This is a genomic window from Paraburkholderia domus, from assembly GCF_905220705.1.
Lineage (GTDB): Bacteria > Pseudomonadota > Gammaproteobacteria > Burkholderiales > Burkholderiaceae > Paraburkholderia > Paraburkholderia domus.
The window spans coordinates 114419-172089 of record NZ_CAJNAT010000013.1; the positions used below are offsets into that span (position 1 = coordinate 114419).

General features: G+C 62.5%; 42 protein-coding genes (2 of these 42 running past the window's edge). 24 read left to right on the forward strand and 18 right to left on the reverse strand.

What is annotated here, in order from left to right; genetic code table 11:
- From KHO31_RS21990 to KHO31_RS22030, 9 genes are all read left to right on the forward strand, one after another.
- Positions 1-995 carry the 3' portion of an NAD(P)/FAD-dependent oxidoreductase gene (locus tag KHO31_RS21990; protein ID WP_201073740.1) on the forward strand. It extends 280 nt beyond the left edge of the window, so 995 of the gene's 1275 nt are visible here — the last part of the coding sequence; its start codon lies beyond the left edge, outside the window; the stop codon is at positions 993-995.
- 67 nt (positions 996-1062) lie between these two features.
- Positions 1063-2679: an ABC transporter substrate-binding protein gene (locus tag KHO31_RS21995; protein ID WP_201073739.1), complete on the forward strand. Its 1617-nt coding sequence runs from the start codon at positions 1063-1065 to the stop codon at positions 2677-2679.
- A gap of 168 nt (positions 2680-2847) precedes the next feature.
- Entirely contained in the window at positions 2848-3801 is a 954-nt protein-coding gene (locus KHO31_RS22000; RefSeq protein WP_097394290.1) for an ABC transporter permease, read from the forward strand.
- Positions 3798-4754 carry an ABC transporter permease gene (locus KHO31_RS22005; RefSeq protein WP_201073738.1) on the forward strand — a complete coding sequence of 319 codons (957 nt, stop codon included), beginning with the start codon at positions 3798-3800 and terminating at the stop codon, positions 4752-4754. The genes KHO31_RS22000 and KHO31_RS22005 overlap by 4 nt, the downstream gene beginning before the upstream one ends.
- Positions 4754-6598, forward strand: coding sequence for an ABC transporter ATP-binding protein (locus KHO31_RS22010; RefSeq protein WP_201073737.1), 1845 nt, complete (start codon positions 4754-4756; stop codon positions 6596-6598). Before KHO31_RS22005 ends, KHO31_RS22010 begins: the two co-directional genes overlap by 1 nt.
- A complete protein-coding gene (locus KHO31_RS22015) occupies positions 6595-6909 on the forward strand; it encodes a (2Fe-2S)-binding protein (protein ID WP_201073736.1) in 315 nt (104 codons plus the stop codon). Before KHO31_RS22010 ends, KHO31_RS22015 begins: the two co-directional genes overlap by 4 nt.
- A complete protein-coding gene (locus KHO31_RS22020) occupies positions 6894-8264 on the forward strand; it encodes an FAD/NAD(P)-dependent oxidoreductase (protein ID WP_201073734.1) in 1371 nt (456 codons plus the stop codon). Before KHO31_RS22015 ends, KHO31_RS22020 begins: the two co-directional genes overlap by 16 nt.
- Positions 8261-9430 carry an NAD(P)/FAD-dependent oxidoreductase gene (locus tag KHO31_RS22025; protein WP_201073732.1) on the forward strand — a complete coding sequence of 390 codons (1170 nt, stop codon included), beginning with the start codon at positions 8261-8263 and terminating at the stop codon, positions 9428-9430. The genes KHO31_RS22020 and KHO31_RS22025 overlap by 4 nt, the downstream gene beginning before the upstream one ends.
- Positions 9427-9825, forward strand: a complete 399-nt coding sequence (locus KHO31_RS22030; protein ID WP_201073731.1) for a helix-turn-helix domain-containing protein — start codon at positions 9427-9429, stop codon at positions 9823-9825. The genes KHO31_RS22025 and KHO31_RS22030 overlap by 4 nt, the downstream gene beginning before the upstream one ends.
- On the opposite strand, the gene prpR is transcribed toward KHO31_RS22030, so the two are convergent.
- Complete coding sequence (gene prpR / locus KHO31_RS22035) at positions 9782-11746, reverse strand: propionate catabolism operon regulatory protein PrpR (RefSeq protein ID WP_201073730.1); 1965 nt, start codon at positions 11744-11746, stop codon at positions 9782-9784. The two genes, KHO31_RS22030 and prpR, sit on opposite strands and share 44 nt — an antisense overlap.
- Before the next feature lie 290 nt (positions 11747-12036).
- On the opposite strand from prpR, the gene prpC reads away from it, so the two are divergent.
- The 8 genes from prpC to KHO31_RS22075 all read left to right on the forward strand — a co-directional run bounded on the left by prpC (position 12037) and on the right by KHO31_RS22075 (position 24528).
- On the forward strand, positions 12037-13206 hold the full coding sequence (gene prpC, locus KHO31_RS22040; RefSeq protein WP_201073729.1) for a bifunctional 2-methylcitrate synthase/citrate synthase: 1170 nt from the start codon (positions 12037-12039) through the stop codon (positions 13204-13206).
- Positions 13207-13509: 303 nt separating this feature from the next.
- Complete coding sequence (gene acnD / locus KHO31_RS22045; RefSeq protein ID WP_201073728.1) at positions 13510-16107, forward strand: Fe/S-dependent 2-methylisocitrate dehydratase AcnD; 2598 nt, start codon at positions 13510-13512, stop codon at positions 16105-16107.
- A 152-nt stretch (positions 16108-16259) separates the two neighbouring features.
- Entirely contained in the window at positions 16260-17444 is a 1185-nt protein-coding gene (gene prpF / locus KHO31_RS22050; protein ID WP_211624174.1) for a 2-methylaconitate cis-trans isomerase PrpF, read from the forward strand.
- Between the two features lie 512 nt (positions 17445-17956).
- Positions 17957-19891, forward strand: coding sequence for an NHL repeat-containing protein (locus KHO31_RS22055; RefSeq protein ID WP_201107873.1), 1935 nt, complete (start codon positions 17957-17959; stop codon positions 19889-19891).
- 277 nt (positions 19892-20168) lie between these two features.
- A complete protein-coding gene (locus tag KHO31_RS22060; RefSeq protein ID WP_201073724.1) occupies positions 20169-21575 on the forward strand; it encodes a class I SAM-dependent methyltransferase in 1407 nt (468 codons plus the stop codon).
- A gap of 1 nt (position 21576) precedes the next feature.
- The gene (locus KHO31_RS22065) at positions 21577-22914 is read left to right on the forward strand and encodes a sensor histidine kinase (protein WP_201073721.1); all 1338 of its coding nucleotides are present in this window, start codon (positions 21577-21579) and stop codon (positions 22912-22914) included.
- 17 nt (positions 22915-22931) lie between these two features.
- Positions 22932-23333: a response regulator gene (locus KHO31_RS22070; protein WP_456238761.1), complete on the forward strand. Its 402-nt coding sequence runs from the start codon at positions 22932-22934 to the stop codon at positions 23331-23333.
- Positions 23334-23517: 184 nt separating this feature from the next.
- Positions 23518-24528, forward strand: coding sequence for a response regulator (locus KHO31_RS22075; protein ID WP_201073720.1), 1011 nt, complete (start codon positions 23518-23520; stop codon positions 24526-24528).
- Positions 24529-24604: 76 nt separating this feature from the next.
- Here KHO31_RS22075 and KHO31_RS22080 read toward each other — a convergent pair whose 3' ends face one another.
- A complete protein-coding gene (locus KHO31_RS22080) occupies positions 24605-25516 on the reverse strand; it encodes a helix-turn-helix transcriptional regulator (RefSeq protein WP_201073718.1) in 912 nt (303 codons plus the stop codon).
- Positions 25517-25786: 270 nt separating this feature from the next.
- Between KHO31_RS22080 and KHO31_RS22085 the strand changes: the two genes are divergently transcribed.
- From KHO31_RS22085 to KHO31_RS22100, 4 genes are all read left to right on the forward strand, one after another.
- Entirely contained in the window at positions 25787-26545 is a 759-nt protein-coding gene (locus KHO31_RS22085; protein ID WP_201073716.1) for a crotonase/enoyl-CoA hydratase family protein, read from the forward strand.
- Between the two features lie 40 nt (positions 26546-26585).
- Positions 26586-27533, forward strand: coding sequence for a 3-hydroxyacyl-CoA dehydrogenase NAD-binding domain-containing protein (locus KHO31_RS22090; RefSeq protein WP_407945952.1), 948 nt, complete (start codon positions 26586-26588; stop codon positions 27531-27533).
- A 63-nt stretch (positions 27534-27596) separates the two neighbouring features.
- On the forward strand, positions 27597-28517 hold the full coding sequence (locus KHO31_RS22095) for a BKACE family enzyme (protein WP_211624176.1): 921 nt from the start codon (positions 27597-27599) through the stop codon (positions 28515-28517).
- 97 nt (positions 28518-28614) lie between these two features.
- On the forward strand, positions 28615-30507 hold the full coding sequence (locus tag KHO31_RS22100) for a feruloyl-CoA synthase (protein WP_236071390.1): 1893 nt from the start codon (positions 28615-28617) through the stop codon (positions 30505-30507).
- Positions 30508-30660: 153 nt separating this feature from the next.
- Here the strand turns inward: KHO31_RS22100 and KHO31_RS22105 are convergent, their stop codons facing one another.
- The 3 genes from KHO31_RS22105 to KHO31_RS22115 form a co-directional block, all read right to left on the reverse strand.
- Positions 30661-33426: a UPF0182 family membrane protein gene (locus KHO31_RS22105; protein ID WP_201085272.1), complete on the reverse strand. Its 2766-nt coding sequence runs from the start codon at positions 33424-33426 to the stop codon at positions 30661-30663.
- A gap of 333 nt (positions 33427-33759) precedes the next feature.
- Entirely contained in the window at positions 33760-35253 is a 1494-nt protein-coding gene (locus KHO31_RS22110; RefSeq protein WP_211624177.1) for a sensor histidine kinase, read from the reverse strand.
- A complete protein-coding gene (locus KHO31_RS22115) occupies positions 35250-36014 on the reverse strand; it encodes a response regulator transcription factor (RefSeq protein ID WP_201073708.1) in 765 nt (254 codons plus the stop codon). The genes KHO31_RS22110 and KHO31_RS22115 overlap by 4 nt, the downstream gene beginning before the upstream one ends.
- 206 nt (positions 36015-36220) lie before the next feature.
- Between KHO31_RS22115 and KHO31_RS22120 the strand changes: the two genes are divergently transcribed.
- A complete protein-coding gene (locus KHO31_RS22120) occupies positions 36221-38128 on the forward strand; it encodes a cytochrome c biogenesis protein DipZ (protein ID WP_201073707.1) in 1908 nt (635 codons plus the stop codon).
- 108 nt (positions 38129-38236) lie between these two features.
- On the opposite strand, the gene KHO31_RS22125 is transcribed toward KHO31_RS22120, so the two are convergent.
- From KHO31_RS22125 to KHO31_RS22170, 10 genes are all read right to left on the reverse strand, one after another.
- Positions 38237-39538 (reverse strand): HlyD family secretion protein, encoded by a 1302-nt coding sequence (locus KHO31_RS22125; protein WP_201073706.1) that lies wholly within the window; start codon positions 39536-39538, stop codon positions 38237-38239.
- Between the two features lie 35 nt (positions 39539-39573).
- Complete coding sequence (locus tag KHO31_RS22130; RefSeq protein WP_201073705.1) at positions 39574-41082, reverse strand: efflux transporter outer membrane subunit; 1509 nt, start codon at positions 41080-41082, stop codon at positions 39574-39576.
- A gap of 54 nt (positions 41083-41136) precedes the next feature.
- Complete coding sequence (locus KHO31_RS22135; RefSeq protein WP_201073704.1) at positions 41137-41574, reverse strand: MarR family winged helix-turn-helix transcriptional regulator; 438 nt, start codon at positions 41572-41574, stop codon at positions 41137-41139.
- Positions 41575-41675: 101 nt separating this feature from the next.
- Entirely contained in the window at positions 41676-43238 is a 1563-nt protein-coding gene (locus tag KHO31_RS22140; RefSeq protein WP_201073703.1) for a DHA2 family efflux MFS transporter permease subunit, read from the reverse strand.
- A 401-nt stretch (positions 43239-43639) separates the two neighbouring features.
- The gene (locus KHO31_RS22145) at positions 43640-45328 is read right to left on the reverse strand and encodes a long-chain-fatty-acid--CoA ligase (RefSeq protein WP_201073702.1); all 1689 of its coding nucleotides are present in this window, start codon (positions 45326-45328) and stop codon (positions 43640-43642) included.
- A gap of 388 nt (positions 45329-45716) precedes the next feature.
- A complete protein-coding gene (gene ppnP / locus KHO31_RS22150; RefSeq protein WP_201073701.1) occupies positions 45717-46037 on the reverse strand; it encodes a pyrimidine/purine nucleoside phosphorylase in 321 nt (106 codons plus the stop codon).
- Between the two features lie 192 nt (positions 46038-46229).
- Entirely contained in the window at positions 46230-46970 is a 741-nt protein-coding gene (locus KHO31_RS22155) for a hypothetical protein (protein WP_201073932.1), read from the reverse strand.
- A 27-nt stretch (positions 46971-46997) separates the two neighbouring features.
- Positions 46998-50045: an efflux RND transporter permease subunit gene (locus KHO31_RS22160; protein WP_201073699.1), complete on the reverse strand. Its 3048-nt coding sequence runs from the start codon at positions 50043-50045 to the stop codon at positions 46998-47000.
- A 12-nt stretch (positions 50046-50057) separates the two neighbouring features.
- Positions 50058-51209, reverse strand: coding sequence for an efflux RND transporter periplasmic adaptor subunit (locus KHO31_RS22165; protein ID WP_201073697.1), 1152 nt, complete (start codon positions 51207-51209; stop codon positions 50058-50060).
- A gap of 107 nt (positions 51210-51316) precedes the next feature.
- Positions 51317-52822 (reverse strand): efflux transporter outer membrane subunit, encoded by a 1506-nt coding sequence (locus tag KHO31_RS22170; RefSeq protein ID WP_201073695.1) that lies wholly within the window; start codon positions 52820-52822, stop codon positions 51317-51319.
- Positions 52823-53131: 309 nt separating this feature from the next.
- On the opposite strand from KHO31_RS22170, the gene KHO31_RS22175 reads away from it, so the two are divergent.
- Positions 53132-53572 carry a GNAT family N-acetyltransferase gene (locus tag KHO31_RS22175; RefSeq protein ID WP_201073693.1) on the forward strand — a complete coding sequence of 147 codons (441 nt, stop codon included), beginning with the start codon at positions 53132-53134 and terminating at the stop codon, positions 53570-53572.
- Positions 53573-53883: 311 nt separating this feature from the next.
- Here the strand turns inward: KHO31_RS22175 and KHO31_RS22180 are convergent, their stop codons facing one another.
- The 3 genes from KHO31_RS22180 to KHO31_RS22190 all read right to left on the reverse strand — a co-directional run bounded on the left by KHO31_RS22180 (position 53884) and on the right by KHO31_RS22190 (position 57535).
- On the reverse strand, positions 53884-54954 hold the full coding sequence (locus KHO31_RS22180; protein WP_201073930.1) for a rhodanese-like domain-containing protein: 1071 nt from the start codon (positions 54952-54954) through the stop codon (positions 53884-53886).
- Positions 54955-55147: 193 nt separating this feature from the next.
- On the reverse strand, positions 55148-55801 hold the full coding sequence (locus tag KHO31_RS22185) for a peroxiredoxin (protein WP_201073928.1): 654 nt from the start codon (positions 55799-55801) through the stop codon (positions 55148-55150).
- 606 nt (positions 55802-56407) lie between these two features.
- Positions 56408-57535, reverse strand: a complete 1128-nt coding sequence (locus KHO31_RS22190) for an MBL fold metallo-hydrolase (protein WP_211624179.1) — start codon at positions 57533-57535, stop codon at positions 56408-56410.
- Between the two features lie 83 nt (positions 57536-57618).
- Here KHO31_RS22190 and KHO31_RS22195 point away from each other — a divergent pair, with 83 nt between their 5' ends.
- Positions 57619-57671: the start of a TetR/AcrR family transcriptional regulator gene (locus KHO31_RS22195; RefSeq protein WP_211624180.1), read on the forward strand. Its footprint extends 562 nt past the window's final position; only the first 53 of its 615 coding nucleotides appear in the window; the start codon lies at positions 57619-57621; its stop codon lies beyond the right edge, outside the window.

The window sequence follows — 57671 nt, forward strand, 5'->3', positions numbered from 1 at the left end:
GCTACCGCGCGTTTTCGGATGCGGTCGATACGGTCGAGCGTCTGATTCGCGAGGAAAACATCGACTGCAATTACATTGCGACCGGCAAGCTGAAGCTGGCGTCGAAACCGCATCACTTTGCGCACCTGGAGAAGACCGCGGAGTTGATCCGGCGTGAAGTCGATACGGATATCGAATTAATCGGACGTGAGCGTATCCGCAGCGAAATCCAGTCGGACAGTTTTTACGGCGGACTGCTGCAACGGCACGGCGGCCAGATGCATATGGGCAAGTTCACGGTCGGACTCGCCGAGGCCGCGGTCCGTCGCGGCGCGAAGCTATATGAAAACGCGGCGGTCACCGCGATCGCGAAGGATGGCAGCGGCTTCAAGGTCACCACGGCGCGCGGCGAAGTGCGCGCGAAGCAGGTGCTGATTGCCACCGGCCCGTCGCGGCATGGGCCGTTCGGCTGGTATCGGCGGCGTCTCGCGCCGGTGGGTTCGTTCATCGTCGTGACGGAACCGCTGTCGCCGGAGCTGCTGGCGCAGGTGTTTCCGAATCGGCGCGCCTATACCACCACGCGGCTGATGCACAACTACTTCCGCGTGACGCCCGATTCACGTTTGCTGTTCGGTGGCCGCGCGCGCTTCACGGCGTCCGAGCGGCCCTCCGATGCGAAGAGCGGACGGATTCTGCAAGAGGGGCTCGCCGCGATGTTTCCGATGTTGGCGAAAGCACGCATCGACTATTGCTGGGGCGGCCTCGTGGACATGACCGCCGATCGTCTGCCGCATGCCGGACAACACGACGGGATTTACTTCTCACTGGGTTACAGCGGCCACGGCACGCAGATGTCGACGCACATGGGCCAGGTGATGGCCGACGTGATGGACGGCCACGAAGAGCGCAATCCGTGGCGCGAGTCCGAGTGGCCGGCGATTCCCGGCCACACCGGCAAACCCTGGTTCCTGCCGCTGGTGGGGACGTACTACCGCATCAAAGACATTTTCTACTGACGCTTCATTGTTGTATTGGCCATTAAAAACCACGCAGCTATCCCTGTCACCCTCGCGGAGAAGTTCGATGAATAAGGAAAACTCGCAATATGGCGCTCTTCAACTCGGCACCGAGTTGGAGCGATTGACGTCAAAAGGCGCGTCGCGTCGCGGCGTGCTGCGCGCGATGGCCGCGGCCGGCATGATGTCGGTAACAGGCGCCGGCTTGTTGACCGCGAGCGGTGCGGCATTGGCTCAAGCCAAGCCGAAGCAGGGCGGCAAGATCCGGGTGGCGACGCAGTCCGCCTCGGCCTCCGACACGCTCGATCCCGCGAAGGGCGCGCTCGGCACGGACTATGTCCGCGGCTTTATGTTCTACAACTGCCTGACCGAACTCGATTCGCATCTCGGCGCGAAGATGGCGCTCGCCACCTCGCTCGATACGAAGGATGCGACGGTGTGGGTCGCCAAGCTGCGCACCGGTGTGCAGTTCCACGACGGAAAGCCGCTCACGCCGGCGGACGTCGTGTACTCGATCATGCGCCACAAGGATCCGGCGACGGCATCGAAAGCGAAGACGCTTGCCGATCAGATCAAGGACGTGAAAGCGACGGGCCCGAACGAGGTAACGATTACGCTCGAAGGTCCGAACGCCGATCTGCCGGTGATTCTTGCCACCTCGCATTTCCAGATCATCAAGGACGGCACCAAGGATTTCAAAACGGCGGTTGGCACCGGCCCGTTCAAGGTCAAGGAATTCTCGCCGGGCGTGCGTACGGTCGGCGTGAAAAACACGAATTACTGGAAGCCAGGCCTGCCGCATCTCGACGAAGTCGAATTGATCGGCATTGGCGATGAATCCGCGCGGGTGAACGCACTGCTCTCGGGCGATGTGCAACTGATCAATTCGGTGAGCCCGCGTTCGACCGCCCAGATCAAGGGCGCAGGTGGTTTCGCTGTGCTGGAGACGAAGACGGGCGAGTACACCGACCTGATCGTTCGCGACGAAGGCGGCATTACCGCTAACGACGATTTTCGGCGAGGCATGATGTACCTGCAGGATCGCGAGCAGATGCGCCGGGCGATCTTCCAGGGTTACGGCGCGATCGGCAACGACCAGCCCATCGATCCGACCAACAAGTACTACCTGGCCGGTTTGCCGCAGCGCGCCTTCGATCCGGACAAGGCGAAGTTCCATTTCCAGAAGGCCAAGGTAGGCAGCGCGCCGATCCAGATTTTCGCGTCGCCGGCGGCGGAAGGCTCGGTTGAAATGGCGATGTTCCTTCAGCAGGTGGCGCCGCAAGCCGGTCTGAATCTTCAGGTGTCGCGCGTGCCGGCCGACGGCTACTGGTCGAATCACTGGATGAAGCATCCGCTGGGTTTCGGCAATGTCAATGCGCGTCCGAGTGCCGACGTGATCTTCACCCAGTTCTTCAAGTCGGACGCACCGTGGAACGAAGCGAACTGGAAGAGCCCGAAGTTCGATCAGATGCTGCTTGCGGCACGCGGCGAACCGGACGATGCGAAGCGTAAGAAGATTTACGGCGACATGCAGGTGCTGGTGCATGAAACGGGCGGCGTCGGCATTCCGATGTTCCAGAGCTCGATCGATGCCTACACGTCGAAGCTCAAGGGCCTCGGCTCGATTCCGCTGGCCGGCCTGATGGGTTTCATGTTCGCGGAAAACGTCTGGCTCGAAGCGTGAGCAACTGACGCGCAGTAACGAAGGGTTTCCAGTCTGGCGAACTGGAAAGTCGGACCCGGCAACACGCACGCCGCTGATCGAGTGGCGTGCGGCTTTAACGGCAACTACGTTGCATGGGATCGGAGTAAGCGCTAAAGCGCCAACTCCGATCGACAGAGGAGACTTTCGATGAAAGCACACGCGCAACGACTCATTGCCGCGCGCCTTGGCCTCGCGCTGCTTACGCTGCTGCTGGTCTCGGCAGTCGTGTTCGCCATCACCGGGCTGCTTCCCGGCGATGCGGCTCAACAAGCGCTCGGCCAGGCGGCAACCCCGGAAGCCGTCGCGGCATTGCGGCATCAGTTCGGTCTCGACCAACCGGCGCTGCAACGCTACTTCGAGTGGCTCATTCATATTGTCAGCGGCAACTTCGGCACCTCGTTGTCGAACAATCTGCCGGTCAGCGAGCTGATCGCCACGCGCCTGCCGAATTCGCTGGTGCTGGCCGGTCTGACGGCGCTGGTCTCGGTGCCCGTGGCCTTGCTGATCGGTATTTCGTCGGCGATGTTCCGCGGCTCGCTGCTCGACCGGACGCTCAACGTGCTCACGCTGTCGACGGTCGCCGTGCCGGAGTTCCTGATCGCCACCATCGCGGTGCTGATCTTCGCCGTCAAGCTGCGCTGGCTGCCCGCGCTGTCGTATCTCTCGGAGGTGCATTCGTTCGGCGCGCTGCTGCGCATCTACGCGATGCCGGTGATGACGCTGTGCTGCGTGATCGTCGCGCAGATGGCGCGCATGACGCGCGCCGCGGTGCTCGACCAGCTCAATTCGTCGTACGTTGAAATGGCGGTGCTCAAGGGCGCGTCGCCCGCGCGCGTGGTGTTGCGGCATGTGTTGCCCAACACCATCGGGCCGATTGCCAATGCGGTGGCGTTGAGCCTGTCGTATCTGTTCGGCGGCGTGGTGATCGTGGAGTCGATCTTCAACTATCCCGGCCTCGCGAGCCTGATGGTCGACGCCGTCACCAACCGCGACATGCCGCTCGTGCAGGGCTGCGTGATGGTGTTCTGCGCGGCGTATCTCGCGTTGGTGCTGATCGCCGACCTGTGTCAAATCGTATCCAACCCGAGGCTGCGTCGATGATGAGCCAACCTACCAATCCCCACGTTCCTCATGTGCCCCATGCCAGCACCGAGCTGTACGACCTGGGCGTCGATGAACCCGTCATCGAGACGCCAGTCGTCGAAACTGCCGCGCTGAAACAGGGCGTGTTGAAACGGCTGGTGCAGCGCTTCTCCGTGCTCGGCCTGATCGGCCTCGTGCTGGTGACGTTCTGGCTGATCGTCGCGTTCATCGGGCCGCTGGTTGCACCGTATAACGGCGGCACGCTGACATCGACGGAGATTTTCGGCAGCTATAGCACGGCGTATCCGCTCGGCACCGACTATCTCGGCCGCGATATGTTGAGCCGGATTCTCTACGGCGCGCGCTATACGGTGGGCCTCGCGCTGGCTGCCGCGGTGCTCGCCAGTTTGATCGGCACGTTCTTCGGTTTGCTCGCCGCGGTGTCCACGCGCTGGGTCGATGAAATCCTGAGCCGTCTGTTCGACGCGCTGATTTCGATTCCGAGCAAGGTGCTCGCGCTGGTTGTGATCGCGGCGTTCGGTTCGTCGATCACGATGCTGACGACCGTCGCCGCGTTGGCCTATATCCCCGGTGCATTCCGCATTTCGCGCTCGCTTGCTGTGAACCTGATGGGTCTCGAATACGTGCAGGTAGCCAGGGCGCGCGGCGAAGGCATCTTCTATATCGCACGCGTCGAAGTGCTGCCGAACATGATTCATCCGATGCTCGCCGATTTCGGTTTGCGCTTCGTGTTCATTGTGCTGCTGCTGAGCGGGTTGAGTTTTCTCGGTCTTGGTGTGCAGCCGCCGAACGCCGATTGGGGTTCGCTCGTGCGCGAGAACATCGGCGGTTTGTCGGAGGGTGCGCCTGCCGTTCTGATGCCGGCGGTCGCGATCGCGACGCTGACCATCGGCATGAATCTGCTGATCGACAACCTGCGGCGTCGTGGCCGTAGCCATGGAGGTGCATGATGGCTGATCGGGACATGATTGAAGTGAAGGGCCTGCGGGTGGTCGCGGGTGCGGCTCCGGGGCCGGTGACCGAGATCGTCAAGGGCGTCGACTTTTCGGTGAAGAAGGGCGAGGTGCTGGCGCTGATCGGCGAGTCCGGGTCGGGCAAGACGACTATCGCGCTGGCATTGCTCGGTTATGCGCGGGCGGGTTGTTCGATTAGCGGCGGCTCGATCCGTATCGGCGACGAAGATGTGCTGTCGCTCGATGCCAAAGGCCGTCGTGCGTTACGGTCGCGGACTGTAGCTTATGTGGCGCAGAGTGCGGCGGCGGGTTTCAATCCGGCACGTACGATCATGGATCAGGTCACCGAACCGGCGTTGCTGCATCACTTGATGACGAAAGACGCAGCGCGCACGAAAGCGATCAGCCTGTTCCGCGCGCTTGCGCTGCCCGCGCCGGAGACGATCGGCGACCGGTATCCGCATCAGGTGTCCGGCGGTCAGTTGCAGCGCCTGATGGCCGCGATGGCGTTGATCACCGATCCCGCTGTCGTCGTGTTCGACGAACCCACCACTGCGCTCGATGTCACCACGCAGATCGAAGTGCTCGCGGCCTTCAAGAAAGTGATTCGCGAACTCGGCACGACCGCCGTGTATGTGTCGCACGACCTGGCTGTGGTCGCGCAGATGGCGGACCGCATCGTCGTGCTGAACGGCGGCGCGGTGAAGGAGAATGGGGCGGTCGCGCAAGTGCTCGATGCGCCTGTGGATGCCTATACGCGTCAACTGCTCGCTGCCACGCGCCGCCCGGAAATGGAGCTGGAGCCGCAGCAGCAGGTCGGCAATCACATCCCGCCACTGCTCGAAATTCGCGGACTCGCGGCAGGCTATGGACGGATCGACCGCTTCGGCGCACCGGCTGTGCGCGTGCTCGACGACGTCAGCCTGTCGATTCCTCGCGGCAGCACGCTCGGGGTGATCGGCGAATCCGGCTCCGGCAAGACGACGCTCGCGCGTGTGGTGGCCGGTCTGGTCGACCGCGCGCGCGGCGAAGTGCTGTTCGACGGCAAGCCGTTGCCCGCACAACTGTCGCGCCGCACGCCGGAGCAGTACCGGCAGATTCAAATCGTGTTCCAGAATGCCGACACCGCGCTGAACCCGAGCCATTCGATCGCCGATATCCTGGGCCGTCCGCTGGCGTTTTATCACCATCTGCGCGGCTCGGCCGCTAAGAAACGCATGCTGGAACTGCTCGATCTGGTGAAGCTGCCGGCTTCGATCGCTACGCGTACGCCGGCCGGACTCTCCGGCGGCCAGAAGCAGCGTGTGAATCTGGCGCGCGCGCTTGCCGCCGATCCCGCGTTGATCCTTTGCGACGAAGTGACTTCCGCGCTCGATACGGTGGTTGGCGCGGCGATCCTCGATCTGCTGGCCGAATTGCGCCGTGAATTGGGTGTGTCGTACATGTTCATTAGCCACGACATCTCGACCGTGCGCGCGATCTGCGACGAAGTGATCGTGCTGTACGCGGGGCATCGTGTGGAAGCCGGACAGCGCGACGTGCTCGCCGCGCCGCCGTATCACCCCTACACGGGCTTGCTGGTCGATTCGGTGCCCGCTTTGAAGCCCGGCTGGCTCGATGCCCGCCGCGAGATTGGTTGTGCCGCGTTGCCGCCGATGGGCGAGAGCGCCAATATTCCCGAGCTGTGCTCGTTCCGTGCACGCTGCCCGGTACGCATCGACGGGATGTGCAATATGACGCCGCCGGCCATGAAGAAGCTGCCTTCGGGCGCTGAGATTCTTTGCCATCATCCAGCGGCGGAATTGAATCGCTTGCAGACCGAAGAGGTGACCCCGGTATGAACGGACGATTTGTGCGACTCGCGGAGACGGGCCGCAAGACCTTCCCGATTACGGTGGACGGCGTCGTGCGCGAGGCAGCCGAGGGCGACACGTTGATGGTCGCTTTGCTGACCGGCGTGGACACGTTGCGCGATTCCGAATTCGGCGATGGCCGCCGCGCCGGTTTCTGCCTGATGGGCGCGTGCCAGGATTGCTGGGTCTGGACGGCGCAAGGCGAACGCATGCGGGCGTGCAGTACGCCCGCGGCGCCCGGCATGTCGATCGTGACGAAGCTGGCCGAAGCCGAGGAGGGTATATGGCCCCGCGTGTAGTGATCATCGGCACCGGGCCGGCGGGCGTGCGCGCTGCGCAGGCGCTGGTCGAAGCCGGGTTGCGGCCGACGGTCGTCGACGAAGGGCGGCGTGACGGCGGCCAGATCTATCGGCGGCAGCCGGAGGGTTTTTCACGCAGCTATGAGACCTTGTACGGCACCGAGGCCGAGCGTGCTGCTTCGCTGCATCAGCGCTTCGATGCGCTGAAGGGCAAGATCGATTATCTGCCGGAGACGCTGGTCTGGAATATCTCGCCGAACACCGTGCATCTGGCGAGCGGCACGCGCTACCAGACGCTGACGTTCGATTCGCTTATTGTTTGCAGCGGCGCGACCGATCGGCTGATGCCGGTCAAGGGCTGGCACCAGGCGGGCACCTATAGCCTCGGCGGCGCGCAGGTTGCGCTGAAATCGCAGGGCTGCGCGATCGGCTCGCGCATCGTGATGATGGGCAGCGGTCCGTTGCTGTATCTCGTGGCGGCGCAATACGTGAAGGCGGGTGCGCAGGTGGCCGCGGTGCTCGATACGTCGACATTCATGCAGCGTGTGGCCGCGCTGCCTCGTTTGCTGGCGATTCCTGCCGCGCTCAAAAAGGGCATTGCGTTGACGCGTGTGCTTGCGAAGGCGCGCGTGCCGGTTCATCGTGGCGTGCAGCCTCTGGAAATCAAAGGCTCGCCGCAGCAAGGCGTGAGCGGCGTCGTGGTTGCATTGCCTGGCGGCGAGCTACTCGAACTCGCGTGCGATGCCGTCGCGCTCGGCTATCACCTGCGTCCCGAGACGCAACTTGCGGACCTCGCGGGGTGCCGCTTCCTGTTCGACGACAACGCGCAGCAGTGGCTTCCGCAAATCGACGACGACGGCCGTAGCAGCGTCAAGGGCGTTTATCTGGCGGGCGATGGTGCAAGAGTTCGCGGTGCGGACGCAGCCGAACGTTCGGGCCGGCTCGCTGCACTGGCGGCATTGCACGATCACGGCATGCAGGTTGAAGGCGTCGAAGGCTTGCGTGCCGAACTCGCGCGTTTCACGCGTTTCGCAGCGGGCCTGCGCGAAGCCTTTCCATGGCCCGCGAAATTCGCCGCGTCCCTGCCGGATGAAACGATCGTCTGCCGCTGTGAAGCCATTACAGCCGGCGAACTGCGCCGCGTCGTGCAGGCGACCGGCGCCCAGGAAGCCAATCGCGCGAAGGCGTTTTCGCGCGTCGGCATGGGCCGCTGCCAGGGGCGTTACTGTGGCCACGCAGGCGCAGAGATCATCGCGGCGGCGGCCTCGGTGCCCTTGTCCTCGGTGGGACGGCTGCGTGGTCAGGCGCCCGTCAAACCGCTGCCGGTGGCGCTTGCCGAAGAGGTGAGCGAATGAGCGCGACGACTGCAAACGAAGCCGATGTCATCGTAATCGGCGGCGGCATCATGGGAACGACGACCACCTTCTTCCTGCGTCAGCGCAAGCGCTCGGTGATTCTGCTCGAACGTGGACTCACGGGGCAGCAGGCGAGCGGCGTGAACTTCGGCGGCATTCGCCGGCAGGGACGCGCGTTGCCGCAACTGGAGATGGCGAACCGCGCACTGCGGACATGGCAACGCTCGAAGGAGCTGCTCGGCGAAGACATCGAGTTTCTGGCGTCGGGCCACACGCGCGTGTGCTATCACCAGAAGGACGTGGAGAATTTCGATCAGTATGCGATCGATGCCCGCGCTTATGGTCTCGATCTCAACGTGCTGCACGGCGATGCCGTGTTTCAACGCTTTCCGTTTCTCGGGCGCGAGGTGCTGGCGGCGTCGATTTCACCACTCGACGGTCACGCTAATCCGCGTCTCGCCGCGCCCGCGTTTGGCCGTGCGGCTGCGCGACTCGGCGCCCAGGTGGTCGAGAACACGGAGATCGTGCGGGTCGAAAAGGACGGTGAGCGGTTTCGCGTGGAGAGCGCAGGTGGCGACGTGTATTGGGCGGCGCAACTCGTGATCTGCGCGGGCGCCTGGGCGAGCCGTCTGACCGAACAGTTCGGCGAACCCGTTCCGTTGGTCGCTAGCGGACCGCAGATGGCCGTGACCGAGCCGGTGCCGTATGTGTTCAAGTCGTCGATGGGGGTGTTCACCTCGATCAAGGAAGAGAGCATCTATTTCCGCCAGATTCCGCGCGGCAATATCATTGTCGGCGGCGGTCCAGGTGGGCCGGCGGATGCGGTGACGTGCCGCGCGTCGGTCCTGCCGAGCAACACCGTGCGCCAAGTCGCGCAGTTGCGGCGGCTCGTGCCCGCGATGGCGCCGCTGCATGTGATTCGCGTGTGGAGCGGCGTGGAAAGCTATCTGCCCGACGGTGAACCGGTGATCGGGCCGAGCAGCAAGGTCGACGGTCTTTACTACGCGTTCGGCTTCTGCGGCTCGGGTTTCCAGATCGGTCCGGGCGTTGGCGAAACGCTGGCCGAACTCGTCGATACGGGCAGCACGGCCATTCCCCTCGATGTGTTTTCCGTCTCCCGGTTCGCGCAGCAAGCCGCGCCCCGCTCGACCATCGCGACATCATGAAACAGTCCATCAGCCTCAATGCCGCCCGGGCGTTTATCGAAGCCCATTTCGACGAACCGGTGACGCTCGCGCAACTCGCCGCGCTGTCCGCGCTCAGCGTGTCGCGCTTCGCGACGGTGTTTCGTCAGCAGTACGGTTCATCGCCCTATCGTTATCTGTGCGGGCTGCGGATTCAACGGGCGCAGACCTTGTTGCTCGAAGGTGTGCCGGGATCGGTCGTCGCGACCGAGGTCGGATTCTTCGATCAGAGCCATTTCGGACGGCATTTCAAACGATGCTGCGGAATGACGCCCAGCATGTTCATCGAGCGCGCCGGCGCGAATGCGGCGATGCATGGTGGCGTGGTTCAGGCTACTGCGTCGCGCTCAGCTTCCGCCATAAGGTCGTCTTGCTGATGCCCAAGGCCTGGCAAACCGCATCGCGATCGCCGTCGCATGCGGCGAGGGCGGTGCGGATTTCGTCTGCTTCCACGTGACGGCTGCGTTCGCGTAACGTTAGCGCTGTTTTCTTGGTGCGCGCCTGGGGCTGCGCGAAGATTTCCGGTGCGACTGTGCGTAGTACGTCGCCCGTAAAGACGGTTTCTGCTGCGCCGTTTGCGTCGGTGTCCGTGTCTGCGAGTTCAACCGCAATCCGTTCGATCACATTCTGTAGTTCACGCACGTTGCCTGGCCACGTGTAACGCTTTAGCGGTTCGCTGAGATTTGCGAGGACGCGCCTCGCCGCATCCGCATCGGGCAGGCGAGTCGCCAGTCTCGGCTCACGCGACGCGGCCTGCAGCAGCAGTTCGACCGCGAGCGGCAGCAGATCGGTGGGCCGCTCGCGTAGCGGCGGCAGCGCGATGCTCAGAATGTTGAGCCGGTAGTAAAGATCCGCGCGGAAGCTGCCCGCCTCGATGCCCTCGGTCAACGCGCGATGCGTCGCCGCGACGACCCGGATGTCCACCCGCGTCGGTTCCGTCGAGCCGAGCCGCACGACTTCGCGCTCCTGCAGCACGCGCAATAGCCGGCTTTGCAACGACAACGGCATTTCGGCGATCTCATCGAGAAACAGCGTGCCGCGGTGTGCTACTTCGATCAGCCCCGCCTTGCCGCCTTTGCGCGCGCCCGTGAACGCGCCTTCCTCATAGCCGAACAACTCGCTTTCGAGCAACGCCTCAGGAAACGCGCCGCAATTGATGGCGACGAACGCGAAATCGCGCCGCGCGCTCAACTGATGCATGCTCTGCGCAACCATCTCCTTGCCGGTGCCGCTTTCGCCGAGAATCAGCACGGTGGCATCTGATTTGGCGTAGCGCTGCACGAGCGCGCGGACCCGTTCGATCGAATCGGCTGCGCCGACGATATCGCCGAGCCGGTAACGCGCGCTGAACTGCTGCACGCGCTGCCGGGAGCGCAAGGTGCGGTCGAGCCGTTCGACCGCGCGCGATTCCTGAAACGTCAGCACGGTGCCTGGTGCGGAGGTGCTGCTCGCCAGCGGCCCGCGATGCACGACATAGCTCGCGCCCCGCACCGTGCAGAAGGCGTCGCCGTCCGAGTCCGGCAAGCTGCCTGCGAGATCGGGCGCGAGGTCGAGCAATGCGCGGCCCACTGCCTGCGCCGCGTCGATGCCCAGCACGTCGGCAAGCCGCTGATTCATCGCTTCGACGCGCCCTTGCGCGTCGAGCGCCACCACGCCGTCGCGCAGATGCTGCAGCAGATTGTCGAGCCGCTGACGGCGAACTGTTTCGCGGCGGGTGGCCTGCGCGACTTCGAGTGCGGTGTCGAACGCGGCGCGTACCGATGCGCGTGAGTACAGAAACACCGCGCCCATGCCGGCGTTCGCCGCGAGATCGGCGATGAGCCCCGGGCCGACCACGGCGCCGATGCCGCGATCGCGCAGATCGAGAACGACACTCTCCGCATCCTGCGCCGATTGATACGACGCAAATGTCACATCGATGTCGTACGCAGCGATGAAGCGCCGCACTTCGTCCGGCGTGTCGCCGTGCGTGACGAGTGCGACCTTCGCGCCGTCGCGCCGCGCTCGCGCGAGCGCGTGCATGACGTCGAAACCAGTCGGGCCGATCAGCACGACCGGTACGCTGACGCGTGTTTTCAGATACGCACCGTTGGAGCCGCCAGCAATCACGACATCCGGACGCCCGGCGCCGACCGCATCGATTTCATGCACGGCGTCTTCGAAGCCATGCGAGACGATGCGCAGATCGGCGCGTTCGACGTACTCACCGGCAATGTCGAAGAACAGATCGCGCAGTCGGCTGATGCTGACGGCCCAGATGCGGGGGCGCTGCGCGGGGTCGAAGGGGGGCGTGCTCACTGCGGGCGGCTCGTTGTCGGTGGAGTAGGGCGGGAACGATGAGAAGCCCGCCTATTATGCACCCGTAGTTTTCGGATTTGAAATCCGCGATTTCACTTATGAAATCAACCGGCGATGCGTCCCCGAGGTGATTTCTTGTTAAATCAGTCACTTAGCGGCTTGCGACCAGCATGGCCCGATCTTTGCGTTATAAGCCTCCGTTTTCACCGGTCACCGCATTGAAACCCTGAAAGACAAGCTCGGCGCGCTAATTGCCGCACGAACGCAACCCCGCAGTTGGAGACGAAATTATGAGTGAAGCCGATAACAGCACGCCGAACGCAGGCGCCTTTAAACCGAAGAAATCCGTCGCGCTGTCCGGCGTGACGGCTGGCAACACCGCGCTGTGCACGGTCGGCAAGACCGGTAACGATTTGCACTATCGCGGCTATGACATCCTCGACATCGCCGGTGCATGCGAATTCGAAGAGATCGCCTATCTGCTGGTCCACGAAAAGCTGCCGACGCAGGCTGAACTGACCGCCTACAAGACCAAGCTCAAAGCGTTGCGCGGTTTGCCCGCGAATGTGAAAGCCGCGCTGGAGTGCGTTCCGGCTGCCGCTCACCCGATGGATGTGATGCGCACCGGCGTGTCGGTGCTCGGCACCGTGTCGCCGGAGAAGGACGACCACAACGTGCCGGGCGCACGCGACATCGCCGACAAGCTGATGGCCTCGCTCGGTTCGATGCTGCTGTACTGGTACCACTACTCGCACAACGGCAAGCGCATCGAAGTCGAAACCGATGACGACTCGATCGGCGGCCACTTCCTGCATCTGCTGCACGGCGTGAAGCCGTCGAAGGCATGGGTCGACGCGATGCATGTATCGCTGAACCTGTACGCCGAACACGAATTCAACGCTTCGACCTTTACCGGCCGCGTGATCGCGGGCACGGGATCGGACATCTACTCAGCGATTACAGGTGCAATCGGTGCGCTGCGCGGCCCGAAACACGGCGGCGCCAACGAAGTCGCGTTCGAGATCCAGTCGCGCTATCAGACGCCTGATGAGGCCGAAGCCGACATCCGCCGTCGCGTCGAGAACAAGGAAGTGGTGATCGGTTTCGGTCACCCGGTGTACACGATTTCCGATCCGCGCAACAGCGTCATCAAGGACGTCGCGAAGAAGCTCTCGAAGGAAGCGGGCAACACGAAGCTGTTCAATATCGCCGAACGTCTGGAATCGGTGATGGCTGACGCGAAGAAGATGTTCCCGAATCTCGACTGGTTCAGCGCGGTGTCGTATCACATGATGGGCGTGCCGACGGCGATGTTCACGCCGCTGTTCGTGATCGCCCGCACGGCTGGCTGGAGCGCGCACATTATCGAGCAGCGGATCGACAACAAGATCATCCGTCCGAGCGCGAATTACACCGGCCCGGACGATCTGCCGTTCGTGCCGCTCGCCAAGCGCGTCTAAGAGCAAAGCCGCAGCGTTTCTCCTCCATTGCGTCTCGTGAGAGCGGCGTGATGAAGTTAGGCCTTGGCTCGTTGGAACCCCGAGCCAAGGCTGTTTTTTTGCAGCGCATTTTACTGTGCGCCGCGCAGTGCGTTGTGCGGCGCATCAACGAAACACATTGCAAGCCGGCGCGCCCCAGCGAGCTAAACTACACAGACTGTCCGATCGACACGCAAGGGTCGCACCGCTTGAAAGAGGGGCAGCGGATCGTGAAGCATAGCTGCCGCCATTGTCCCCAGATCATTATTGTTTGTCCCCTACGCCATGAATACTGCCAACCGCAAACGCCTTCCCGGCACCCAGCTTGATTTCTTCGACACGCGTGCCGCCGTCGATGCGATCCAGCCCGGCGCTTACGACAAGCTGCCGTACACCTCGCGCGTGCTGGCCGAAAACCTCGTGCGCCGCTGCGATCCGGTGACGCTGATTGCATCGCTCAAGCAGATTATCGAACGCAAGCGCGAGCTGGATTTTCCGTGGTTCCCGGCGCGCGTGGTCTGTCATGACATTCTCGGCCAGACCGCTTTGGTCGATCTTGCCGGCCTGCGCGATGCAATCGCGGCGCAAGGCGGCGATCCCGCGATGGTCAATCCGGTCGTGCCGACGCAGCTGGTGGTGGACCATTCGCTCGCCGTCGAGTGCGGCGGTTTCGATCCGGATGCGTTCACGAAGAACCGCGCGATCGAAGATCGCCGCAATGAAGACCGCTTCGACTTCATCAACTGGACCAAGCGTGCGTTCAAGAACGTCGACGTGATTCCGCCGGGCAACGGCATCCTGCATCAGATCAACCTGGAGCGCATGAGCCCGGTCGTGCAGGTGAAAGACGGCGTTGCCTTCCCCGATACGCTGGTCGGTACCGACTCGCATACGCCGATGGTGGATGCGCTCGGCGTAATCGCGATTGGCGTGGGCGGTCTCGAAGCTGAGAGCGTGATGCTGGGCCGCGCGTCTTATATGCGCCTGCCGGACATCGTCGGTGTGGAGCTCACGGGCAAGCCGGTTGAGGGCATCACGGCGACTGACATCGTGCTCTCGCTGACTGAATTCCTGCGTAAAGAAAAAGTGGTCGGCGCGTACCTCGAGTTTTACGGCGAGGGTACGGCCAACCTGACGCTCGGCGATCGCGCGACCATTGCCAACATGGCGCCCGAATTCGGCGCGACGGCCGCGATGTTCTACATCGACGAGCAGACCATCAAGTACCTCAAGCTCACCGGCCGTGACGATGAACTCGTCAAGCTGGTCGAGACCTACGCGAAAGAAACGGGCCTCTGGGGCGACACGCTGAAGCGTGCCGAGTATGAGCGTGTGCTGACTTTCGATCTGTCTACTGTCGTGCGTACGCTGGCGGGTCCGTCGAACCCGCATCGCCGTTTGCCGGTCTCCGAACTGGCGGCGCGCGGCATCAGCGGCAAGGTGGAGAACGAGCCCGGCCTGATGCCGGACGGCGCGGTGATCATCGCTGCGATCACGAGCTGCACGAACACCAACAATCCGCGCAACATGATCGCCGCCGGTTTGCTGGCGCGTAATGCCAATCAACGCGGACTGACCCGCAAGCCTTGGGCAAAGACGTCGCTCGCGCCGGGATCGAAGGCGGTCACGCTGTATCTGGAAGAGGCGGCCCTGCTGCCGGAACTGGAGCAACTGGGCTTCGGCGTGGTCGCGTATGCGTGCACGTCGTGCAACGGCATGTCGGGTGCGTTGGATCCGGTGATCCAGAAGGAAATCGTCGATCGCGATCTGTATGCGACGGCAGTGCTGTCCGGGAACCGTAACTTCGACGGCCGTATTCATCCGTATGCGAAGCAGGCCTTCCTGGCTTCGCCGCCGCTGGTGGTGGCTTATGCGATTGCGGGCACGATCCGCTTCGATATCGAGAAGGATGTGCTGGGCGTCGATGCTAACGGCAATGACATCAGGCTGAAGGACATCTGGCCGTCGGATGAAGAAATCGACGCGATCGTCGCTTCAAGCGTGAAGCCGGAACAGTTCCGCAAGGTGTATGAGCCGATGTTCGCCGTCTCCGTCGATACCGGTGAGAAGGCTGATCCGCTGTACGACTGGCGCCCGATGAGCACTTACATCCGCCGTCCGCCGTATTGGGAAGGCGCGCTTGCCGGTGAGCGCACGCTGAAGGGCATGCGCCCGCTGGCTGTGCTGGGCGACAACATCACGACCGACCACCTGTCGCCGTCGAACGCGATCATGGCGGACAGTGCATCGGGTGAGTATCTCGCCAAGATGGGCTTGCCGGAAGAGGACTTCAACTCGTACGCAACTCACCGCGGCGATCACCTGACCGCGCAGCGTGCCACCTTCGCGAACCCGACGCTGAAGAACGAGATGGTGCTGGAAGACGGCAAGGTCAAGGCGGGTTCGTTGGCCCGCATCGAGCCGGAGGGCAAGGTGACGCGCATGTGGGAAGCGATCGAAACCTACATGGAGCGCAAGCAGCCGCTGATCGTGATTGCCGGGGCCGACTACGGTCAGGGTTCGTCGCGTGACTGGGCGGCGAAGGGCGTGCGTCTTGCCGGTGCGGAGGCGATCGTTGCTGAAGGCTTTGAGCGGATTCACCGCACGAATCTGGTGGGCATGGGTGTGTTGCCGCTGGAATTCAAACCCGGTGTGAATCGCCTGACACTCGCTATCGACGGTACCGAGACCTTCGACGTGATCGGCGAACGCAAGCCGCGCGCCGACCTCACGCTCGTGATTCATCGCAAGAGCGGTGAGCGCGTGGAGGTGCCGGTGACGTGCCGCCTGGACACCGCGGAAGAGGTGTCGATCTACGAAGCCGGCGGTGTGTTGCAACGCTTTGCACAGGACTTTCTTGAATCGACGAAAGCTGCGGCTTAAGGTTTTAAGCTTTTCAAGTTGATTCAGCCGCTTGAACTGCCCTGGTCGAACGAGTCGGCCTGGTCGGTTCAGCGGCGAACGTAACGCAGGTTTGGGCGGTGTGGCGCAACGCGCTATGCCATTCCGCCCGCCCTCATCAGGACACTACTTTCATGGCCCACAAACCACAGATCAAGATTCCGGCGACGTACATGCGCGGCGGTACCAGCAAAGGCGTGTTCTTTCGGCTGCAGGATTTGCCGGAGGCGGCCCAGGTGCCGGGCGTCGCGCGCGATGCGCTGCTGATGCGTGTGATTGGCAGCCCGGACCCGTATGGCAAGCAGATCGATGGTATGGGCGGCGCGACTTCGAGCACGAGCAAGACGGTCATCATCGCGAAGAGCAGCAAGCCGGATCACGACGTGGATTATCTGTTCGGGCAGGTTTCTATCGATAAGGCGTTTGTCGACTGGAGTGGGAACTGCGGGAATCTTTCTGCTGCGGTGGGGCCGTTTGCAATTAGCGCAGGTCTTGTCGATGCGAGCCGGATTCCGCAGAACGGTGTGGCGATTGTGCGCATCTGGCAAGCGAATATCGGCAAGACGATTATCGGGCATGTGCCAATTACCGATGGCGCTGTGCAGGAGACTGGAGACTTTGAACTCGATGGCGTGACCTTTCCTGCTGCTGAGGTCCAACTTGAATTCATGGACCCTGCCGCCGAAGAAGAGGGTGCCGGCGGCGCGATGTTCCCGACGGGGAATCTGGTCGATGACCTCGAGGTGCCAGGTGTCGGCACGCTGAAGGCGACGATGATCAACGCCGGCATTCCGACCATCTTCGTGGATGCGGAATCGATCGGTTATAAGGGTACCGAACTACAGGACGCCATCAATAGCGACGATAAAGCATTGGCCATGTTCGAGACCATTCGCGCGCACGGTGCGGTGCGTATGGGTCTGATCAAGCATATCGATGAGATTGCGACGCGGCAGCATACGCCGAAGGTTGCGTTTGTCGCGAAGCCTGCCGACTACGTTGCTTCTAGCGGCAAGCGTGTCGCCGCGGGTGACGTCGATCTGCTGGTGCGGGCGATGTCGATGGGTAAGCTGCATCACGCGATGATGGGAACGGCTGCCGTTGCGATTGGCACGGCGGCTGCGATCTCGGGGACGTTGGTGAATCTTGCTGCCGGCGGCGGCGCGCGGGATGCGGTGCGGTTTGGGCATCCGTCAGGGACGTTGCGGGTAGGGGCCGAGGCTTGCGAGGAAGGCGGAGCGTGGACCGTCACCAAAGCGATGATGAGCCGCAGCGCGCGGGTGTTGATGGAGGGGTGGGTGAGGGTGCTGGGGGAATGAGCTGTCCCGTGGCATAGCGGCCATCTGGGAGGACGCGCTATGGTTTCACCGCGTAACGCACCAGTTCCATTGCGGTCGTCGCGGGTGCGCCCTTTCCGGCAAGGCGGCCTTGAAACTCCTCCCGGACAACGCGCTTGGCGGTCGGGGCATACCACAGTGTCTCCTCCATCGGTCCACCGCCAGCGCCGGATTGCGGCGACCAGACTCCAGTCATCCTGATCTTGATCGCGGAGAATGAGCCTGCCATTGTCTTGATCGCTTCCACCCCTTCCACTTCGCACTGTGCTCGCCGCAGCACAGTCGAACTCGCTTCGCCGGAGGCCTGGCATCGGTGAGACTATAGGATGGTGCCAGCTTCAATAACGAACCGCCATTTGATTCAATGCGCATGGATTCTGGAGTACATCACGCAATGTGATCTAAAAATGAAGAGGCGCGAGTTGCCCGTTATGCGTTTCGAGTTAAAGAAGCCATTCACGTGAATGATCGCGACATTCAGGAGAGCAGAAGTCATGGTCGAAAGAAAGCGAATTCATGCTTTGCTCCTCGCCGCAGCGATCGCCACGATTGCGCCGGCCTGTCAGGCGCAAAACACCACCGACTGGCTGGCGAACACCTATGGCACTCTCGCTGCCCACGTGGGTAACACCGCGCGGTCCATGTGGGTCGCGCCCGAAGGTGTCATCTATACGTCCTCCATGTGGGACGAGTACGAGGGTGGCGTCGCCATCTACCAGAACGGCAAGAGCCTCAGCTCGATCGGCGCGCACGGCGAGTTTCAGGGCAGTGCGATTACCGGCAACGCGACGTCGATCTTTGTGGCACTGCAGCCTGGCGGGTCGTACGGAAGCGGCGCGGTGGGACGATACAACCGCACCACCAAGGCTCGCGATCTTTTGATTCAGGTGAGTGCGTTGAGCAACCAGCCTCGGATCGACGTCGTCACCGGACTCGCCACGGCGGGCTCGCTCCTCTATGCGAGCGACTTCTATGGCAATCGCGTCCGGATCTTCACTACCAACGGTGTCTGGCAGCGGGACATCAACGTCTCGGGCCCGGGCGCGCTCGCACTCGATGGTGCAGGCAACGTCTGGGTCGCACAGAAGAGTGAGGGCTCGATCGTCGGGTTCGGTCCAACCGGCGCTCTGCTGAACACCATTCGGATGCCCAGTGGGTCACATCCGTCGGCGCTCTATTTCGATGCGTCGTCGGGGCAACTCATGGTCGGGGACGAAGGCCCCGACATGAACATCAAGCGCTACACGCTCTCGGGCACGCCGACGCTGACCGGTACCTTCGGCGTTCAGGGCGGTTATCTCGACGCCACGACGGGAATCAAAGGCCTGGTCGGTGCGAAGCGCTTCACCCGTGTCGCCGGCATCGGCAAAGACACCGCAGGCAACCTCTATGTGCTCAACAACCCGTGGGGCGGCAGCTGGGACCTCGGCCGCAACGGCGGCACCGACATTCATGCGTATAACAGTGCCGGCAACCTGCGGTGGACGCTTCAGTCCCTCAACTTCGAGGGCATCGCCGCGCCGGACCCGGGTACCGACGGCGCCTACTTCTATGGCGGCACCAACATCTACACCGGCAGCGCAGGGGGCACCTTCGTCGCGAACACCGTCGATCCGTTCGCCTACCCGTCTGATCCACGCATCAACATGAACGATCGCGCACGGGATGAGCACTTCAGTGAACTTGCCGCTGTCGGTGCCAACCGGATCCTCGTGGCGACCAGCCAGAATCCCGATACCTTTTACTTCTTCCACTTCAATGCTGCGAATGGCTACATCGCCATACCGGACGCCACGCTTCCCGGTACGGCGTTCAAGACGAGCGCATTGGTCAGGGACGGATTCTGCATCGACAGCAAGGGAGGCGTGTGGGCCGGCCTGGACAAGACCGGTTACATCTACCACTACCCGCTGACCGGCTTCGACGCCAGCGGCAAGCCAACATGGGGACCCGGCATCCCCATCCGCATTCCCGACAGCATCAAGCCGTTGACGCGCATCGTCTACCTCGCGGACAGCGACACCATGATTCTCGGACAGGGCATCGTCGGGAGTACGGACTGGACGTCGATAGGCACGCGGATCGAGGTGTATCACGGCTGGAGCGCGGGCAATACCACGGCACCCAATCCGGTGATCAACCTCCCCCACACCGGCGCCAAGGCGATTGACGCGGCCGGCAACTATCTCTTCGTCGGCTACTGGTTCAGCGGCAGCGGGCAGGCCTTGCCGAACATCGACGCCTTCAATCTCGCGACAGGCAACCTTGACACCACGCTGGTCGACACTAGTACCAGTACCGTGGACGCCAGCAGCGCCATCGATTCGATGTACGGCATCAGGGCATATCTTCGATCGACGGGCGAGTACGTGGTCACGAAGAACAACGTCAAGGGCTCCAGTATCACCGTTTATCGCTGGACGCCCTGATCGTGCGTTTCGTCGATGAGAGCGTTATGCACGGCGGGCGATGCACCCGTCCTTCATTGAGCTTCCGGGTTCGGCCCAACAGCAGACCTCCGTCGTTCCCGCCTAGATTGTCGACAGCTTGAAATTTTTATCAGTAGAATGCTGCAATCGCAAAGGTCCGGATCGTTCCGACACCGGTCTTCAGGCCCACGAGGCGCTGAACTGGCCGACCTGCTGGCCCGGGTATGGCACCAGATTTCAAACCAACTTGTCGTGGTACTTACCTAGCCTCAATACTGTGTATTCCAAAACGCAAATCGATCCGGTAGTGAGCTTCCGCAACTCGCAGGGCGAGCAGGTGCGGGGCACGATCATCAATCTCCAGCGAAAGTCCCTGGTGATGGAGGTCTATAACCCGTACTCGATTGTCCAGGTCAGTGAGGTGCTGAGCGACCTGTCGGTCAAGATGGGCGTGGAGCACGCCTATTCGGGCAAGGCGGTCGTAATCAGTATGGTCAACACCGGCCTGACAGCCATTGTCTCGGTGACGCTGATCGCCGAGTGGCTGGAACTGAGTGGCGGCGCGCTGGAAGCGCGTGCGGTGGGGGAAGAAGCCCGCCGGTACGTGCAGGACTGGTCCGAACGTTTCAAGATCCGCCGTGACTATCAAATCGCGGTCAACCAGATCCGGGCTTTTCTCTCGGACATGTCGCGCTGGGTCGAGCAGGCGGACCTGGCCGACACCATGCCGAAGGATGGCAAAAGCCTGCGCGAGGACTTCTTCCTCGAACTGGCGTCGCCACTGATGGAAAGGACCAAGTCCTACTTCGACGATTTCGAAGGCGAGGCGCGCCTGGTCGACGAAGAACTGGCGCCGGCACACCGTGCCTTTGCCCAGGCCGCGCTACATCCCCTGCTGCTGCGCTCGCCCTTCGTCTTCCGCACCTTCACGAAGCCGCTGGGCTATGCCGGTGACTACCAGATGGTCAACCAGATGCTCGACGATCCCCGCCAGGGCCCGAGCACGTATTTCCAGATCGTCAACGCGGCCTTCCTGCAGACGGCCGTGGCCCGCGCGCACCGCAATCGCGTCGAGCTGCTGGTGAACTACCTGACCCGGCTGGCCGATGAAGCGCGCGCCGCGCGGCGGCCGTTCCGGGTGCTGAACGTGGGTTGCGGCCCCGCTCAGGAGATCCAGCGCTTCATGCACGAATACGACGAACCGGAGTGGCTGACATTCGAACTGCTCGACTTCAGCCAGGAGACACTGGACTGGACGCGCGACCGCCTGGCGGCCGTCGCGCAGAAAACGGCCGCGCGTATGACCATTAGCTACACGCATGAGTCGGTCCACCACCTGCTCAAGCGCCGGATCGATGCGGACGCACCGGACGTCCGCGAGTTCGACGCGGTCTATTGCGCCGGCCTGTTCGACTACCTGTCAGACAAGGTCTGTGCCCGGCTGAACCAGCATTTCGCCAGCCGCACCAGACGGGGCGGCCACCTGCTGGTCACCAATGTCCACGCCGACAACCCGGAGCGCTTCAGCATGGAGCATGTGCTGGAGTGGTACCTGATCTATCGCAACGAGGCACAGATGGCCGAAATCATGCCGGAGAACTGCGGCGAGCCGCGCCTGTACACGGACCCGACCGGGGTTAATGTGTTTGCCGAGGTGATGATCGGCCAGCAACAAGTAGCCTGAGATGACGACATCCCTGGCTGGGCTCCATTCGAACTATCGTGAAGAGTTTCGCGATTACCGGTTGCTGTGCAGCAAGGCTGGCGGCCTGACCGTGATCGTGCTGGTGCTGATGGGCGTGGCGCTGGACTATGTCGTGTATCCGGCTGAGCAGAAGCGCTTTGCCATCATTCGGGTGCTGACCAGCGCAGCCATCGGCCTGGCATTGCTCTCGCTCTACACGGAAACGGGCAAACGCCACGTGCAGGTCATCACCTTCTTCTGGCTGCTGCTGCCGCAGGCAATGATCTCCTGGATGATTTATGCCACGCAGGGCGGGGAGTCGCTGTTCTATGCCGGGCTTATGCTGACGATCTTTGCGGTCGGGATCCTGTTCCCCTCCGGCTACTGGCAGACGCTGGCATTCGGCCTGGCCACGGTCGGGCTCTACTACGTCGCCTGTGTGGCACACCCGAGCGGCATACAGGACCCAAGCAAGTTTCAGTTCCAGCTCATCCTGATCTTCTTCTGCGCGTTGGCCAGCTCCATTTACACCTACTTCAACGAGAAGGGCCGTTTCCAGCTTTTCCGGCTCAAGGATGAGGTGGCGCACAAAAACGACGAGCTCGCCCGTACCAATGAAAGCCTCGCGCAGATCAAGGGCCAGTTGCTGCAGCAGGAGAAGATGGCTGCAATCGGTACGTTGTCCGCGGGGCTGCTCCACGAGGTCAACAACCCGGTGAACTTTTGCCTGATGGCCATCGAAGTAGCCATGGAGGAACCGCAGGCCAAGGACAGCCCGTCGCTGCAGGAGTGCCTGATGGATGCCAAGCAGGGCATGCACCGCATCCAGCATATCGTGTCGGACCTGAAGACCTTTGCCTACCGCAAACCCGGCGCGGCGGCAGACGACGTGCCGTTCCTGTTCGAGAAGGCGCTTGACTCGTCGACCCGGCTGAGCGCACATGAGCTGCGCGGCGTGAAGGTTACACGCGAGCTGCCTGGCGACACCCTTGTGCTGGGCGACGAAGCCGCCATCATCGGCGTGCTCATCAACCTGTTCTCGAATGCCTCACTGGCCATGCACAAGGCCGGCACCGTTTCGCCGCAGGTCCATGTCACGGCGCAATGGCGCGACGGCCGGCTGCACGTCAATGTGCGCGATAACGGCCCGGGGATCGCCGCGGAGAATCTGGCGCGGGTGTTCGAACCATTCTTCACTACCCGCGAAGTCGGCCAGGGCCTTGGCCTTGGCCTGTCCATCAGCTATGCGGTGGTGGAGCGGCACGGCGGCACACTGTTTGCAGAAAGCCAGTTGGGCGAGTGGACCGCGTTCAACTTCGACCTGCCGCGTGTCGAGTGATGTCGAGTGATGTCGAGATGAGCGAGACCCAGCAAGCGCGGCAGACTGTCGTCTACGTCGATGATGAGGAGTTGGCCCGCAAGTACTTTGCGCGCTCGGCCGGCAGCGACTATGAGGTGCTGCTCGCCGACGGCGCGGACGAGGCCATGTCGATCCTGCGCCGCGAAGGTCCACGGGTGGCGATCCTTGTGACCGACTTTCGCATGCCGGGGCGGCACGGCGGCGACCTGCTGCGGCAGGTCTCGCAGGAGTATCCGCATATCGTGCGGATCCTGGTGACAGCCTATGCGGACAAAGACGCGCTGGAAGCGGTCAATTCTGGCAAGGTGTTCCGAATCCTGGAGAAGCCGCTAGGCGTGCGCACGGTCCGCGAGGTGCTGGCATCAGCGACAACGGCCCCGCTATTGCGCCCGAGGTGATGCAGTGCTTGCTGGTCGACCCAGTTATCACGAACGCCGGCGTTAGCGGCTTCGGCATGATTTTCTGCAACCGCGTCATGCAGTCCTTTGGCGAGAGTGTCAGGATCGCATCCGCGTCCGGCGCCGGCATGGCCATGACGCTGGAATTCCCAAATTTCAAGGATCGAATGCACAGGAGTTACCAATGAGCGATACGATTGCCAACCAGACACCGCCCCCGGCGATTCTGTTCGTTGATGACGAAGCCACCGCGGTCAAATACTTCGAGCGCGCCATCGGCGCGATCGCGCCGGTGGTGACGGGCGCCTCCGTGGAGGACGGCAAGGCAATGCTGGATGCCCACGCCGCCAGCCTGGCCGTGCTGGTGTCCGACCAGCGCATGCCGGGCGAACATGGCAACGAACTTTTGCGCTATGCGCGCGAGCGCTATCCCCACATCGTCCGGATCCTGACGACGGCCTATTCGGAACTGGACCAGACTGTCGAGGCCGTCAATCAAGGCCAGATACATCGCTATATCAAGAAGCCGTGGGACATCAGCGCGCTGCGCATGGAGATGAAGCAGGCGCTGGAGCTGGCGGGACTGCGCAAGGAACGTGACCAACTCGTGCGCGAAAAGCTGGGGGTCATGCAGGCCCAGACCGTGGCCACCCGCATCGGCACAGTGCACACGCTATGCGCCAGCCTGATCGGCCCGGGCCGCTTCCAGCCGGTGGAAACCTACCTGACCGGTACCGGACTGGCGGGTACGCGCAATGTGGAGCCGGACTGGCAGCGTATGGACTACGCCGACCTGGTGCGTGCCGAGAGTGAATCCAGCGGCAGCTTCGGCCACGCGGTCAGCACGCGCCTGGTGGAGTTGCGTACGCAGCATGCGGGGCGCAGCGCTGCTGATGCGATGCAGGTCTTCACTGAAGTCCTTGGTGCCACAGTACGCGGCGGTGGCGATGCGCTGATCTGGACTTCGCCGACCACGCTGAACGAGTTCCTCACCCGGCCGGTGGGTCAGGCCGTATCGGCCGAGCACGCCGGCTGGCTGGCCTGCCTACTGTGGCTGGAAGAAGCCGGCGGCGCCCTGCAGTTTGTGCGTGAAGGTGACACCATTGTCTGCCGCGCCGGCACACACGCTGCAAGTTTTGCGGCCGACCGCCTGGCAGTCTGGATCGAGCGGTTCTCGGAGCCGGCGTTCGAGTAGGCGAAGGAGACGACCCGCGCTCAAAAGGGGCGCAACGAGCGGTGATTGGCTCGTAAGGCCACAAGGCTTCGCCGGTTCACGAGAGCGCTATCTGTTCAGGAAGTTGAATGGCAAGTTGATGCATTGACTGTTCGAGCGTCAGGTCCGATGTGTCGAGCGTCATATTTGCCAACTGATACAGATTTTCGCGCGCATCGAGCATGCGATGAATGTGCTCCAGCGCCTCGCGTTGCAATGCCGGCGTCGCGATGCGCGCGTCGTTCTGCGCCATCACGCGGGCGAAGTGCACTTCCGGCCGCGCTTTCAGCCACACCGTATAAAACGTGCGCAGCAGCAATTCATAAGTAGCGGCCTCGGCGACGATACTGCCGCCGGGAGACAACACGACGCGGGGATAGGTATCGATGATCTGCTCGACGCAACGGCGCTCCAGCCGCCGCATACCCGTCTGTCCATAGAGCGTGATCACTTCGCCAATGGCGATGCCTGCCTCCTGTTCGATCATCTTGTCGAGTTCGACGAACGGCACATCGAGCCGTGCGGCAAGCAGCGCGCCGAGCGTCGATTTGCCGGCGCCGCGCAAGCCGATCAACGCAACTCGCCCGCCGGGCCCGACGCCGGTAAATTCCGGCGCCGAGATCAATTGCTGGCGCAGCCGCGCCAGCGTCGCGGGTGCTTGCTGTTTGAGATATTGCACAAGCATCGTCAGATCGGCGTTTTGCGCAGTGCCGTCGGATAGAAAGTCCTGCATCGGCACATTGAGCGCGACGGATAGTTTGTGCAGCAGCGCGACCGATACGTTTCCTTCCCCACCCTCGACTCGTGCCAGATAAGGCACGGACACGCCCGATTGCGCGGCGAGCTGCTTGCGCGTCATACCGCGCTGCGCCCGCAGGACACGCACGCGCCGCGCCAGATTGGCGAGCAGGTTGTCCTGTTCGGATTTCGCGGCAAGTGATGCAGCGGGTTTCGGGTTCTGGGTCGCCATATCTGTTCTTGACGGGAAAGCCGCATTTTACGCGAGCGCCCGTTCCAATCGTCTCCATCGCGGCCGATGCCGTAATGCGCGTCTCGCAGGTATAGGTTCGCTCGTAAAACTATATTATAAGATAGTTAAATGATGGCGGCCACGCGTTCAAGATGAATTACATCGCAGATTTCACGTAAAAATAGGGGTATACGCCGAATTTCAGGATTTCGGTTGCATTCCAAAAAATATCTTATAAGATATCTCTCATCGAGCGACCCTGGTGGAAGAATGACTGACCGATTACTGAATGTGCAGTTAAACGGCGCGGTGGCCCATGTGGAACTGAACCGGCCCGCAAAGCGCAACGCGCTCAACGAAGCGCTGATCGACGCCCTCGATGCGGCTTTCGCAAGCTTTGGCGATGACGTCCGCGCGGTGGTGTTGTCTGCCGCGGGCGAGCATTTTTGCGCGGGCCTGGATCTGGCCGAAAACAGCGTTCGTGCCCCCGTCGATATCTTGCGTACCTCGCAACGCTGGCATCAGGTGTTTCATCGCATCCAGTTCTCGAACAAACCGGTCGTCGCGGTGTTGCAGGGCGCCGTGATCGGTGGCGGGCTCGAGTTGGCGCTGGCGGCCCACGTCCGCATCGTCGAAGTGGGGGCGTTCTTCCAGTTGCCGGAGGCGCAGCGCGGGATCTTCGTCGGTGGCGGCGCGTCAGTGCGTGTCGCGCGCGTGATCGGCCCGGACCGCATGACGGAGATGATGTTGACCGGCCGCCGCTATAGCGCCGAAGACGGTCATCGTCTGGGCCTCGCGCACTACCTGGCCGATGCGGGTCACGGCCGGCAGATGGCCGCGCAACTGGCCGAACAGGTGGCGGGCAACTCGTCGCTGTCGAATTGGGCGGCAATCAATGCGGTGCCGCGTATTCACGACATGTCGATGAGTGACGGCCTGTTCACCGAAGCGCTGACTGCGGCAGTGACGCAAAGCAGCCACGACGCGCGTGAACGGATGGAAGCGTTTCTGAACGGTAGCCGCAGCTAGTGGCGAGCCACGCTGCCCCTCAAGACACAGGAGACAGGTTGTGATTGCAAATCCCATCATTCGCCGTGTTGGCGTGGTCGGCACGGGCGTGATCGGCGCGAGCTGGGCGGCGTATTTTCTTGCTCGCGGTCTCGAGGTCAGCGCAACAGACCCCGCGCCCGGTGCGCGTGAGCGCCTTGCGCAAGCGATCGCGCTGCATTGGCCGACGCTTGTCAAAAGCGGTCTCGCTGAAGGTGCTTCGCAGGACAAACTCACCTTCCACGAGTCGCTCGAGGCCGCACTCGAAGGCGTGCAATTCGTCCAGGAAAGCGGCCCAGAACGCATCGATCTGAAGCGGGCATTGTTCACCCGTATCGATGCGGCGCTTGCCGAAAACGTGCTCATCGCATCGAGTTCTTCCGGTCTCCTGATGAGCGACGTGCAAACGGCGTGCCGTTATCCGCAGCGCGTGGTGTTGGGACATCCGTTCAATCCGCCGCATCTGATTCCGCTTGTCGAAGTGATCGGCGGAGAGCGTACGTCGCCGGACGCAATCCAGTGCGCGATGGATTTTTATCGCGCGATCGGCAAACGGCCGATCAATCCGCGCAAGGAAATCAAAGGCCATATCGCCAACCGGCTGCAGGCGGCGTTGTGGCGTGAAGCGTTTCATCTGGTGTCGATCGGCGCGGCGAGCGTGAGCGATATCGACGCTGCGATCGCGTACGGCCCGGGCCTGCGCTGGGCCGTGATGGGGCCATTCGCGAACCTGCACCTGTCAGGCGGTGAGGGCGGCATGGAGCATTTGCTCGAGCATCTTGGCGGTCCCATCGAAAGCTGGTGGGCTGATCTCGGCACACCGGCGCTTACGCCCAGCCTGAAACAACAGGTTATCGACGGCATCGGCGCAGAGCTTGCCGGCCGCGGTGCTGACCAGATCGCGGCGCAGCGTGACGCGATGATTCTCGACATGCTGCGTCTCAAGGCGGCGTCGACATCGATCCCATAGGCGATGGCCGTCACGCCGGGTTATCCACGAATTGCACGAAACATAAAATTGACGGAGACAAGCATGAGCGGCAAGCCGAAAGTCATCGTGACCATCGCCCCCACCGGCGGCATGGCCAGCAAAAGACAGAACCCCAACCTGCCGACGCAGCCCGCTGAAATTGCCGGTGACGTGTACGACTGCTACAACGCCGGCGCAAGCGTCGTCGCGGTGCACGCCCGTTTGCCGGACGACGGCGCGACCTGCGACCCGGCGATCTATCGCGACATCAATACGCGAATCCGCGCGAAGTGCGACATCGTGATCAACAACTCGACGGGTGGCGGCGTGCACGGCGAAATGATCGGGCGCGCGCCGAACGGCTACTGGGAAATCCTCTGGGAAGAACGGCTGAAAGGCCTGGATGGCGGCGCCGAAATGTGCACGCTGGACGCGACGACGATCATCGCCAGTTTCGACGACAAGGAGGTGTTGATGCACATGTCGCCGCAGCGTTCGATGCATCTCGCGCAGGAAATGAAAAAGCGCGGCATCAAGCCGGAGTGGGAGGTGTTCAGCCCGACCCATATCGTGCAGGACGTTGCCGCGTTGACCGCAGCCGGTTTCGACGACGAACCGTTCTTTATCAACCTCGTGCTCGGCGCGCATCGTGGCTTTCAGAACGCGATGCCCTACACGCCGCGCGTGCTGCAATCAATGGTCGATCTTCTGCCGAAGGGCAGCATCTTCTGCGTGAGCGGCATTGGGCCGGCGCAGTTGCCGTCGGCGATGAATTCGCTGCTGCTCGGCGGCCACGTGCGCGTGGGGCTTGAGGACAACCTGTACTACGGCCCCGGCGAACTCGCGACCAACGTACAACTGACCGAGCGCATCGTGCGCCTTGTGCGGGAGATGGGCTACGAACCGGCAACGCCCGCAGAAGCGCGCGAGATCATGGGCTTGCCGCGCAAGAACGGCCCACGGCCCGACTTCGCGATGCGTTGACGCTAGCTGCTGATCACAACAATCAGGAGGCAAACGATGTTGCATTCACATCGGGGATTGGCGCGAGTGGCGTGCTTGTCGTCGTCGGAGGTGGGCAATGGGTCCTGAACTGACGGGATGGACCGATGCGATGCTCGCGGGCCATGTGCGCCACGGCCGTGACGCTGGTTTGCCGCTCGCGCAACCGGACATCGTGCGGGAAACGCGGGCGGACGGCGGCTTCGTGCTGCGCTCGCGCACGAAGCTGGCGCCGTATGGACGCAGCGTCGTCGACTGGCTTGAGCATTGGGCGGCGCTCACACCCGCTACGCCGTTTCTGGCCGAACGGATTCGCGTCGGTGGTGTCGCGCGCTGGCGCATGGTGAGCTATGCCGAGGCGCTGCGCAGCGTGCGCTCGATTGGCCAGACGCTGCTCGATCTCGACGCCGCGCCGCATCGGCCGGTAACGGTGCTGTCCGATAACAGCGTCAACCATGCGTTGATGACGCTCGCGTCGATGTATGTCGGACGACCCGCTGCGACGGTGTCGTCGGCCTATGCGCGAATCGCGAAGGATTCGTCGAAGCTGCACCGCATTTTGCGGCAGCTCGATCCGGCCATGGTCTATGTCGAGGACGGCGACATCTACGGCCCGTCGCTTGCCGCCGCGCCGCTGAGCTGTCCGGTCGTCGCGACGCACGCGCCGCGGCCGGGCTGGCTGGGGTTCGATACGTTAACGTCGTGCGCGGCGACCGACGCGGTGAGCGCCGCGCATGCACGCATTGCACCGGGCGATATCGCGAAGCTGCTGCTGACCTCGGGTTCGACGGGCAGTCCCAAGCTCGTCGTCAATACGCACGGCATGCTCAGCGCGAATCAGCAGATGATCGCGCAGTGCTGGACGTTCGTCGATCAAACCCCGCCGGTTGTCGTCGACTGGTTGCCGTGGAGTCATACGTTCGGCGCCAATCACAACTTCAACCTGGTCTTGCGGCATGGCGGCACGCTGTACGTCGACGACGGCCGGCCGGCGCCCGGTCTGATCGAACGCAGCGTCGACAATCTGCGCGACGTTGCGCCGACGCTCCATTTCAACGTACCACGTGGGTTCGATGCGCTTGCGCCGTTTCTGGAAAACGACGACGTATTTGCTGAGCGCTTTTTCTCCCGTTTGCAGGTGCTGTTTTATGCGGCGGCGAGCTTGCCGCCACAGTTGCGTGAACGCTTCGAACGCGTGGCGGCACGTCATCGCCGCGCCGATGACGTGCCGGTTTTCTTCGCGTCCGCGTGGGGCGCGACGGAGACTGCGCCGCTCGTCACCAGTGTGCATTTCCGGCACGACATAGCCGGCAATATCGGCGTCCCGGCGCCGGGCACGGAGCTGAAGTTCGTCCCGAGCGGCGGCAAGTTCGAAATGCGGGTGCGGGGACCGTCGGTCTTCCCAGGTTATCTGAACGACCCGGACGCGAGCGCCGCGGCCTTTGACGAGGAGGGTTTTTATCGGATCGGCGATGCCGGTAAGCTGTGCGACCCCGCCGATCCGAATGCGGGCGTGTTGTTCGACGGACGTGTCGCTGAAGACTTCAAGTTGTCGAGCGGCACGTGGGTATCGGTCGGCACGCTACGGCTCAACGCGGTGGATGCACTCGCGCCGTTCGCGCTCGACGTCGTGGTCGCCGGTCATGATCGCGCTGAGATCGGCTTGCTGATTTTCCCGACCGCGGCGTTGCGCGCGCTTGCACCGGAGCTCGATGCCGCGACGACGGGCATCGAACTGGGCCGTCACGAGGCGGTTCGCCGGGCCGTGTGCCGGGGGCTGCGCGGCCTCGCCCGCGATGCCGGCGCGTCGCAACGCGCGGCGCGCGCGGTGATTTTGTCAAAGGCGCCGTCGCTCGAAGCGGGTGAGATCACCGACAAGGGCTATGTCAATCAACGGGCGGTTTTGAACCTGCGCGAGGAGGAGGTGCAACGGCTCTTTTCCGCGGACGACTCGGTGATCGTCATGGAGTGAGTTGATCCCGAGCCGGTTTGCACTGAGTCACGCGTGCGCGCGCACGCGAGCGACAAACGTGACCGACGGGCGCCGCAGGCACGGCCGTGTTCTTGCCGTCGCTCGGGTCCAGCGTCACTTTAGGTGCGAGCGCAGGTGACGGTAACGCCGTAGTCACTTTTGACCCTGCGAACGACCACCGCCAAGCGCCTCGAGCAGTGGCCGCAAGGCATCCAGTTCCGCGCCGAAACCACTCCAGTCTCCCGCCTTCAATCGCTCGATCGCACGGTTGTAATGTGCGAGCGCGTCGCGGGCACGCGCGTCCGCCGTGCCCTGCGGCGGCGATGCGAGCGGGGCACTTTCCTTGAAGAGCGCAGCCAGCGCTTCGCCCAGGGTTGCTTCCATCACTACCCGATCCCCATACGCCGCGATGACTCGCTTCAACTCCGGTAACTGACCCGACTCCGCGCGCAAGTAGAGCGGAGAGACGTAGAGGATGGAGTTTTCAATCGGCACGACGAGAAGATGGCCGCGAATCACGCGCGAACCCATCTGGTTCCACAGCGAAATCTGCTGCGAAATCTCGGTGTTCTGCTGGATGCGGGCCTCGATCTGGAATGGCCCATAGACGAGCTTGTCCTTCGGGAACGCGTAGACGATAAGCTTGCCGTAGTTGGGTGGATCGCAACGCGCCGCGAGCCAGGCAATCATATTGTCGCGCTGGCTGGGCACCATCGGCAGGATCAGGACGAACTCCTCGTGCGGTTCCTCGGGCAGCCGCATGATCATGTAGTAGGGCGTCATCGGTGTGCCGGGACTATTCCCACCATCAATGCCAATCAATTCTCGCGGGAACTGCCAGAGATCCTCGCGGTTGTAGAAGACCTCTGCCGCGTCCATGTGGTAAGCCCGATAAAGTTGCGCCTGAATCTGGAACAGGTCTTCGGGGTAGCGGATATGTTGCTGCAGGTCTTGCGGCATCGCCGCGAGAGGCTTGAACAGACCGGGGAAGATGCGCTGGTAAGTCCGCAGGATCGGATCGGCGGGATCGCTGATATAGAAATCGACCGTGCCGTTATACGCGTCGATCACCACCTTGACTGCGTTACGGATGTAGTTGGCGCCGTCGCCGAAACCCGGCTGGGCGTAGGGGAACCAGCGGCTTGTCGTATAGGCGTCCTGCATCCAGAAAAGGCGCCCGTTGCTTACGACGAGATAGGGATCATGGTCGAGGCTGAGGAACGGCGCGATCGTACGTACCCGGTCCTGAACGTTACGGTGCAGCAGGATGCGGCTGGTGTTCGTGATGTAGTCGGTTAGCAGGATGTTCGGATCGTCGAACTGCCAGGCGAAGAGGCTGCGGCGCGCGGTGCTGTCGATGGCAATACCATCGCGCCCGCTGTAGGTGGTGTAAACGTTGTCCTTGCCCTTGGGGTAGTCGAATTCGGCGACGCTGCCTTTTACGATGACGTAGCCTTCATCACCTTCACCCCCCTCGCCGAAATACAAACGCGGCTCGCGAATGGCCGGCCCGCCGTGGGTGACGGGCGGAATATCCTGCAGATAGAAGGAGGGCAAACCTTCCGTCGATTTTTCGGTGACCGGCGACATCACGACGCCGTTGCCGTGTGTGAACAGAAGGTGCAGGTTCACCCAGGTCTGGGCGTTCGCGGGAAGCATCGACGGCGCCAGTTCGCGGGCCGACAGCATCACCTGCCGGTAACCGGCGTCGAGCCGGTAGCGGTCGATGTCGACGGAGAGAAATTTGTAGTAAGTCCTGATCTCCTGCAACTGCGCGTAGGTATCCATCAGCGGCTGCACATCCCACAGGCGAATGTTGTCGATGGTCGCGCGATTGGCCGCGAGCGAGGTGAGATTCAATTCCTGCTCGGCCGGAAACGGCTTTACCGCGATCTGGGTGAGGCCGTAGGCCATTCGCGTGAGCGCGATGTTGTGCTTGATATAGGGCATCTCCAGTTGCAGCTCGCTCGGCTTGACATAGAGGCGCTGGAACAGTGCCGGGTAGATCAGGGCGAACACGAACGAGGTGCCGAACACCAGCAACACCGAAGCGGCAGGAATTCGATAGTCGCGCCGGCGCATATTGATCCACGACGCGACGGCTGCGGCGATGGCAAGGACGATGAGCACCCACAAGACCGGGAGCTCGACGTGGAGGTCGGTATAGCCGGCGCCGACCACGACGCCGTTATCGCCGTAGAGCAGCAAAAAGCGGTCGAGTGCGTAGGACCCAGCCTTCAGGACGAAGAACATACCGAGCAGCGCTGAACCGTGCGCGGTGGCCGCGGCTGAGAGTCCGCGCGGCGGCCGCTCGAACGTGATGTCGCCGCGTACCCCATAGACCGCGCCTGCAACGATCGCACTGCAAAAGAGCACCTGCAGCAGCCAGTTCTTGAACGCAATATAGGTGGGCAGCGAGAACAGATAGAAGCTGATGTCCTGGCCGAAGACAGGATCGCGCTCGCCATAGGGCACCTGATGCAGGAAGCGCAGCACCAGGTCCCAGTTGGAGATTTCGCCGGTGGCGAGCATCAGCCCCAGGGCGATAGCGCTGCCGGCAATGCTGGCGCGCCAGGGAATGCGCGGTGCGAGCTGGTCCGCCAGTTCGCTGATGAACTCAGGTGTACCTGACAGACGGGCCGTTTCCACTTGCCAGCTACCGGGACGCCTCGCGTAAAGATGCGCAAGGAACCCCGATGCGGCTATTACGCTCGCCGACGCTACTAAAACGGCGGTAAAGAGCAGCGCCTTGGAGGAGACGACCGTCCAGAAAACGTCGACATAACCAATTGAAGCAAACCACAGCCAGTCGACCACGACGCCGGTAATGCGCCCGGCGGCGATGAGGCCGCCCACGACGACCGCAACCGTGATTGCAGTGCGTCTGAACGGCACGCGAGAGCCTGGTTGCAAACGCATCGCGCCTCCTTTGCCAGGACGCCACTCGTGGCAGGCTGCGATCGGGTCTGCTTACACCGCTGATCCGTCGTGAACCTGGCTGACCGGTATGTCAATGCGCCCGTCGAAGCGGGTGTGCAGGCAACGCATGATTAAGGGCCATAGATAATTGTAGTCCGGTGAGGCAGGGGGCGTACGCTCGCCCGGTCCGGTGACAAAGACGCGCATGCGAGGATCTCGAGAGAACGCCGGCAATCGCTGCGCAGTGAACGCGGCGCGCCCTCCATCGCCCGATCGCCGCGGTACGCTTGCTCAGCGAATAGTCGAACTCAACTCACGCGCGACGTGGATGAGTCAGGACGGAATGCCGGCGACAGCCGGCTTGCCCGTCGTCGGCAGCTCGAAGCAGAACGTCGTGCCGGGTCCGGCGCGCGCGATGATGCGTATCTGACTGTGATGCAATTGCAGCATGCGCTGCACGATCAGCAATCCGAGCCCGCCGCCGCGATGTGCGCCACCTGAGCTGAACGGGCGTTCGAACAGGCCTTCGCGCTGCTCTGCTGGAATGCCCGGACCGGTGTCGCTGACCGTAATCGATACCTTGCCGTCCTTATGCGCGAGATCGACGTCGATCTCCCCGTCGGCGGGTGTGTGGCGAATCGCGTTGTCGAGCAGATTCGTCAGCACGCGCTCGATCATGCCGAGATCGGCGCAGACGGTCGGCAGGCGCGGAGGAATGCTGGCTCGCAGCTGAATGTGCCGCGCCTCGGCCGGCAACTCGAATTTCTGGAAGACATCCTGGACCAGATCGACCAGCGAGAATTGTTCGAGCGCCGGTTGCACGTTGCCATGTTCGAGCCGGGCCAGTTCGAATAGCGCCTGCGCGAGCCGCCCGACCTTGACGCTTTGCGCGAGCGCAATCGCCAGATAGCGTTTGCGCTCTGTTTCGCCGAGTGTGTCGGCCTTGAGCGACAGCGTCTCCAGGTAGCCATGCAGCGAGGTGAGCGGTGTGCGCAGGTCGTGCGAGATATTGGCGATCAGTTCACGCCGTTGCTGGTCCTGTCTCGACAGCGCACGCCACTGGTCGCCAATGCGGTTCGCCATCTGCGCGAACGCGGTTTCGAGCACGGCGATTTCGTCGCGCTGTCCGGCCGGTGCCGAGTGCGGCACGACCGGCTGGGTGTCGGGCTCGCCGTTAGCATCGAAACGGCGCATAGCGTCGGTCAGCCGGCGCAGTGGCCGCGTGATCAGGCCGAAGGCCGTCAAACCCGCGAGCAAACCGAACAGCGCGACCAGCGCCATCGACCACAGCGTGGTGCGCAGGACAGAGCTGGCGGCCACGCGCGCGGCGAGCGCGTCGTGCGCCTCGCCGAGCAGGACGACATAGATATAGCCGGAGGGTTGCTGGCCGCTCAGCTGCAGCGGTGCGGCGCTGAAGACCTTTTTTCCGTCGAGGCTGCGGGGGTCGTCGCCGAGGATCGGCAATGCATCGCCGGCGATGAATTGCCGGATGGGCGCGAGATCCACCTGCTCGCGCTTGACGTGGCCCTCAGGCGCGTCGTCGCCCTTGATGCGCCCCTGGTTGTCGAGCAGGTACACCTCGACACTCGGATTCACCAACATCAACTGGCCGAATAGCTGACGCACCGCGTCGGGCCGCAGGCCGTTCGCATCCATCAGGGTAGTGCGGTGCGCAATATGGTTGGCGACGTCGCGCGACAGGCTTTGCACGACTTCCTTTTCATGCAGGTCGCTCGAACGGATCTGCAGCCACGCGGACGCGCCGCAGCATGCCAGCAACAGCGCGGAGAAAACGAGCGAGAGTCGCTGGGTCAGTGTCAGATTCACGGCGCGTCCTTGTGTGCGCCGGCGGGCGCGGGCCCGTCGCCTGGAATACCTGGAACACCCGGAACAGCCAGCTTGTAGCCGCGCCCCCAGACCGTCAGGATACGTTCGGGTTGGGCGGGATCGGCTTCGATCTTCGCGCGCAGCCGGTTGATGTGGGTGTTGACGGTGTGTTCGTAGCCTTCGTGCTGATAGCCCCACACGGCATTGAGCAGGTCCATCCGCGAGAACACTTTGCCGGGATGCTGCGCGAAGAAATACAGCAGGTCGAACTCACGCGGCGTCAGCTCGATGGCCTTGCCGTCGACGCTGGCCTCGCGCGTCAGCGGATCGATCGTCAGGCCGGCGATCTGCAGACTGCCCGCGTCGATGCGCGAGTCTTTCGCCATGGCTTCGACGCGCCGCAGCAACGCCTTGACGCGCGCCACCAGTTCTAGGACGGAGAACGGCTTGGCCAGGTAGTCGTCGGCGCCGAGTTCGAGACCGAGAATCCGGTGGACTTCGCTTGAACGCGCGCTGGTGATGATGATGGGTGTGTAGCGTGTCATCGCGCGGGCGCGCCGGCAGATTTCCAGACCGTCGACACCGGGCAGCATCAGGTCGAGGATCAGCGCGTCCCAGCCGCCTTGCTCCAGCAGGCGCAGCCCTTCGTCGCCGTCGGCGCTGTGCACGACTTCGTAGCGCTCGTCGCGCAGATGGAGGCTCAGCACGTGGGCGATGTCGACGTCGTCTTCGAGGATCAGAATGCGCTTCGGGTGGTCCATGGAGGGCTTTAGACGCGGGTGAGGGCGTGGTTCACGGCGTTGGGAAAAGTGGCTCCAGCAAAAGCCGGCACGTTGCGCCATTGTGCAAAATTTTCGGGCCGCGAGTTATCACATTTAATTTAACTTTTCGTGAGGACTTCGATACCCCCCGCGCTCTAGGATGTGGCCACTTTCATCAACAACTGGCACCCACGCCCGGAACCGACATGCTACTTATCGTTCTCGCCTATCTCGGTGGCGCCCTCACGATTCTCAGTCCATGCATCCTCCCGGTGCTGCCGTTCGTTTTCGCGCGCGCCGATCAGCCGTTCGTGCGCAGTGGCTTGCCTTTGCTCGCGGGCATGGCGCTGACCTTCGCCATCGTCGCGACCCTTGCCGCGGTCGGTGGCGGCTGGGTCACCCAGGCTAACCAGTATGGCCGCTGGCTCGCAATCGCCTTGCTTGCCGTCTTCGGACTGACGCTGCTCCTGCCGCGCTTCGCCGATCATTTGATGCGCCCGCTGGTGAGCGCGGGCAATCGCCTGTCGAACTTCGCACAGGCAGACGGTCAACAGGTTCGTGCTGGCTCGTCATTCCTGCTGGGTATCGCGACCGGCCTGCTGTGGGCACCGTGCGCCGGTCCGATTCTCGGGCTGGTGCTGACCGGTGCGGCACTGCGGGGCGCCAGCGTCGGCACTACGCTGTTGCTGGTGGCTTATGCGGCCGGTGCTGCGACGTCGCTTGCGGTGGCGTTGCTGATCGGCGGGCGCGTGTTCACGGCGATGAAGCGCTCCCTGGGTGCCGGCGAATGGATCCGCCGCGGGATCGGTGCGGCGATGCTATGCGGCGTGGTGGCGATTTCGCTCGGGCTCGACACGGGCGTGCTGGCGCGTGTCTCGACCATCGCCACGGGTGGCCTCGAACAGAAACTGGTGGACAAGCTTTCACCTGGTGCGATGCCGGCCAATCCGGTGGCAGCAGGTGGCGCGACCAACGCGGCGACCAACGAGGCGGTCAACGAGGTGGCCAATGCATCGCCCCATGCAGCAGGCAATGATGCCGTGATGACGGCCAACCCCATCGCCGATGCAAGCGCCTCCGTCGACTCCGGCGCGATGATGCGCACCGCACAAGGCACGCCGGGCGGCGCGGCCCCGTTGCCCGTCGAAGGCGTGTTGCCGACGCTGAACGGCGCTGTCCAATGGCTGAATTCACCGCCGCTGACGGTTCAGGACTTGCGCGGCAAGGTCGTTCTGGTCGACTTCTGGACGTACTCGTGCATCAACTGCCTGCGTTCGCTCCCGTACGTCAAAGCATGGGCGCAGAAATATAAGGATCAGGGCCTGGTCGTGATTGGCGTGCACGCGCCGGAATTCGCGTTCGAGCGCAATGTCGACAACGTCAAGAAGGCCGTTCACGATCTCGGCGTCGACTATCCCGTCGCCATCGACAACAACTACGCGATCTGGCGCGCGCTGAACAATCAGTACTGGCCGGCGCACTATTTCGTCGATGCGAAAGGGCAGATTCGCTATCACCATTTCGGCGAAGGCGACTATGCGGAGTCCGAGAAAGTGATTCAGCAGTTGTTGGCTGAAGCGGGGCATGCGGGTGCATCGAAGGTTGCGCTCGGCATTGCCGGGACGAGCGCGCAAGGCGTGCAGGCAGCGGCTGACAACGCCGATATGCAGTCGCCGGAAACTTATATCGGCTACGAGCGCGCGGAGAATTTTGCGTCGCCCGGCGGTGAGGTGCAGGACAAGGCGCACACCTATTCGGCGCCGTCACAACCCGACGTCAACGATTGGGGGCTGGCGGGCACATGGAAGGTGGGCGCCGAACATGCGACGCTCGCGGCTGCGTCCGGCCGCATCGTCTACCGCTTTCATGCACGCGATCTGCACCTCGTGCTGGGTCCGGACAAGGACGGCAAGCCGGTTCGCTTTCGCGTAAGCGTGGATGGCGCCGCACCGGGCGCTGCGCACGGTACCGATGTCGCCGCCGACGGCAGCGGCACCGTGACCGAACAGCGTCTTTACCAGCTCGTGCGGCAGACCGGCGATGTCGCCGATCACACGTTCTCGATCGAGTTTCTGGATCCCGGCGTGCAGGCGTATGCATTTACATTCGGTTAATCCGCGTCAGCCCGATACCATGGCGGCACACCACCGAACGGCGGGGCCCGGGCCACGGAGCGTGGGATTCGCCATTTCGGCATCCTGATCGCACAGTCCGATACCGTGTCAGCCCGCGTTGCGCGCCTGTTCGCGCGTCGCAACGCTTCTGGCTGACGATTTTGCGGCGCTCGCGTGCGACACCACCTCGTTGTCGCCAATGATCTTTGCGATCTCGGCATCGGCCTGCGCCCCGTATTGCTCAAACACGTCGGTGTGATAGGCCGTGTTGATTGCTGCGCCGAGCTGTGTGCCGGAATCGTCGTGCGTGTTGACATCGACTTGCATCGACAGGCCGATACGCAACGGATGCGCTTCGAGTTCGCGCTGGTCGAGCTGGACGCGCACCGGCAGACGCTGGACGATCTTGATCCAGTTGCCCGTGGCGTTCTGCGCCGGCAGCAGAGCGAAGGCACTGCCCGTACCTGCGGAGAAACCGACCACCCGGCCGTGATATTTGACGCTGCCGCCGTACACGTCCGCCGTCAGCTCGACCGGCTGACCGATGCGCATATGCCTGAGCTGGCCTTCCTTGAAGTTCGCGTCCACCCACACGCCATTGAGCGGCACGATGGCCATCAACGGCGTACCGGGTGCGACGCGCTGGCCCACCTGTACCGAACGCTGCGCCACATAACCGGTGACAGGCGCCGGCAGCGTGTTGCGTGCGTAGTTCAGATAGGCGTCGCGCACCTTCGAGGCGGCAGCCTGCACATTCGGATGCTGCGCGATCGTCGTGCGGTCGGTCAGCGCGTGGTTGGCTTCGGCCTGCTGGCGGGCGGCGTCAAGCGCGGCCTGGGCCGCGTTCACCGCATCGTGCGCGTGCGCAATGTCTTCGGCAGAAACCGCACCTGTGCCCGCGACCGCCTCGCGCCGGTGCAGATCGTCGTTGGCGCGAGCGAGATCTGACTCGCGTTGGGCCACGGTTGCCGCATAGAAGTCGTTGTTCACGTAAACGCCGCTGACCTGTCGCACGGTCTGGCCGAGCGTCGCTTCGGCGTTCAGCAGTGCGATTTTTGCATCAGCGCCGTCGAGCGTGACAACTGGGGCGCCTTGCTTGACGATCTGCGTGTCATCCGCGTTGACCGCCACCACTGTTCCGGAGACCTGCGGCGTCAATTGCACCAGATTGCCGCTGACGTAAGCATCGTCAGTCGACTGGTGATAGCGGCCGTACGTCACGTAGTACGCGCTGTACGCCGCGCCTGCCGCCACCACGGCCATGCCGAGTAGCGTGAGCAGCAGCTTGCGCTTGCCAGGCGGGGGCGCTTGCGGCGCGTTGTCTGCGGGGGTGGCCGGTGCGCCGCCGGTGTTTTCGATGACTGCTTCGGTATCCGCCGTCTTGCGGTCGGACGTGATGGTATCGCTCATTTCAGTTCTCCTGACAGGTGTGCGAACGTGCCGTATCAACGAGCGGCGACGACGGAATTGGGTTGCGCGGCAGCATCCGCGTGACCGGTTTGATCTGCCGAGGTGTCGACGTAGCCGCCACCGAGTGCCGAGGCGAGCGCAATCTGCTGGTCGCGGCGGTCCATCTTCAGATCGGCAACGGCCTGATCGGCACGCAGTGCGTTCATGTCCGCGTTGAGCACGGTCAGCTGGTTGGTCAGGCCGGCCTTGTATTGCGTGATCGCCAGTTGGTCGGCGCTCTGCGCAGCCTCCTGGGCGGCTTGTGCATCGACGAGTTGCACATCGCTCGAACGGATCTGCCCAAGCTGCGTGGCAACGTCGGTCAGCGCGGTAATCAGCGTCTGGTTGTAGCCGGCCACTGCATAGTCGAATTCGGCGTAACGGCCCTTCAGTTGCGCGCGCAATTCACCGCCATCGAAGATCGGCAGATGGATCGCCGAACCGGCGGAGGCCGTGCGACTGGCGGCGGTCAGGAGCCGGCCGAAACCGAACGCGTCAAGGCCGATGGCTGCACTCAGGTTGATGTCCGGGTAGAACTCGGCCTTGGCTTCCTTCACCTCGTGCGTGAGCGCATCGACGCGCCAGCGGGCCGCGACGATGTCCGGGCGGCGGCTGACCAGATCCGCTGGCAGGTTGTCCGGCAAACGCACTTCGTCGCCCACGCCGAGTGTCGGGCGCTCGATCGACAGACCGCGATCCGGACCTTCGCCGAGCAACGCGGCCAGCTGGTAACGCGTGGTCAGAATGCGGCCGTCGAGGGCCGCGAGATTGGCGCGGCTCGTGGCGAGATTCGCCTGCGCGGTTTTACGTTCCACTTCGGTATCGAGACCGGTCGCGATGCGACCCGCCGTGATGCGGTCGATCTGTTCGCGGCGCGCGATTTCCTGCTGTGCGATGTCGCGCAGCGCATACAGGCGGGCGAACTGGTTGTAGGTGCTCGCAATCGACGTATTCAACGTGAGCTTGACGACTTCCGCGTCGGCCTCGCTTGCCTGCACCTGCGACACGGCCGCCTTGAGCGCTTCGCGGTTCTTGCCCCACAGATCGAGGTCGTAGGACGCGCTCAACAGCCCCTTGTTCTCGGTCTGCCAGGAGCCGCCAATCGGCTGCGGCACAAGCGCCGTGCCACTGTACTGCTGACGGGTAAGCGAGTAGTCCGCGTTGACACTCGGCAGGGTGCTGGCCTTCGCGGTTTCGCTGAACGCCTGGGCCTGGGCCACGCGGGCACGGGCCTGCTCGAGCGTCGGGCTGCCCTTGAGGGCTTCGGCGAGCAACGCCTTCAGTTGCGCGTCGCCGAACTGGTCGGCCCAGTTCGCCGCCGGCCAGTGACCGTCCTCAGCCGGCACGCTCTGCGTGGTTTCGTACTGCTGCGGCTTGGCCATCTGCTTGTCGCTATGAATGCCGGCATAGTTGGCGCAGGCGGAGAGCACGGCGGCGAAGATCACGGATACGCCCAGTTTCATCACTCGGGAGGCGCTGTCGGTTTGATAAGACTGCGTATTCATTTTCTGACCTGTCAGATAATTGAGCAAAAAAAATACGGATCAATTCCGCACGGCTTATTCGCCGATGAACTTGCGGAGCAGGCGACGCAGATCTTCAAACTCGGCCTTGGTGAACTGCTTCAGGTTCTCGTTCAGCACTTGCGGCGCAATTTCCGGGATCTGGGCCGCGACTTCCTCGCCCTTGTCCGTCAGCGTCAGATTAACCACGCGGCGATCGTCGACGCTGCGCGAACGTTCCAGTAAACCCTTCGTTTCCAGCTTGTCCAGCATGCGTGTCATGAGCCCGGTGTCGATGCCAAGCAACTTCGACAGTTCGAACGGCGTAGTGGCGATACCACTCGTGAGCGAAAGCAGGATGCCCATCTGCTGGCCGCTGATCTCGAGGTCCTTGAGGGCTGCGTCCATGTCCGCCACGATCATGTTGCGCGCTTTGACCAGCATGAAGCCGACGCTTTGCGTAAGCATGAAATTCTCCTTCGTGTAGTACTCCATCGCGCTCTCCTGTTCGTTGATCAAAACAATAACTGCATAGTCAGATACTGTCAAGATTTTTAGCAGCTATTCTTCGCAACAGGTTTCTTATCGCACATCGATCAGTGCCCGCCGGCACCGGCAGCGCCCGCGTTCGCGCCCTTGCCGGGTTTCGTCACCCAGATCAGCGGAATGATCACAAGAAAGATGACTCCGGACAGCCAGAAGATATCGTTGAGGCCGAGCATCGACGCCTGGGCGTTTAACGATGTTTCGAAGAACGCCATGGCTTTGGCCGTGCTGGCGCCGAGCGTCGTCTGCAGATTGGCGATGGCGTCGACAAAGGTCGGGTTGTTCACGCTCGCCTGTTCAGTCAGTCGCGCATGATGCAGGATCGTCCGGTTGTTCCAGCCGGTACTCAACAGGGATGTCCCGACTGCGCCGGCGAAGATCCGCACGAAGTTCGACAGGCCCGCGGCGGCCGGAATCTTGTCGGGTGACAGCCCCGACAAAATGATCGCGGTGAGCGGTGTGAAGAAGAGTGCGGTGGGAATGCCTTGCAGCAGCGTCGGCAGCACCAGGGTATAGGGGTCGACGCTGGTCGTGTAATGCGAGCGCATGAAGAACACGCCTGCAAAGCCGAGGAAGGCCAGCGTCGCGAGCACGCGCATATCCGACTTCGGCATGATCTTACCCATCACCGGCGCGAGAATCACCGCGAAGATGCCGAGCGGCGCGGTCACGAGCCCCGCATCCACCGAGCGGTAGCCGAGAAAGCCCTGAATCCACTGCGGCAGGATCACCAGATTCGCAAAGAACACCGCATACGCCACCGAAATCGCCACCGTGCCGCCCAGGAAATTGCGGCCGGCAAAGAGCCGCAGGTTGACGATCGGCTTTTCTGCAGTCAATTCCCAAATCAGGAAGAACACGAAACCGATTAGCGCGAACACGCCCAGCGCCCAGATCACCGGGGAGTTGAACCAGTCGAGATCCTTGCCTTTGTCGAGCATGATCTGCAGCGACGCGACCCACGCAATCAGTGAGAACAGGCCGACCTTGTCGATTGGCAGTTTGCGGGCGGGCGTTTCGCGGTCGCGGTAGATCGCCCAGATCGTGCCGGCGGCGAACAAGCCCACTGGAATGTTGATGTAGAAGATCCACGTCCAGCTGTAGCTGTCGGTGATCCAGCCGCCTAACGCCGGTCCCGCAATTGGCCCGACGGTGGCCGTCATCGCCCACAGCGACAGTGCACTCGAACTCTTTTCCTTCGGAAATGAGCCGAGCAGCATCGCCTGCGAGAGCGGCACAAGCGGGCCGGCCACCGCGCCCTGCAAAATGCGGGCGGCAAGCAGCACGGGCAGGGTGGGGGCCATGCCGCACAACCACGACGAAAAGACGAACAGCAGGATTGCCCAGACGAACAGCTTGACCTGCCCGACACGCTGGGTGAGCCACCCGGTCAGCGGAATCGATATCGCGTTGGCCGCGGCGAACAGCGTGATGACCCACGTGCCTTCGTCAACGGAGACGCCCAGGTTGCCGGATATGGTCGGAATCGCGACGTTGGCGATCGACGAATCCAGCACGTTCATGAAAGTGGCGAGTGCCACGGCGAGCGTGCCAAGTGCGAACTTGACACCGGTCAGTGGCGCCGGGGCGCCGGGCTGTGTCGACGGGTTCATCTTGCTTCCTGTGAGTTGATCCAGAGGTCAGCTACCCGCTCGCCGGCAGTCGGAAGTATCTGACATGTCAGCTATTTGGGCAAAAAAATACAACGCCATTCCTCCGGGAAATCTGCCCGGCTGCCCGCGCTGGGGGGCGGCGTGGGTGGGCGGCGTTCACGGAGTGGTTCGTTGCCAATAATTTCTGATGCAACATTATCTGACAATGCAGATATCTGCAAGGACTTTTTTATGGCGCGGCGCTCGCGAGCGGCCGTTCGTTCGCGTCACCGTCTGGCTGTGATTCCCCGCAACCGCGGTCGGCGACGATTGTTGCAAGCAGCCTCGCAGGGGAATCGACATCCAGCTGCGTTTACCGGTGCCACCAATCTTGAGTAGGAGGCTGCGAAGAAGTTCGTTGCTTAGCCGGCGAGTGAGGGGGACGCATTTTCCCGCTCCTGCAGCAGTCGCCATTGAACCTTTCCGCTACCTGTTCGGGGCAGCGCAGTGACGAATTCGACGATCCTGGGTACCTTGTACGAGGCCATATGCTCGTGCGCCCATTCAGTGATCTGCTGGGCTGACACGTCGGCGCCAGCGCGTACGACAACGAATGCCTTCACGGCCTGGCCACTGCGCGCGTCGCGTACGGCGACAACACAGGCTTCCTGAATCGCAGGGTGTCCAAACAGCAAAGTCTCGACTTCAGCAGGCGATACCTTATAACCGGACACATTAATCATTCGTTTTAGCCGGTCGACGAAAAAGAAATATCCGTCCTCGTCGATGTAGCCGAGGTCGCCAGTGCGCAGATAACGAATCCCATCGATCTCGACGAAGGCATCGCGCGTGGCATCGGTGCGTCCCCAGTAACCCTTGAACACTTGCGGGCCACTGATCAGAATCTCACCGGTAACCTGTGGACCGAGCACTTCGAGCGTAGTGGGATCGACCACAATTGATTCGGTATCCTGTATCGGTATGCCCAGACACTGCAGCTTGCAGCGCTGGGGTGGATTGATATGAGTCGCCGAGATGGTCTCGGACAAACCGTAGCCCTCCATGTAGGGGACGCCGAAACGGGCCTCAATGCGTTCTGCCAATGCCTTCGGCATGGCGGCGCCACCGCCGGCCAGGCGCTCAATGGAACTCAAGTCGAAACGCTCAAGATCGGGCAGGCTCATGAAGTCGACCATCATGGTCGATATGGCAATCCAGAACCCGACGCGATAGCGCTCAATCAGCAGAGCGGCACACCGGCTGTCCCATCGTGTCATCACAACCATGGTCGAACCAAGAGCGATCGCCGCATTCATGGCTTGCTGCATGCCGGTGACATGAAACAGCGGCATCGCGCACAAGACGGCCGAGTCAGGCGACAAGTCACACCATTGCAGAGAAGCCGCGACGACGTGCGCCGCACTGCGATTGGTGTGCATGCATCCCTTGGGGGCAGCGGTGGTGCCCGACGTGTACGGAATGACCGCGAGGTCCTCGGGTGATGCGACGTACGGCGACGGTTGCTCAGCGGCCGCAAGCGCGGCGCGCCAACGCACGGATCTCGGCGCGCTAGTTGCAGAGAACTCGGGGTGGGCATCGAGGTCGGGGACGGCCGCAGTCACCACGGCCGGCAGCGGCAGGTCAGTGCTGTCAGCAAGATAGTCGGCATAGCGCGCCACGATCGCATGGCTGATCGCATCGCCGAGGAGGGGCCGTGCATTCTCGTAGACCTCCTCACCCAGCAGAGCGATCCTGGCACCGCAGTCCTCAATAATGTGCCGAAGTTCGGCAGTCGTGTTCATCGGATTCACCGGCACAACCACGGCATTGGCTCGCAAGATTGCGTAGTAGCCGATAACGTATTGCGGACTGTTCTGCATATACAGCGCGACGCGATCGCCACTCACTACACCGCATTGACGCTGCAGAAAACCTGCCAGCGCCTCGACTTCTTGCCGCAATTGCGCGTAACTCAATGCTCCGCCGTAGTAGTGAAGCGCGACCTTTGAGGGATGTCGGCTGGCAGAGGTTTCGAGATTTTCGTACAGCGAAGGCTGTGGCGAAGACAGGTGATGCGCAAGGCCGTCGGGCCAGTATGGCGAATAGTTCACGTCTGCCTCCTATATGGTCCGCTTCGGTTCTCTTCAACGGTCGATGCCGTTCAGCCGGTGCCTTTGATGTGGCATCTGTTTTGTATGACGAGTCAAACCGGGGGCGTAGTAACGCTTCACTTGTGCGATCAATTCCGCATTAAGCTTAGTACGCCTGAGACTCTCCATACGCCACAGTGTCGGCGTCGGCGGCTGGTTTGCGAGCGCATGGCGAGGGCGGAGGTATCAGGCTGAAACGACGATCAGCAGCGCAATTGTCGTATGAATGGCAGGCCGGGCATGCGAATGACTACTGGATTGCTCGCACGATCAGACTCCGATCAACCAGGTTGGAGTCTGCGCGTGACGCCAGGCAGAGGACGGGCGCCCTGCGCCCGTCCGTCGGTCTTTACAGATAGCTGCAGACGTAGTCGAGCGTTTCGATTACGTCGATATCGAAGCGGCTCTTGCCGGGCACCGAGAACGACTCGCCCGCGCCGTACGTCTTCCACTCGTCGCTGCCTTCAAGGCGGATGCGGCATTGGCCGGCTTGCACCTCCATGAGTTCCGGCGCGTCGGTGCCGAAGTTGAGCGCGCCGGGCAGGATCACGCCAAGCGTCTTGCGCGTGCCGTCGGCGAAAAGAACGGTGTGCGAGACACACTTGCCGTCGAAGTAGACGTTGGCTCGTTTGATAACGGAAACTTGATCGAATTGCGTTGCGGCCGTCATGGCGGTCTTCCTCTGGGTCATCGTGAATGGATGCGTTGCGCCGCGTAGCGGCAGCGGGCGGTGTGCGATCTGTGCTGACCCGCCTGCGCGAGCTTTCGGTCGTGCGCAAGCCCGCCATCATACAGGCGGGCGGCGGCGCCAGGCGGTGACCCTCGTGCCTGTCAGGGCTATGCCGCGATGTGACGTTGACGTTTAGTCAACCGGTCGCCAACGACCCGTCTCCGGGCACACAATGACCTGTTCACCGTTCAGCCGGACTTGCTCTGCATCCAGTTGGGACGACGTCGAAGGGGCGATATCGAAGGCGACGTTCAGGGCGTGTCCAACATGGGCATCTTCGATGGGAAGCTCCCAGGTCAGGAATATCTGGACGTAATCCTGGTCCGGCGCGAAGTCGGCCGCATTAAAACCGCTGCTGCCACGCTGAATGACACCGTGAGGCTGGCCAGTATCGAATATCACAGCCGTTCCCCGGGTCAGAGGAATGCGAAGACCCAAAGAGGGGAAGTGCAAATCCAGACCCCTGTCCTCGCTCAGGAAGAGATTGCAAAAGGCCGCACTGCCATATTGCTCGCCGTCATGGTGATATCTCGCGCCGCGGCACGCCATGAGGGCCACGTCACTGGAGGCAAGCACCTCAGGCAGTCCAAGTGCGCCGGTCCAATTGGACACTGCCTGCACGCAGCGCGTGTAGTCCGGCCAGCGTGCGCGCGCTCGCGCCAACGGCATGACCTCGACGTCCCCGGGCTCCAGGACCAGGTTCGACGATATCTCCCTTTCCCAATCTGCCAGCAAACGCACGGGCGGCACAGGCACGTCGAGCGTTCCTGTTAGCACGGTGTCGCTCACACGGCGGCTGCGGATGGTGTCGCCACTCCAGAAGTAGGAGGTCAGCATGTCTGACACGCGATGCAGTTGAGGGGACTGATTCATCCGGGCCATTGTAACGATTCCAATGGATCACCTAGGCGCTCTCGCTTCGCGATGGTGATCGGCGGCGAGGAACATATACATCGCAGGCACCACGAATAACGTACAGAGAGTGCCGATCGACAGCCCCGTGAAGATCACGAGCCCCATCGCATTGCGGCCCGCCGCGCCAGCACCGGAGGCGACCACGAGTGGCACGACGCCGAACACCATTGCCGCGGTCGTCATCAGAATCGGACGCAACCGCACGCTCGCCGCTTCCTCCAGCGCTTCGCGCTTCGATTTGCCGGCACGCTGCAACTCGTTGGCGAACTGGACGATCAGGATGCCATGCTTGCTGACGAGTCCCATCAGCGTGACGAGCCCGACCTGCGTGTAGATGTTCAGCGTCGACAAGCCGATGTTGATGAAGATGAGCGCACCGAAGAGCGCCATCGGTACCGAGATCAGGATCACGATCGGATCGCGGAAACTTTCGAATTGTGCCGCGAGTGCGAGGAACACGATGATCGTCGCGAACAGCAGCGTGATGACGAAACCGCCGGACTCCTGCACGAACTGCCGCGACTGCCCCGAGTAGTCCGCCGAATAGCCCGCAGGCGCCACCTGTGCGGTCGCCTTGCGCAGAAAATCGAGCACTTCGCCTTGCGACACCCCGGGTACGATCACGCCTGAGATCGTCGCTGAGTTGAGCTGCTGGAAGTGGTTGATCGATTCCGGTACGACGTTGTGTTCGATATGCGCAATCGTCGACGCTGGAATGACACTGCCGTCCGGCGTGCGCAGGTAATAATCAAGCACTTGCGATGGATTCAGACGGTCGGTTTGCAACACCTGCGGAATAACCTTGTACGAGCGTCCGGCGATCGAGAAGTAGTTGACATAGCCACCCCCCAGCGCCGAACCGAGCGCTTGCCCGACGTCGCTCTGCGAGAGCCCGAGCGAGGCGACCTTGTCGCGATCGACGATGAGCGTGGCTTCAGGCTTATCGAGCTTCAGATCGCTGTCGACGAAAAAGAACATCCCACTCTCCCGCGCTTTCTGCAGGACCGCCTGTGACACCTCGTTGAGATTCTCGAAAGGCTCGGTCGTGCTGATCACGAACTGCACCGGCAGCCCCTGCGAGCCCGGCAGCGGTGGAAACTGGAACGCCGCGACGCGTGCGCCGGCAATCTGATTCCATTTCTGCTGCAACTCCTGCTGCAGCACGGTCGCGCCTTTGCTGCGCTGGTCCCACGTCTTGAACAGCACGCCGCCGATCCCCTGGTTGAGCGTCGGCGCACCGGTGAGCTGGAACATCTGCGAGTATTCGGGCAACGCTTTGGAGATGGCGAATACCTGGTCCGCGTACATCTGCATCTGCTGGATGGTCGCATTGGGCGGACCCTGGATCTGCGAAAGCACGATCCCCTGATCTTCCTGCGGCGCCAGCTCCGATTTCGAGGTCATGAACAGGTAGACCGCGCCGCCGAGCAGCAGCGCGCCCATCACGGTGAACACGGGCCACGTGTCGAGCGTTGCATGCAACAAACGGCGGTAGCCGCGATGGACACGTTCGAACTGGCGGTCGACGAAGCGCGCGAAGCGGCCGGACTCCTGCTCCGCGCGGAAGAAGAGCGAGCACATCATCGGCGACAACGTCAGCGCGATCACGCCGGACACCGTCACCGCGCCGGCGAGCGAGAATGCGAACTCGGTGAAGAGGGCGCCCGTCAGGCCGCCCTGAAAACCGATCGGCGAATACACGGCGATCAGCACGACGGTCATCGCGAGGATCGGTCCGCCGAGTTCGCGCGCGGCGATCAGCGCGGCGTCGAAGGGCGCCTTGCCTTCCTCCTTCATGTGGCGATCGACGTTTTCGACGACGATAATCGCATCGTCCACGACAAGCCCGATCGCGAGCACAAGCGCCAGCAGCGTTAGCAGATTGATCGAATAGCCGAGCAATTGCATCACGAAGAACGTGCCGATGAGCGACAACGGCATCGCGATCAACGGAACGATGACCGCGCGGAAGCTGCCGAGAAACAGGAAGATGACCGCAGTGACAATCAGGAGCGCCTCGACGAGCGTCTTGATGACTTCGACGATCGCGGTGTTGACGAAATCGGTCGCGTCATAAACGATATCCCCCGTCATGCCGGTCGGGAACTGCTTCTGCAGCCCGGGAAAGACGGCTTTGACGCGTTTGGCGACATCGAGGATGTTGGCGTCAGGCGCCACCTTGATGCCGATGAACACGGAACGCTTGCCGCTGAACGCGACGTTGAAGTCGTAGCTGTCGGCGCCGAGCACAACGTTCGCGACGTCTTCGAGGCGTACGATCGCGCCGTTCTTCTGTTTGACGACAAGTTGCTTGAAGTCGTCGACCGTATGCAGGTCGGTGCCCGCGTTCAGGTCGACGCTGACCATTTGCCCTTTCGTCGTGCCGAGCGTCGCGAGGTAGTTGTTGTTGCCGAGCGCCGTGAAGACGTCGCTCGCCGTCACGCCGTGCGCGGCGAGCCGCGTCGAATCAAGCCACGCACGCAACGCGAACTGCCGCCCGCCGAGAATTTCGGCCGTCTGCACGCCTTCGATCGAATCAAGCTTGGGCTTGATGACACGCAGCAGGTAGTCCGTGACGTTGTTGCTCGGCAGCACGTCGCTGTAAAAGCCCATGTACATGGCGTCGGTGGTCTGCCCGACCTGCACCGTCAGCACCGGCTGCTGCGCCTGTGGCGGCAACTGGTTGCGCACGGACTGGATCTGCGTGTTGATCTCGGTCAGTGCGCGGTTCGCGTCATAGTTCAGGCGCAGCGTCGCGGTAATGGTCGACACACCGGTGCTGCTCGTTGACGACAGGTAGTCGATACCTTGCGCCTGGGCGATCGCGGCCTCGAGCGGCTGCGTGATGAAACCGGCGATGGTGTCGGCATTCGCTCCGTAGTAAGCCGTGCTGATCGTCACGACGGCGTTTTCGGTCTGAGGATACTGGCTGACTTTCAGAGCAGCAAGCGAGCGCAGTCCAAGCACGAGAATCAGCAGGCTGACGACCGACGCAAGCACGGGCCGCCGGATGAAGAGATCGGTGAAGTTCATCGCGCTGTCTCTCTACTGTTCCTGAGGCGCCGGGTTCGGACTGTTCGCGGGCTGCACACGATTGTCGATGACAAGGGGCGTGCCGTTCTTGAGCTTGAGCTGCCCGCTCGTCACGACCTGTGCACCGGCGTCGACGCCCTTCAGGATCGCGACCTGATCGCCGCGCGTCGGGCCTGGCGTGACGAACACCTGCTGTGCGACCGGCAGCGTTTTGCCCTGCGCGTTCGGTTGCGTGCCCGGTTTGACGAGGAAGACGGTGGCGCCATAGGGGTTATAGGTGATAGCCGTTTGCGGCAGCGTCAGATGGCGTTGTTCGGTGCCGGCGTCGATCTTCACGTTCGCATACATGCCCGGCAGCAGCTTTTGCTCGTGGTTGTCCACGCTGGCTTCGATCTGCACGTTGCGCGTGGCGCTATCGACTTTCGGGCTGATCGACTGGACCTTGCCCACGAAGGTTTGCCCGCTGTATGCATTGGTGTCGACCACGATGCTCTGGCCGATCGCGAGCTGACCGAGCTGCTGCTGTGGAAGGTAGAAATCGGCGTAGATCGGATCGATCGCTTGCAGCGTCACGATCGCATCGCCCGGGTTGATGTACTGCCCCGGGTTGACCGTGGTGATCCCGAGGCGCCCTGCAAACGGCGCGCGGATGGTTTTCTTTTCGACCAGCGCGGCCTGTCCTGCAACTTGTGCCACCTTGCCCTTCAGATCGGCGGCGTCCGCGTCGAGTTGCGCCTTGGCAATCGCCTTGATGTCGTACTGCGCCTGATCGCGCTTGTAGACGGTCTGCGCGAGTTCTGCCGCTGCCTCTAACGAATGGAGCAGCGCCACGTCGGCGTCGTCGTTGAGCCGGACGAGAATCTGGTTGGTTTTCACTTCCTGCCCCGAACGGAACGCGACTTCGCGCACGAGGCCCGCGACTTCGGTGGTCACGTCCACGCCGCGCACGGCGCGCAGGCTGCCGACCGCGGCGAGCTGCGGCTGCCACGACTGATAGCCGGCGACCACCGCCGAGACGGTGGCAGGTGGCGCCGAATTGCCAGCCATGAACTTTGCGAACATGTGCGCGCGGAACAGATTGAAGCCGACGAGTGCGGCCAGCAGCAGGCCGACGCAGATCAGCATGATCGACATCCGCTTCGTCATCGGTTTTCTTTCGTTCATCGTCATGTCCTTGCACGGCATTGGGCGAAGCGCTGGACGTTGCGTTCCTTCGTTTCTGACAGCGCGTGTTGCAAAGAGCGGTACGGCGAGTGTCCTGTCCGGCTATGTCATTGCGCCGTTGCGGCGGCGGCCGGCGCAGCGGTGTTCCACCAGCCGCCGCCGAGCGCCTGGAAGAGGGCCGCGGTGTCGGCGTAGCGGGATGCCTGTGCCTGAACGAGGCTCACCACCGTTTGCTGGTACTGGCGTTGGGCGTCGAGAAGCGACAGGTAACTCACTCCGCCGACGCGGTATTGCCCGCGCGTCAGCTCAAGTGAATCGCTTGCGGCCCGCCACGCGTCTGTCTGCGCTTTCAGGCCGGTCGCGTCGTGATCGAGCGCGCGCAGCGAGTCCGCCACGTTCTGGAAGGCCAGCAGCACCGTCTCACGGTATTGCGCGTCGGCCTGTTCGTACGCGGCCTCGGCGGCGCGTTTCTGCGCACTCAGTTGTCCACCGTGGAAGACCGGCTGCAGCAGGCCGGCGCCCAGGCTCCAGATCGTGCTGCCGGCCTTGAATACCTGGGCCGGTGTCAGCGCTTCGGCGCCGTAGCTCGCGGACAGTGTGATCTGCGGGTACATCGCCGCGGTCGCCACGCCGATTTGCGCGCTGGCCTGATGCAGCACGGCATCGGCGGCGAGGATGTCAGGACGTTGCCGCACCAGCGCCGACGGCAGGCTCACCGGCAGCGCCTCGGGCAACGAAAACATGTCGAGCCGGAATTCGGGCAAGGTGGCATCGCTGGGAAGTTTGCCGGCCAGCACAGCGAGCTGGTGGCGCACCTGGTCGAGCTGTTGTTGCAGCGGCGGCAGCGTCGCGCGGGTCTGCGCCAACAAGGTCTGTTGCGCGAGCACCGTCGTGCGGCTCACGCCGCCCAGTTCGAACTGTTTGCCGAGTAAGCCCAACTGCTCATCTTCTTCGGCTGCGATGCGCTCGGTCGCCTCGATCTGTGCGCGCAGCGATGCTTCCTTGACCGCTGCGGTCACGATGTTGGCTGAGATCGCGAGATAGGCGGCCTGCAACTGGAAGCTCTGGTAGTCGATTTGCGCGTGCAGCGCTTCGAGTTCGCGTCGCGCACCGCCGAACACGTCGAGTTTGTACGACACGTTGACTGATGCGTTGTAGAGATTGAACTCATCGACGACGCCGGGCTCGCCGAACGAGATGCCGTTCAATTTTTCGCGTGTTGCGCCGAGTTGCGCGTCGACGCTGGGTAGAAGGGTGCCGCCGGCTTGCGCCGAGAAATTTTCACGAGCCTGTCGCAATGCGGCGCGCGCCGCGGCGATGTTCGGGCTGTTGACGACGGCCTGATGGATCAGTGTATCGAGTGGCTCGCAATGAAAGAGCGCCCACCAGGCGGCGGGAATGTCTTGTGCAGGGACAAAGCGCTGCGGCAAACCGGCGGCCCCCGGCGCGGAGGCTGTCTGCTCGGGCAGCGGCGAGGCGGTGTAGGTGTCGGTAGCTGGCGCGGCGGGTGAGTGGTAGTCGGGGCCGACCATGCAGCCGGCCATTGCGGCGCAGCCGCAAAGTGCGACGCATAGGCGCCGCCGCAGGACGATACGCTGGTCAAGGTCGATCATCTATCCACCTTATATCGCCTGCGTTCAGGTTAAACGAGGGAGCGGACGCGGATATTCCGGCCACCCGAACATTCGATGTTTCCTGGCCTGACGCCGGAATTTTTCATGCTGGACGATATCTGCGCGTAGCCTAGCACGGACGATCGCCGCGCGTGGCGCACGAGATCACGTAGTTTAAGCCGTCCCAATCATCTGAGCTGGAGCCCGCGATGGTCGAAGCGGATCGTCGGCTGCCCGGGACGCCGAAAGACGCAGTGGCCGAACTCTGTGCAAGAATCGAAATCTTCCCAACGAGGTCGGAATGCACTTATGGCTGAAAATCACAGCAGCAGCTTGGACATCCGCAGGCTCTCCCCGGCAGAATGGGCGCTGGCCTTTCCTGTCATTGCTCAGTTGCGGTCGCTTGATCAAGCCGAGTTTCTGAAGCGAGCGAGGCGGCAATCGCATTCCGGCTACGAGCTTGTCGGCGCCTTTCAGGACAGCAAGCTTATCGGCGTGATGGGGATGAGGCCGGTCCACACGTTGGCGCGCGGGGCACACTTGCACATCGACGACCTCGTCGTCGATGCGGCAACACGAGGAAGCGGTGCGGGACGCGCCATGATGGAATATGCGGAAGCCGACGCGCGTGCTCGCGATATGACCGCAGTGTTTCTCGACGCGCGGCCGGATGCCGTTCCCTTTTATGAGCGACAGAATTACGCGTTCCATTCTGCGCCGTCGATGAAAAAAGTCCTCTCGCCGTCGTAGAAGCAGAACAAGTGAAGGCGACATAGGCCGCCACAAGGATCATGCAGATGCCGAACACGCGTCCCTGAATCTGCAACGCACGTGCTGATCGAAGCCGGCGGAGAATGGAATCGAACCGGCCACGCCGTAGCGGCCGCCAGCGGTCGCGAGGGCCGTGTTGCCGGGACCGCTCTAACGTCGTGGCTTTCAGGACATGGCTGAAGATGTCGGAGGCGAGTGCGAGCCTTTGACGGGCGCCTTTTTGATCAGGCAGCCACTCGGCCAGAGCGGGCACCGGGCGGGTGACGGTTCGCCGTCAGTCGACGATATTGCTACATGCTGCCATTTTCGACGACGCGGCCTTCTGCCCGCCAGCGGAGCATCCCGCCGGCAAGGTTGGCAACCCGCTCGAATCCGGCTTGCCGCAACACGGCCGTGGCTTGTGCCGACCGCCCGCCGGCCCGGCAGACCGTCACAATCGGGCGTTCCTTCGTGAGTTCAGCGGCGCGACCGGCCAGCTCGCCCAATGAAATGAGCCTGGCTGCGGGGATGCGCCCGAGCGGTCCGTTGAACTCGTCGGGCTCGCGCACGTCGACGATCTCGACCGCTCGCAGATTCTCTTCGAGCCATTGCGAATTGATTTCCCAGATGCCCGCAAAGGTACACGTGAGCGGTGCCCAATCGGGCTCCGTCATCTGCGCCGGGTCGCTCGGCGCCAGGCCGCACTTCAGGTTCGCAGGCACCGCTACGTCGATCTGCTTTGGATGCGGCAGGTGCAGGTTCGTCATGTATCCGGCGAAATCGTCTTCACACAGTTCACCGCCAAGGCGTGGATTGAAGCGCCGCTCCTCGCCCACGCTCGTGACCGTCAAGCCGCGATAGTCGTGGGCCGGGTAAAGCAGACATGCCTCGGGCAACGTAAAAATGTGGTTGTGCACGGCGCGGAACATGGCGTGCGCGTCGCCGCGCTGGAAATCCGTTCGGCCCGTGCCTCTGATCAACAGACAATCGCCGGTAAAGGCCATGGTTTCGTTATCGAGTACGAGCGTGATGCATCCATCCGTATGGCCCGGTGTCGCGCGTACTGTCAGATACCGTGTGCCGAACGCACACCTGTCGCCATGGTTCAGATAGCGGTCCGCGCCTTCGGCGCCGCTCGCGGCCGATATCGCAATCTGGCTGCCTGTGCGGCGATTCAGCATCCACGCACCGGTCACGTGATCGGCATGGACGTGCGTGTCGATCGTGTAAAGCAGATGTAGTCCAAGCTCGCCGATCAGAGCCGCATCACGGCGTACCTGCTCGAAAACCGGATCGATCAGCACAGCTTCTCGTGTTGCACTATCGGCAAGGAGATAAGTGTAAGTAGACGATTGTTGATCGAACAGTTGCCGGAAAATCAACACAATTTTGCTCCACGGCCCGCTTCTGCGAGCGCCAAAGGATACAGACACACGGGGTTTCGCCAAACCGTCCTGCAGGCAGTCGAATTGGCCGGTGCTTATTCAAAGGGCCGGGCACATGGCTGCACCCGGACACGTATCGGGCGCCGGACTTCGATCTGTCAGGCGCCCGCTGCTTCGGTCAATGCGAGCTTTACTTCGGTTGCGCAACGTAGCGCAGGTAAGGCTTCACAGTTTTAAAACCCTGTGGATATTTTTGCATTGCGGCGTCGTTTGAAACGGATGTCGGAATGATGACGTCCTCGCCGGGCTTCCAGTTTACCGGGGTTGCCACCGTGTGTTTCGCATTGAGCTGTAGCGCGTCGAGCAGACGGATCACTTCGTCGAAATTGCGGCCTGCGCTCATCGGATAGACGAGCGTGGCTTTGACCTTCTTATCCGGCCCGATGATAAACACCGCGCGTACGGTCGCGTTGTCCACCGCGGTGCGCGGGCCGCCGCTCGCTTCGGGATGAATCATGTCATAGAGCTTCGCGACCGTCAGGTCCGGATCGCCGATCAATGGGTAGTTGATCGCGTGTCCTTGCGTCTCTGCAATATCCTTGACCCACTCCTTGTGGTCGCTGACGGGATCGATGCTGAGTCCGATAACTTTCGTATTGCGCTTATCGAATTCCGGCTTGAGACCCGCCAGGTATCCGAGCTCCGTGGTGCAAACAGGCGTGAAATCCTTCGGATGAGAAAACAGGATTACCCATTGGTCTCCGATCCATTCGTGAAAATGGATCGGCCCTTCGGTGGTTTCGGCAGTGAAATCCGGAGCTTCTTCTCCTAGTCGAATCGACATCATCATTCTCCATAGGGCGGGTGCATGCGGGAGGCAGGTGCCGATGCCGGAGGGACGGTACCGGGCTGCCTGGGTATTGGGTCGCGCGGTTGGTTTGACTTGAGAATAACCTCAGGCTCGTTGAACCGTATCGCGCGGTAGGACCGTATGCGGGTGCGGCGGATTCAGAAATTCTGTCCAACAACTGTGAGACGAACAAACTTCCGGATGCGCTGCAGGCCGCACCTATAGGGTAGAACAAAAAAGACTTCCGCAGTGGCCAGCTAGTAGCGGCAATCCGTCGTTGTGGCGGGAAGTTCGCCAGCCGTCGGAGGAGGCAGACTGTCATTTTGCCTCGGCCAGCACGCAAACTTGTCGCTCCGGCCCGTGACCGTTCGATGCGCTGCAACAAGCCTGGAATTAACCCTATGCCTGATCATTGCGCCGCCACCGAGGCATCGCTTCAGCATTGACGATTGGCCAGGTCGATCACTTGTGCCGTTTGGGGGTATGGGGCAGGGCGCCGGAGAATCCTGCGCCGCGCGTTTCACGGCAATCCGTGAAGGGTTTTCAATTGCGGCCACGTCTGGGAAACTTTGACGCTTCAGTTAGCGTCAATCGTTATCCTCACGAATTTGCTTGCCGGGTATGACGGCAGGAGAACCAGCGCCGCGACGTCACCGGCTTCTGCGCACGCTCCTCAACCTCGCGCCACCATTTCACGCCACGGTGCGGCGCGCCCAGATCCAGCCGCTCACCCATGCGGGGCGTCGCAAGCGAGATGCCACGCGCGGCGGTGAGCCCGACCACGCGCTCGTACGGTTCCTGCCAGCGATGCATCGCCAGATCGAACGTGCCGTTGTGAACGGGCACCAGCCAGCGGCCGCGCAGATCGATGTGGGCCTGGACGGTCTCGTCCGGCTGCATATGTACGTACGGCCATTGGGCATCGTAGGCGCCGGTTTCGAGCAGCGTCACGTCGAACGGACCCAGCCGCTCGCCGATGGTCCTGAATCCGTCGAAGTAGCCCGTGTCGCCGCTGAAGAACACACGCAGCGCGTCATCGACGATGACCCACGAGGCCCACAAGGTGCTGTTGCCGTCAAAGAGGCTGCGGCCGGAGAAATGCTGCGCCGGTGTTGCCGTGAACGCGAGGCCGTCGATCTCAACGCTCTGCCACCAGTCGAACTGGTGCACCTTCGAGGCGTCGACACCCCACTCGATCAGGCGGTCGCCGACACCCAGCGGCGTCAGAAACACGCCCGTCCTGGACGCGAGTGCCAGCACGGTCTCGCGGTCCAGATGGTCGTAGTGGTCGTGCGACAGAATCACGCCGCGAAGCGGCGGCAAGTTTTCGAGCGCAATGGGCGGGGCATGAAAGCGTTTCGGACCGAACCGCCGGAACGGCGATGCACGTTCGGCGAAAACCGGGTCGGTCAACCAGAACTGACCACGCAGTTTGAGCAGCATGGTCGAATGCCCGAGGCGAAACAGGCTCCGGTCAGGCGCGGCGTCGAGCTGTTCCCGCGACAGGGCATCGACGGGCAGGGGGCCCGCCGGCGCTGTGCCGTCCGGTTTTTTGAACAATATATTCCATGTGATGCTCAGGACCTTGCCGATGCCTTCGACAGGGCGCGGTTTGACGTTACGAAAGCGCTCACCGTCATGCTGAGCCGACGTGTCGAACAATTCACGCCCGCGTCGCGCTGCCGTCAGGCCTAAGGCGCGGCGAATAGAACCGGTGAACGATGTCATGCAAACCACCTCGATGCTAAAAGTAGACTGTCGAGTGTAGTTTATTTTTGAGAAAAGTAAACTACCCGGTGTAAAATTTAACGATGGACACCAGTGATACCCCTCTCCGTCTGACTGACCGCAAGCGCGCCGCCGT

Bases quoted from the DNA above. Each gene is read 5' to 3' on its own strand.
- KHO31_RS21995 (WP_201073739.1), top strand. From the start codon at position 1,063: ATGAATAAGGAAAACTCGCAATATGGCGCTCTTCAACTCGGCACCGAG.
- KHO31_RS22000 (WP_097394290.1), top strand. From the start codon at position 2,848: ATGAAAGCACACGCGCAACGACTCATTGCCGCGCGCCTTGGCCTCGCG.
- KHO31_RS22005 (WP_201073738.1), top strand. From the start codon at position 3,798: ATGATGAGCCAACCTACCAATCCCCACGTTCCTCATGTGCCCCATGCC.
- KHO31_RS22010 (WP_201073737.1), top strand. From the start codon at position 4,754: ATGGCTGATCGGGACATGATTGAAGTGAAGGGCCTGCGGGTGGTCGCG.
- KHO31_RS22015 (WP_201073736.1), top strand. From the start codon at position 6,595: ATGAACGGACGATTTGTGCGACTCGCGGAGACGGGCCGCAAGACCTTC.
- KHO31_RS22020 (WP_201073734.1), top strand. From the start codon at position 6,894: ATGGCCCCGCGTGTAGTGATCATCGGCACCGGGCCGGCGGGCGTGCGC.
- KHO31_RS22025 (WP_201073732.1), top strand. From the start codon at position 8,261: ATGAGCGCGACGACTGCAAACGAAGCCGATGTCATCGTAATCGGCGGC.
- KHO31_RS22030 (WP_201073731.1), top strand. From the start codon at position 9,427: ATGAAACAGTCCATCAGCCTCAATGCCGCCCGGGCGTTTATCGAAGCC.
- prpC (WP_201073729.1), top strand. From the start codon at position 12,037: ATGAGTGAAGCCGATAACAGCACGCCGAACGCAGGCGCCTTTAAACCG.
- acnD (WP_201073728.1), top strand. From the start codon at position 13,510: ATGAATACTGCCAACCGCAAACGCCTTCCCGGCACCCAGCTTGATTTC.
- prpF (WP_211624174.1), top strand. From the start codon at position 16,260: ATGGCCCACAAACCACAGATCAAGATTCCGGCGACGTACATGCGCGGC.
- KHO31_RS22055 (WP_201107873.1), top strand. From the start codon at position 17,957: ATGGTCGAAAGAAAGCGAATTCATGCTTTGCTCCTCGCCGCAGCGATC.
- KHO31_RS22065 (WP_201073721.1), top strand. From the start codon at position 21,577: ATGACGACATCCCTGGCTGGGCTCCATTCGAACTATCGTGAAGAGTTT.
- KHO31_RS22070 (WP_456238761.1), top strand. From the start codon at position 22,932: ATGAGCGAGACCCAGCAAGCGCGGCAGACTGTCGTCTACGTCGATGAT.
- KHO31_RS22075 (WP_201073720.1), top strand. From the start codon at position 23,518: ATGAGCGATACGATTGCCAACCAGACACCGCCCCCGGCGATTCTGTTC.
- KHO31_RS22080 (WP_201073718.1), bottom strand. From the start codon at position 25,516: ATGGCGACCCAGAACCCGAAACCCGCTGCATCACTTGCCGCGAAATCC.
- KHO31_RS22085 (WP_201073716.1), top strand. From the start codon at position 25,787: ATGACTGACCGATTACTGAATGTGCAGTTAAACGGCGCGGTGGCCCAT.
- KHO31_RS22095 (WP_211624176.1), top strand. From the start codon at position 27,597: ATGAGCGGCAAGCCGAAAGTCATCGTGACCATCGCCCCCACCGGCGGC.
- KHO31_RS22100 (WP_236071390.1), top strand. From the start codon at position 28,615: ATGGGTCCTGAACTGACGGGATGGACCGATGCGATGCTCGCGGGCCAT.
- KHO31_RS22105 (WP_201085272.1), bottom strand. From the start codon at position 33,426: ATGCGTTTGCAACCAGGCTCTCGCGTGCCGTTCAGACGCACTGCAATC.
- KHO31_RS22115 (WP_201073708.1), bottom strand. From the start codon at position 36,014: ATGGACCACCCGAAGCGCATTCTGATCCTCGAAGACGACGTCGACATC.
- KHO31_RS22120 (WP_201073707.1), top strand. From the start codon at position 36,221: ATGCTACTTATCGTTCTCGCCTATCTCGGTGGCGCCCTCACGATTCTC.
- KHO31_RS22125 (WP_201073706.1), bottom strand. From the start codon at position 39,538: ATGAGCGATACCATCACGTCCGACCGCAAGACGGCGGATACCGAAGCA.
- KHO31_RS22130 (WP_201073705.1), bottom strand. From the start codon at position 41,082: ATGAATACGCAGTCTTATCAAACCGACAGCGCCTCCCGAGTGATGAAA.
- KHO31_RS22135 (WP_201073704.1), bottom strand. From the start codon at position 41,574: ATGGAGTACTACACGAAGGAGAATTTCATGCTTACGCAAAGCGTCGGC.
- KHO31_RS22140 (WP_201073703.1), bottom strand. From the start codon at position 43,238: ATGAACCCGTCGACACAGCCCGGCGCCCCGGCGCCACTGACCGGTGTC.
- ppnP (WP_201073701.1), bottom strand. From the start codon at position 46,037: ATGACGGCCGCAACGCAATTCGATCAAGTTTCCGTTATCAAACGAGCC.
- KHO31_RS22155 (WP_201073932.1), bottom strand. From the start codon at position 46,970: ATGAATCAGTCCCCTCAACTGCATCGCGTGTCAGACATGCTGACCTCC.
- KHO31_RS22160 (WP_201073699.1), bottom strand. From the start codon at position 50,045: ATGAACTTCACCGATCTCTTCATCCGGCGGCCCGTGCTTGCGTCGGTC.
- KHO31_RS22165 (WP_201073697.1), bottom strand. From the start codon at position 51,209: ATGAACGAAAGAAAACCGATGACGAAGCGGATGTCGATCATGCTGATC.
- KHO31_RS22170 (WP_201073695.1), bottom strand. From the start codon at position 52,822: ATGATCGACCTTGACCAGCGTATCGTCCTGCGGCGGCGCCTATGCGTC.
- KHO31_RS22175 (WP_201073693.1), top strand. From the start codon at position 53,132: ATGGCTGAAAATCACAGCAGCAGCTTGGACATCCGCAGGCTCTCCCCG.
- KHO31_RS22185 (WP_201073928.1), bottom strand. From the start codon at position 55,801: ATGTCGATTCGACTAGGAGAAGAAGCTCCGGATTTCACTGCCGAAACC.
- KHO31_RS22190 (WP_211624179.1), bottom strand. From the start codon at position 57,535: ATGACATCGTTCACCGGTTCTATTCGCCGCGCCTTAGGCCTGACGGCA.